The organism is Streptomyces sp. MJM8645, from assembly GCF_001625365.1.
In the GTDB taxonomy this organism is placed as follows: domain Bacteria; phylum Actinomycetota; class Actinomycetes; order Streptomycetales; family Streptomycetaceae; genus Kitasatospora.
In genome coordinates, this window is record NZ_LJJF01000001.1 from 6312501 (window position 1) to 6369432 (window position 56932).

46 protein-coding genes, 2 rRNA genes and 1 pseudogene (1 of these 49 running past the window's edge) are annotated in these 56932 nt (G+C 73.6%); 26 read left to right on the forward strand and 23 right to left on the reverse strand.

The window, feature by feature from the left end:
* Both A6F73_RS26895 and rrf read left to right on the forward strand, forming a co-directional pair.
* Positions 1-2550: ribosomal RNA gene (locus A6F73_RS26895) — 23S ribosomal RNA — on the forward strand; it begins 571 nt to the left of the window's first position.
* Between the two features lie 87 nt (positions 2551-2637).
* Positions 2638-2754: ribosomal RNA gene (gene rrf, locus A6F73_RS26900) — 5S ribosomal RNA — on the forward strand.
* A gap of 58 nt (positions 2755-2812) precedes the next feature.
* Here the strand turns inward: rrf and A6F73_RS26905 are convergent.
* From A6F73_RS26905 to A6F73_RS42260, 4 genes are all read right to left on the reverse strand, one after another.
* Positions 2813-4069 carry a PD40 domain-containing protein gene (locus A6F73_RS26905; RefSeq protein ID WP_063350141.1) on the reverse strand — a complete coding sequence of 419 codons (1257 nt, stop codon included), beginning with the start codon at positions 4067-4069 and terminating at the stop codon, positions 2813-2815.
* A gap of 249 nt (positions 4070-4318) precedes the next feature.
* Positions 4319-5089 carry a lysophospholipid acyltransferase family protein gene (locus A6F73_RS26910; RefSeq protein ID WP_063350142.1) on the reverse strand — a complete coding sequence of 257 codons (771 nt, stop codon included), beginning with the start codon at positions 5087-5089 and terminating at the stop codon, positions 4319-4321.
* A 268-nt stretch (positions 5090-5357) separates the two neighbouring features.
* A complete protein-coding gene (locus A6F73_RS26915) occupies positions 5358-5783 on the reverse strand; it encodes a DUF4395 domain-containing protein (RefSeq protein WP_063350143.1) in 426 nt (141 codons plus the stop codon).
* A gap of 41 nt (positions 5784-5824) precedes the next feature.
* Complete coding sequence (locus A6F73_RS42260) at positions 5825-6082, reverse strand: hypothetical protein (RefSeq protein ID WP_167745840.1); 258 nt, start codon at positions 6080-6082, stop codon at positions 5825-5827.
* Between A6F73_RS42260 and A6F73_RS26920 the strand changes: the two genes are divergently transcribed.
* The 5 genes from A6F73_RS26920 to A6F73_RS26940 all read left to right on the forward strand — a co-directional run bounded on the left by A6F73_RS26920 (position 5988) and on the right by A6F73_RS26940 (position 11310).
* Positions 5988-6401, forward strand: a complete 414-nt coding sequence (locus tag A6F73_RS26920; protein WP_063351571.1) for a thioredoxin family protein — start codon at positions 5988-5990, stop codon at positions 6399-6401. The genes A6F73_RS42260 and A6F73_RS26920 overlap by 95 nt on opposite strands.
* A gap of 264 nt (positions 6402-6665) precedes the next feature.
* Positions 6666-7451 (forward strand): electron transfer flavoprotein subunit beta/FixA family protein, encoded by a 786-nt coding sequence (locus A6F73_RS26925; protein ID WP_079135488.1) that lies wholly within the window; start codon positions 6666-6668, stop codon positions 7449-7451.
* Between the two features lie 44 nt (positions 7452-7495).
* Positions 7496-8458 carry an electron transfer flavoprotein subunit alpha/FixB family protein gene (locus A6F73_RS26930; protein WP_063350144.1) on the forward strand — a complete coding sequence of 321 codons (963 nt, stop codon included), beginning with the start codon at positions 7496-7498 and terminating at the stop codon, positions 8456-8458.
* Between the two features lie 190 nt (positions 8459-8648).
* Entirely contained in the window at positions 8649-10067 is a 1419-nt protein-coding gene (locus A6F73_RS26935; protein WP_063350145.1) for an acyl-CoA synthetase, read from the forward strand.
* A 310-nt stretch (positions 10068-10377) separates the two neighbouring features.
* Entirely contained in the window at positions 10378-11310 is a 933-nt protein-coding gene (locus A6F73_RS26940; RefSeq protein WP_063350146.1) for a C40 family peptidase, read from the forward strand.
* 161 nt (positions 11311-11471) lie between these two features.
* Here A6F73_RS26940 and A6F73_RS26945 read toward each other — a convergent pair whose 3' ends face one another.
* Entirely contained in the window at positions 11472-12374 is a 903-nt protein-coding gene (locus tag A6F73_RS26945; RefSeq protein ID WP_063350147.1) for a ribokinase, read from the reverse strand.
* Positions 12375-12839: 465 nt separating this feature from the next.
* On the opposite strand from A6F73_RS26945, the gene A6F73_RS26950 reads away from it, so the two are divergent.
* Both A6F73_RS26950 and A6F73_RS26955 read left to right on the forward strand, forming a co-directional pair.
* On the forward strand, positions 12840-13907 hold the full coding sequence (locus A6F73_RS26950; protein WP_063350148.1) for an NUDIX hydrolase: 1068 nt from the start codon (positions 12840-12842) through the stop codon (positions 13905-13907).
* 163 nt (positions 13908-14070) lie between these two features.
* The gene (locus A6F73_RS26955) at positions 14071-14910 is read left to right on the forward strand and encodes a DUF4184 family protein (RefSeq protein WP_063350149.1); all 840 of its coding nucleotides are present in this window, start codon (positions 14071-14073) and stop codon (positions 14908-14910) included.
* Here the strand turns inward: A6F73_RS26955 and A6F73_RS26960 are convergent.
* Positions 14886-16250 carry a dipeptidase gene (locus tag A6F73_RS26960; protein ID WP_063350150.1) on the reverse strand — a complete coding sequence of 455 codons (1365 nt, stop codon included), beginning with the start codon at positions 16248-16250 and terminating at the stop codon, positions 14886-14888. The genes A6F73_RS26955 and A6F73_RS26960 overlap by 25 nt on opposite strands.
* Positions 16251-16798: 548 nt before the next feature.
* Between A6F73_RS26960 and A6F73_RS26965 the strand changes: the two genes are divergently transcribed.
* Positions 16799-17950 (forward strand): geranylgeranyl reductase family protein, encoded by a 1152-nt coding sequence (locus A6F73_RS26965; protein WP_063351572.1) that lies wholly within the window; start codon positions 16799-16801, stop codon positions 17948-17950.
* A 136-nt stretch (positions 17951-18086) separates the two neighbouring features.
* Here the strand turns inward: A6F73_RS26965 and A6F73_RS26970 are convergent, their stop codons facing one another.
* Positions 18087-20390 (reverse strand): glycosyl hydrolase family 18 protein, encoded by a 2304-nt coding sequence (locus tag A6F73_RS26970; RefSeq protein WP_063350151.1) that lies wholly within the window; start codon positions 20388-20390, stop codon positions 18087-18089.
* 261 nt (positions 20391-20651) lie between these two features.
* Positions 20652-21638 carry a helix-turn-helix domain-containing protein gene (locus tag A6F73_RS26975; RefSeq protein ID WP_063350152.1) on the reverse strand — a complete coding sequence of 329 codons (987 nt, stop codon included), beginning with the start codon at positions 21636-21638 and terminating at the stop codon, positions 20652-20654.
* Positions 21639-21758: 120 nt separating this feature from the next.
* Between A6F73_RS26975 and A6F73_RS26980 the strand changes: the two genes are divergently transcribed.
* Positions 21759-23189: an MFS transporter gene (locus A6F73_RS26980; RefSeq protein ID WP_159398551.1), complete on the forward strand. Its 1431-nt coding sequence runs from the start codon at positions 21759-21761 to the stop codon at positions 23187-23189.
* Positions 23190-23359: 170 nt separating this feature from the next.
* Entirely contained in the window at positions 23360-24133 is a 774-nt protein-coding gene (locus tag A6F73_RS26985; RefSeq protein WP_063350153.1) for an enoyl-CoA hydratase family protein, read from the forward strand.
* A gap of 80 nt (positions 24134-24213) precedes the next feature.
* On the opposite strand, the gene A6F73_RS26990 is transcribed toward A6F73_RS26985, so the two are convergent.
* Positions 24214-24975 carry a maleylpyruvate isomerase family mycothiol-dependent enzyme gene (locus A6F73_RS26990; RefSeq protein ID WP_063350154.1) on the reverse strand — a complete coding sequence of 254 codons (762 nt, stop codon included), beginning with the start codon at positions 24973-24975 and terminating at the stop codon, positions 24214-24216.
* A gap of 168 nt (positions 24976-25143) precedes the next feature.
* On the opposite strand from A6F73_RS26990, the gene A6F73_RS26995 reads away from it, so the two are divergent.
* Positions 25144-25899, forward strand: coding sequence for an acyltransferase (locus A6F73_RS26995; RefSeq protein WP_063350155.1), 756 nt, complete (start codon positions 25144-25146; stop codon positions 25897-25899).
* Positions 25900-25944: 45 nt separating this feature from the next.
* Here the strand turns inward: A6F73_RS26995 and A6F73_RS44145 are convergent, their stop codons facing one another.
* Complete coding sequence (locus A6F73_RS44145; protein ID WP_208869122.1) at positions 25945-27453, reverse strand: helix-turn-helix domain-containing protein; 1509 nt, start codon at positions 27451-27453, stop codon at positions 25945-25947.
* 114 nt (positions 27454-27567) lie between these two features.
* Here A6F73_RS44145 and A6F73_RS27005 point away from each other — a divergent pair, with 114 nt between their 5' ends.
* Positions 27568-28560: an alpha/beta fold hydrolase gene (locus A6F73_RS27005; RefSeq protein WP_244293513.1), complete on the forward strand. Its 993-nt coding sequence runs from the start codon at positions 27568-27570 to the stop codon at positions 28558-28560.
* Positions 28561-28646: 86 nt separating this feature from the next.
* Here A6F73_RS27005 and A6F73_RS27010 read toward each other — a convergent pair whose 3' ends face one another.
* Both A6F73_RS27010 and A6F73_RS27015 read right to left on the reverse strand, forming a co-directional pair.
* Positions 28647-29228, reverse strand: a complete 582-nt coding sequence (locus A6F73_RS27010) for a HutD family protein (protein WP_063350156.1) — start codon at positions 29226-29228, stop codon at positions 28647-28649.
* Between the two features lie 142 nt (positions 29229-29370).
* Positions 29371-30642, reverse strand: a complete 1272-nt coding sequence (locus A6F73_RS27015; protein ID WP_079136044.1) for an MFS transporter — start codon at positions 30640-30642, stop codon at positions 29371-29373.
* 116 nt (positions 30643-30758) lie between these two features.
* On the opposite strand from A6F73_RS27015, the gene A6F73_RS27020 reads away from it, so the two are divergent.
* Positions 30759-31937, forward strand: coding sequence for an ROK family protein (locus A6F73_RS27020; RefSeq protein WP_063351577.1), 1179 nt, complete (start codon positions 30759-30761; stop codon positions 31935-31937).
* Between the two features lie 142 nt (positions 31938-32079).
* Positions 32080-33291, forward strand: a complete 1212-nt coding sequence (locus tag A6F73_RS27025; protein ID WP_079136046.1) for a PLP-dependent cysteine synthase family protein — start codon at positions 32080-32082, stop codon at positions 33289-33291.
* Positions 33292-33466: 175 nt separating this feature from the next.
* Here the strand turns inward: A6F73_RS27025 and A6F73_RS27030 are convergent, their stop codons facing one another.
* The 5 genes and pseudogenes from A6F73_RS27030 to A6F73_RS27050 form a co-directional block, all read right to left on the reverse strand.
* On the reverse strand, positions 33467-35920 hold the full coding sequence (locus tag A6F73_RS27030; protein WP_063350157.1) for a right-handed parallel beta-helix repeat-containing protein: 2454 nt from the start codon (positions 35918-35920) through the stop codon (positions 33467-33469).
* 246 nt (positions 35921-36166) lie between these two features.
* A complete protein-coding gene (locus A6F73_RS27035; protein WP_063350158.1) occupies positions 36167-37045 on the reverse strand; it encodes an MOSC N-terminal beta barrel domain-containing protein in 879 nt (292 codons plus the stop codon).
* Positions 37046-37613: 568 nt separating this feature from the next.
* Positions 37614-38054: pseudogene (locus tag A6F73_RS44425) on the reverse strand (DUF6643 family protein); the annotation flags it as partial.
* Positions 38055-38399: 345 nt separating this feature from the next.
* Positions 38400-38849 (reverse strand): large conductance mechanosensitive channel protein MscL, encoded by a 450-nt coding sequence (gene mscL, locus A6F73_RS27045; RefSeq protein WP_063350160.1) that lies wholly within the window; start codon positions 38847-38849, stop codon positions 38400-38402.
* Between the two features lie 206 nt (positions 38850-39055).
* Positions 39056-40186 carry a glycosyltransferase family 4 protein gene (locus A6F73_RS27050; protein ID WP_244293514.1) on the reverse strand — a complete coding sequence of 377 codons (1131 nt, stop codon included), beginning with the start codon at positions 40184-40186 and terminating at the stop codon, positions 39056-39058.
* Positions 40187-40509: 323 nt separating this feature from the next.
* Here A6F73_RS27050 and A6F73_RS27055 point away from each other — a divergent pair, with 323 nt between their 5' ends.
* Together A6F73_RS27055 and A6F73_RS27060 are read left to right on the forward strand one after the other, a co-directional pair.
* Complete coding sequence (locus A6F73_RS27055; RefSeq protein ID WP_063350162.1) at positions 40510-41769, forward strand: glycosyltransferase family 4 protein; 1260 nt, start codon at positions 40510-40512, stop codon at positions 41767-41769.
* 139 nt (positions 41770-41908) lie between these two features.
* Positions 41909-42583: a thiol:disulfide interchange protein DsbA/DsbL gene (locus A6F73_RS27060; protein WP_063350163.1), complete on the forward strand. Its 675-nt coding sequence runs from the start codon at positions 41909-41911 to the stop codon at positions 42581-42583.
* A gap of 55 nt (positions 42584-42638) precedes the next feature.
* Here A6F73_RS27060 and A6F73_RS27065 read toward each other — a convergent pair whose 3' ends face one another.
* Both A6F73_RS27065 and A6F73_RS27070 read right to left on the reverse strand, forming a co-directional pair.
* Positions 42639-43385: a class I SAM-dependent methyltransferase gene (locus A6F73_RS27065; protein WP_063350164.1), complete on the reverse strand. Its 747-nt coding sequence runs from the start codon at positions 43383-43385 to the stop codon at positions 42639-42641.
* Between the two features lie 57 nt (positions 43386-43442).
* Positions 43443-44582: a glycosyltransferase gene (locus A6F73_RS27070; RefSeq protein WP_208869205.1), complete on the reverse strand. Its 1140-nt coding sequence runs from the start codon at positions 44580-44582 to the stop codon at positions 43443-43445.
* Between the two features lie 66 nt (positions 44583-44648).
* On the opposite strand from A6F73_RS27070, the gene A6F73_RS27075 reads away from it, so the two are divergent.
* On the forward strand, positions 44649-45434 hold the full coding sequence (locus tag A6F73_RS27075; RefSeq protein WP_063350166.1) for an aspartate/glutamate racemase family protein: 786 nt from the start codon (positions 44649-44651) through the stop codon (positions 45432-45434).
* Positions 45435-45921: 487 nt separating this feature from the next.
* Here the strand turns inward: A6F73_RS27075 and A6F73_RS27080 are convergent, their stop codons facing one another.
* Entirely contained in the window at positions 45922-46947 is a 1026-nt protein-coding gene (locus A6F73_RS27080; RefSeq protein WP_244293515.1) for a polysaccharide deacetylase family protein, read from the reverse strand.
* A 373-nt stretch (positions 46948-47320) separates the two neighbouring features.
* On the opposite strand from A6F73_RS27080, the gene A6F73_RS27085 reads away from it, so the two are divergent.
* The 3 genes from A6F73_RS27085 (at position 47321) to A6F73_RS27095 (ending at position 49005) form a co-directional block, all read left to right on the forward strand.
* The gene (locus A6F73_RS27085) at positions 47321-47593 is read left to right on the forward strand and encodes a hypothetical protein (RefSeq protein ID WP_063350167.1); all 273 of its coding nucleotides are present in this window, start codon (positions 47321-47323) and stop codon (positions 47591-47593) included.
* Between the two features lie 340 nt (positions 47594-47933).
* Positions 47934-48443 (forward strand): sugar transferase, encoded by a 510-nt coding sequence (locus tag A6F73_RS27090; RefSeq protein WP_063350168.1) that lies wholly within the window; start codon positions 47934-47936, stop codon positions 48441-48443.
* A gap of 73 nt (positions 48444-48516) precedes the next feature.
* Positions 48517-49005, forward strand: a complete 489-nt coding sequence (locus tag A6F73_RS27095) for an NUDIX domain-containing protein (RefSeq protein WP_063350169.1) — start codon at positions 48517-48519, stop codon at positions 49003-49005.
* A gap of 119 nt (positions 49006-49124) precedes the next feature.
* Here the strand turns inward: A6F73_RS27095 and A6F73_RS27100 are convergent, their stop codons facing one another.
* Positions 49125-49739: a PTS fructose transporter subunit IIA gene (locus tag A6F73_RS27100; RefSeq protein ID WP_347878552.1), complete on the reverse strand. Its 615-nt coding sequence runs from the start codon at positions 49737-49739 to the stop codon at positions 49125-49127.
* Between the two features lie 277 nt (positions 49740-50016).
* Between A6F73_RS27100 and A6F73_RS27105 the strand changes: the two genes are divergently transcribed.
* The 3 genes from A6F73_RS27105 (at position 50017) to A6F73_RS27115 (ending at position 53064) form a co-directional block, all read left to right on the forward strand.
* On the forward strand, positions 50017-50256 hold the full coding sequence (locus A6F73_RS27105; protein WP_063351581.1) for a DUF397 domain-containing protein: 240 nt from the start codon (positions 50017-50019) through the stop codon (positions 50254-50256).
* Between the two features lie 712 nt (positions 50257-50968).
* The gene (locus A6F73_RS27110) at positions 50969-51463 is read left to right on the forward strand and encodes a hypothetical protein (protein ID WP_063350170.1); all 495 of its coding nucleotides are present in this window, start codon (positions 50969-50971) and stop codon (positions 51461-51463) included.
* Positions 51464-51780: 317 nt separating this feature from the next.
* The gene (locus A6F73_RS27115; protein WP_079136050.1) at positions 51781-53064 is read left to right on the forward strand and encodes an acyl-CoA dehydrogenase family protein; all 1284 of its coding nucleotides are present in this window, start codon (positions 51781-51783) and stop codon (positions 53062-53064) included.
* A 36-nt stretch (positions 53065-53100) separates the two neighbouring features.
* On the opposite strand, the gene A6F73_RS27120 is transcribed toward A6F73_RS27115, so the two are convergent.
* Entirely contained in the window at positions 53101-54315 is a 1215-nt protein-coding gene (locus A6F73_RS27120; protein WP_107452966.1) for an aminoglycoside phosphotransferase family protein, read from the reverse strand.
* A gap of 473 nt (positions 54316-54788) precedes the next feature.
* On the opposite strand from A6F73_RS27120, the gene A6F73_RS27125 reads away from it, so the two are divergent.
* Positions 54789-56270 carry a hypothetical protein gene (locus tag A6F73_RS27125; RefSeq protein WP_063350171.1) on the forward strand — a complete coding sequence of 494 codons (1482 nt, stop codon included), beginning with the start codon at positions 54789-54791 and terminating at the stop codon, positions 56268-56270.
* 82 nt (positions 56271-56352) lie between these two features.
* On the opposite strand, the gene A6F73_RS27130 is transcribed toward A6F73_RS27125, so the two are convergent.
* Complete coding sequence (locus tag A6F73_RS27130; RefSeq protein WP_063350172.1) at positions 56353-56883, reverse strand: hypothetical protein; 531 nt, start codon at positions 56881-56883, stop codon at positions 56353-56355.
* Positions 56884-56932: the final 49 nt, after the last annotated feature.

Genomic DNA, 56932 nt, shown 5'->3' on the forward strand with positions numbered 1-56932 from the left:
CGCGGGAGCGGAGTGAAATAGTACCTGAAACCGTGTGCCTACAAGCCGTGGGAGCGTCGTTCATCAGCTTGCTGGTGGGCCGTGACTGCGTGCCTTTTGAAGAATGAGCCTGCGAGTTTGCGGTGTGTAGCGAGGTTAACCCGTGTGGGGTAGCCGTAGCGAAAGCGAGTCCGAATAGGGCGTTTGAGTTGCATGCCCAAGACCCGAAGCGGAGTGATCTAGCCATGGGCAGGTTGAAGCGCGGGTAAGACCGTGTGGAGGACCGAACCCACCAGGGTTGAAAACCTGGGGGATGACCTGTGGTTAGGGGTGAAAGGCCAATCAAACTCCGTGATAGCTGGTTCTCCCCGAAATGCATTTAGGTGCAGCGTCACGTGTTTCTTGCCGGAGGTAGAGCACTGGATAGGCGATGGGCCTTACCGGGTTACTGACCTTAGCCAAACTCCGAATGCCGGTAAGTGAGAGCGTGGCAGTGAGACTGTGGGGGATAAGCTCCATGGTCGAGAGGGAAACAGCCCAGAACACCGACTAAGGTCCCTAAGCGTGTGCTAAGTGGGAAAGGATGTGGAGTCGCAGAGACAACCAGGAGGTTGGCTTAGAAGCAGCCACCCTTGAAAGAGTGCGTAATAGCTCACTGGTCAAGTGATTCCGCGCCGACAATGTAGCGGGGCTCAAGCACATCACCGAAGTCGTGTCATTGCAGCATATAGGGCCAACGCCTGCTGTGATGGGTAGGGGAGCGTCGTGTGCCGGGTGAAGCGGCGGTGGAAACCAGTCGTGGACGGTATACGAGTGAGAATGCAGGCATGAGTAGCGATACAAGAGTGGGAAACTCTTGCGCCGATTGACCAAGGGTTCCTGGGTCAAGCTGATCTGCCCAGGGTAAGTCGGGACCTAAGGCGAGGCCGACAGGCGTAGTCGATGGACAACGGGTTGATATTCCCGTACCCGCTTTGAAGCGCCAACGCTGAACCAGGTGATGCTAAGGCCGTGAAGCCGGCCCGGAGTCTTCGGACAAAGGGACGTGGTGGAGCCGCTGAACCAAGTCTGTAGTAGGTGAGCGATGGGGTGACGCAGGAAGGTAGTCCAGCCCGGGCGGTGGTTGTCCCGGGGTAAGGGTGTAGGCCGAGTGATAGGCAAATCCGTCACTCATTAAGGCTGAGACCTGATGCCGAGCCGATTGTGGTGAAGTGGATGATCCTATGCTGTCGAGAAAAGCCTCTAGCGAGTTTCATGGCGGCCCGTACCCCAAACCGACTCAGGTGGTCAGGTAGAGAATACCGAGGCGTTCGGGTGAACTATGGTTAAGGAACTCGGCAAAATGCCCCCGTAACTTCGGGAGAAGGGGGGCCATTCCTGGTGACGGCACTTGCTGTCAGAGCTGGGGGTGGCCGCAGAGACCAGCGAGAAGCGACTGTTTACTAAAAACACAGGTCCGTGCGAAGCCGTAAGGCGATGTATACGGACTGACGCCTGCCCGGTGCTGGAACGTTAAGGGGACCGGTTAGCTTGGATTCGTCCAGGCGAAGCTGAGAACTTAAGCGCCAGTAAACGGCGGTGGTAACTATAACCATCCTAAGGTAGCGAAATTCCTTGTCGGGTAAGTTCCGACCTGCACGAATGGCGTAACGACTTCTCGACTGTCTCAACCATAGGCCCGGTGAAATTGCATTACGAGTAAAGATGCTCGTTTCGCGCAGCAGGACGGAAAGACCCCGGGACCTTTACTATAGCTTGATATTGGTGTTCGGTTCGGCTTGTGTAGGATAGGTGGGAGACTTTGAAGCAGCAACGCCAGTTGTTGTGGAGTCGTCGTTGAAATACCACTCTGGTCGTGCTGGATGTCTAACCTGGGTCCGTGATCCGGATCAGGGACAGTGTCTGGTGGGTAGTTTAACTGGGGCGGTTGCCTCCTAAAGAGTAACGGAGGCGCCCAAAGGTTCCCTCAGCCTGGTTGGCAATCAGGTGTTGAGTGTAAGTGCACAAGGGAGCTTGACTGTGAGACTGACGGGTCGAGCAGGTACGAAAGTAGGGACTAGTGATCCGGCGGTGGCTTGTGGAAGCGCCGTCGCTCAACGGATAAAAGGTACCCCGGGGATAACAGGCTGATCTTCCCCAAGAGTCCATATCGACGGGATGGTTTGGCACCTCGATGTCGGCTCGTCGCATCCTGGGGCTGGAGTAGGTCCCAAGGGTTGGGCTGTTCGCCCATTAAAGCGGTACGCGAGCTGGGTTTAGAACGTCGTGAGACAGTTCGGTCCCTATCCGCTGTGCGCGTAGGAGTGTTGAGAAGGGCTGTCCCTAGTACGAGAGGACCGGGACGGACGAACCTCTGGTGTGCCAGTTGTCCTGCCAAGGGCATGGCTGGTTGGCTACGTTCGGGAGGGATAACCGCTGAAAGCATCTAAGCGGGAAGCCTGCTTCGAGATGAGCACTCCCACCTCCTTGAGAGGGTAAGGCTCCCAGTAGACGACTGGGTTGATAGGCCGGATATGGAAGCCCTGTGAGGGGTGGAGTTGACCGGTACTAATAGGCCGAGGGCTTGTCCTCAGTTGCTCGCGTCCACTGTGTTGTTCTGAAACAACGACCCCAACCCGTTTGGCTACGGGGTTGGTGCGGTTGACAGTTTCATAGTGTTTCGGTGGTCATAGCGTGAGGGAAACGCCCGGTTACATTCCGAACCCGGAAGCTAAGCCTTACAGCGCCGATGGTACTGCAGGGGGGACCCTGTGGGAGAGTAGGACGCCGCCGAACAATCATTCACAGAGAACCCCCATCCGGGAAACCGGCTGGGGGTTCTCTGCGTTGTGATTCATTCGTCCTGGAGTTCTTCGTCCTCTTCCCACCGCCGCGATTGTGCCTGGGCCGACGCCCGGCCATCGGGTTGAGGCGGTACCGCCGCCGTTCCCCACGCCGGTCGGGTCAGCCAGGCGTCCCTGTCGTGGGTGAGCCGGGCGATGCCCGTCCCGTCCGGCCGCATGGTGTAGAGGTCGGCCCCGGAGCCGGCGGGGTCCTGGGCGAAGACGATGGACTTGCCGTCGGGCGCGTAGGCGGCGGCGCCGTAGAAGACGTCGGACGGGGCGGGGGTCAGCGCGCCGATGGCGGTGCCGTCGGGGTGGACGGTGTAGATGCCGCCGCCGGGGGCGTCGGCGCGGCCGGCCGGGTAGGTGGTGAAGAGGATCTGGGTGCCGTCGGGGGACCAGTTGGCGCGGTCTCCGGCGCGCAGTTCCCAGGGGGTGAGTTGCCGGAGCCCGGTGCCGTCCGCGGCGACGACGTAGATGGCGCGGCTGTTGGCGGGCTGACCGGTGGCGTTGGTGCGGTACTCGAAGGTGAGTTGCTTGCCGTCGGGGGACCAACTGGGGTTGCTGACCTGCCCGGAGTACGGCTTGTCGTTGGTGAGGAAGGTGAGCCGCTGGACGTCGGTGCCGTCGGGGCTCATCAGGTAGAGGTCCGAGTACTGGACCTGGTATTTGTCGGCCGGGTCGAGGGCGCCCCAGGAGCGGCTGAAGGCGAGTTGCTTGCCGTCGGGCGAGTAGGCGGGGGCGCGTTCGTCCTCGTTGGCGCAGTCGGCGGTGCCGGTCTCGCAGAGCTGGCCGATCTGCTGGGCTCCGTCGCCGGTGGTGGAGACCGTCCAGAGGCGGGCGGCGCCGCTCCGTGGGTCGGTCCGGTCGAAGGCGATCGTGCTGCCGTCCGGGGACCAGTCGGGGCGGTCGTCGCGGGTGCGATCGGGCGGCTGGGTGACCTGGTGCCAGTTGGTGCCGTCGGGTGCGAGGGTCACGATGGCGCTGGTGGTGCGGGCGGCGTCGAGGAATTCCCCGCCGACGATCAGGCCGTTGTGCGCGGGGGCCGCAGGCGTTCCGGCGGCGGCACCGATTACGCCGGGGCTCGCGGCGGCGGTCGGCGACTCGGGTGCGGTGGAGGGGGCGTCCGCCTGGATCTCGGACAGGGGGATCTCACCGGGTTCGGCGCCGCACCCGGTGAGCAGGGTGCTCAGCAGCAGAAGGCCCGCACCGGCGCTGGCGCGGGTGCGGGCCTTGGGTGACCTGGGGGACTGCCGTGTGCGGGTCATCCGTGTCATATCCGCTCCGACCTTTCCGACCTCTCCGGCGTTCGCTCCGTCTCCGATGCAGGACGAAGGCCCCTCAAGGGGGCTGTCACTGTGTCAGACGGGGAGCGTCGGCGACCGGGCGACACGCGACGCCTCGCGTTCGGTCGATCACACGGAGTAGAAGGTCTCGCGGAGTGGCGGTGCGGAGCGGCGGTGCAGGGTGGCGGTGCGGGGCGGACCAGGGACGGGGCTGGTCAGCCCGTCAGCCCGTCAGCCCCGGGCGGCGCGGCGTTCGGCCTTGGCGAGAGCCTCCGCCTCGTCCTCGGCCTCGGCGACCTCCAGGGTGGGCGCGGTGCCGTCGAGGTGGGTGGGCAGCCACCAGGTGTCGTCCGGGCCGGAGGGCTTGCCGGGATACTCGCGCTGGGCCTGGTCGAGCATCTCGCTCATGGCCGCGCGCAGCCGTCTGGTGACCATGACGGGCTTGTCGTCCGGGCCGAGGTGAATCGGTTCGCCGATCATGATGGTGACGGGGACGTGGCGCTTGGTCAGGGTCTTCGGGCGGCCCTTGGTCCAGAGCTGCTGGGTGCCCCAGAGGATGACGGGCAGCAGCGGGGTGCCGGAGTCGGCGGCCATCCGGGCGGCGCCGGTCTTGAACTTCTTCAGCATGAACGAGCGGCTGATGGTCGCCTCGGGGAACACCCCGACGACCTCGCCGGCCTTGAGGGCGCGCACGGCGGCCTCGTACGCGGGCTGCCCGTCGGTGCGGTCGACCGGGATGTGCTTCATGCCGCGCATCAGCGGGCCGGAGATCCGGTGCTTGAAGACGTCGTCCTTGGCCATGAAGCGGGTCTTGCGCTTGCCGCCGCGGTAGGCGCCGAGGCCGGCGAAGAGGAAGTCCAGGTAGCTGATGTGGTTGCTGACCAGTACGGCTCCGCCCCTGGCGGGGATGTTCTCGGCGCCTACGATCTTGATCCGCACGTCGAGCGCACGGAAGGCGGTGAGTGCGGCGCCGATCACCGGCGGGTACACGAACTCTGCCACGGTCAGTCCTGACTTCCACGGGCCGGAGCCCGGTACGGCGGGTACCCGCGTCGCTGAGTGGGGGCCGACCGGAGCGCGGCACGCCGCGGCGGTCACGGGTGATTCACGGAGATGATCCCCCGAACGAGTGCCTGCTGTCACCTGAGCCGTGCGGTCAAGCGGATATTCGCGGTGTGATCTCCGTGATGAGTTCGGGTGGGAACTTTTCCCTCCCCGGCGGCCTGGAGGCCCGGTCCGTCCCGAAGGCCCAGGGGGCCCAGGGTTGCGGTCAGGCTCCGGCGCCGAGGCGCCCCTGGGCGCGCCGGACGAGGGGGTAGATCTCGCGGCCGAGGCAGTAGCCGAACGCGGCGTTGAGGAAGGCCGCGGCCAGGGCGACGGCCGTGGCGAGTAGGCCGAGCCAGGCCACCCCGGTGAGGAAGCCGAGGGCGCCGACGGCGGCGAACACCAGGCCGACTCCCTGCGCGAAGCGGGGCGGCCGCTCGTCCTCGGTCTCGGAGGGCGGGGTCAGCCGGGGGAGGAGGAAGGCCTGGTAGAGCCAGCCGTAGGGGGAGAGCCGCAGGCCGCCGAACGCTCCGAGTGCGAAGACGAGGGCCTGGACGGCCAGCAGCACGTCGCTGCCGGTGATGAGGGCGGCGGCCAGGACGACCGAGGTGAGCGCGGCGGCGAAGCGGGGACCGCGAGGGTCGATCTGCACGAGGGCTCCGGGAGGGTCGCGACGGGCGGCGGCGGGGCGCGTCAGCGACAGCGGGTGGTGGTGGCCCGGCCCAGGTCGACGACGCGGCGGGAGGTCAGCAACGGCGGTGCGGTGCGGTCGGATTCCACCCGGCGATCGTACGCGGGCCCGGCCCGGTGGTCGACCTCCCTTTCGGGGCCCGGGGCCGCTGCCGCAGACTGGGGGATGGCCGGGTTGGTGGTGTGCGTCGTCGTGCCGGCGCCGGCGACCGCCTCCTGGCTGCTACGGGTACGGCGCGATGGGAGGCTGAGGGTGCGCACCAACGGCGGGGCGGTACGGCTGTCGGAGGCGGAGTTGGGCGGGGCGCTCGGCGAGCGGGCGACGCTGGTTCAGTTCTCGACGGCGTTCTGTCAGCCGTGCCGGGCCACCCGCCGGGTGCTCGCGGAGGTGGCCGGCATGGTCGACGGGGTGGCGCACGTCGAGGTGGACGCCGAGGAGCGGCTGGAGCTGGTCCGCCGGCTGGAGATCCTGCGCACGCCGACCGTCCTGGTGCTGGACGGGGGTGGCCGGGTGGTGCGTAGGGCGGCCGGACTGCCGCGCAAGGTGGACGTGATCGCGGCGCTCGGCGAGACGGTGTGAGCCGGGGCCCCGGCGGTCCTGTGGCGGATATGTAGCCCGATCAGGTGGTGTCGGGGTTGCCCTGGGGCAGGATGGGCGCAGACGGAAGTGCAGCCGCCCGGCCTAAGCTACTGGCCAGTAGTGACCACTGGACTACTGCCGAGTATGCTGCCAGGAAGTTCCGGACCGGCACGGGAAATCGCTGCCCGGAGCGGGTGCGCACCGTGTTCGCGCCCCGCTTGCACAGCCGCAGCCGCCGGACGAGACCAGTACAGGAGACAGGCCGTGAGCTTGAGGATCGTTGTCTGTGTGAAGTACGTGCCGGACGCGACGGGTGACCGTCGGTTCGCGGACGATCACACCACCGACCGGGAGGGTGTGGACGGCCTTCTGTCGGAGCTCGACGAGTACGGCGTGGAGCAGGCGCTGCGGATCGCGGCGGCGAACGAGGGCGCCGAGGTCACGGTGCTGACGGTCGGGCCGGACGACGCGAAGGACGCGCTGCGCAAGGCGCTGTCGATGGGTGCGGACAAGGCCGTGCACGTGAACGACGAGGACATCCACGGTTCGGATGTGATCGGGACGTCGGCGGTGCTGGCGAAGGCGCTGGAGAAGACCGGGTTCGACCTGGTGATCGGCGGGATGGCGTCGACGGACGGTTCGATGGGCGTGCTGCCGGCGCTGCTGGCGGAGCGGCTGGGCGTGGCGCAGGTGACGCTGCTGTCCGAGGTGTCGGTCGAGGGCGGTGTGGTGCGGGGCCGTCGTGACGGTGACGCGGCGACCGAGCTGGTCGAGGCGGCGCTGCCGGCGGTGGTGTCGGTGACGGACCAGTCGGGTGAGGCCCGGTACCCGTCGTTCAAGGGGATCATGGCGGCGAAGAAGAAGCCGGTCCAGTCGCTGGACCTGGACGATCTGGGCATCGAGGCCGACGAGGTCGGGCTGGCGGGTGCGTGGACGGCGGTGGAGTCGGTGGCGGCGCGTCCGGCGCGGACCGCGGGCACGGTCGTCAAGGACGAGGGCGAGGGCGGCAAGCAGCTCGCCGGCTTCCTCGCCGACCAGAAGTTCATCTAGTCCCCCCGTTTGCGCATCCAACGATCGATCAGGAGCAACGAATCATGGCTGAGATCCTGGTTCTGGTGGACCACGCCGACGGTGTGGTCCGCAAGCCGGCCCTCGAACTGCTGACCCTGGCCCGCCGGATCGGCGAGCCGTCCGCGGTCGTGCTGGGCGCCGGCGCCGCCGCCGCCGGCATCGCGGCCAAGGCCGCCGAGTACGGCGCGGCCAAGGTGTACGTCGCCGAGGGCGCCGAGTTCACCGACCAGCTGGTCGTCCCGAAGGTGGACGCCCTCACCCAGATCGCCAAGGCCGGCGACGCCGCCGCCGTCCTGGTCACCTCCTCCGGCGAGGGCAAGGAGATCGCCGCCCGCGTCGCACTGCGCCTGGGCTCCGGCATCATCACCGACGCCATCGACCTGGAGGCCGGTGACGGCGGCCCGGTCGCCACCCAGTCGGTGTTCGCCGCGTCCTTCCAGGTGAAGTCGAAGGTGACGAAGGGCGTGCCGGTGATCACGGTCAAGCCGAACGCGGTGGCCCCCGAGGCCGTTGCGGGCGCGGGTGCGGTGGAGAACGTGGCGGTGGAGTTCACCGGCAACGCGGCCAAGGTCACCTCGCGCACCCCGCGGGTCTCGACCGGCCGCCCGGAGCTGACCGAGGCCGCGATCGTGGTCTCGGGCGGCCGTGGCGTCGGCGAGGCGGCCGGCTTCGGCGTCGTCGAGGAGCTCGCGGACGCGCTGGGCGCGGCCGTCGGTGCCTCGCGTGCCGCCGTCGACGCGGGCTGGTACCCGCACAGCAACCAGGTCGGCCAGACCGGCAAGCAGGTCTCGCCGCAGCTGTACATCGCGGCCGGCATCTCCGGCGCGATCCAGCACCGGGCGGGCATGCAGACCTCGAAGACCATCGTGGCCGTCAACAAGGACCCGGAGGCCCCGATCTTCGAGCTGGTCGACTACGGCGTGGTCGGCGACCTGTTCGCCGTGCTGCCGCAGCTGACCGCCGAGGTGAAGTCCCGCAAGGGCTGATCCCCGCGCACGACAGTGGGAGGGCGTGGCGCCGGGTACCCGGCGCCACGCCCTCCGGCGTTTCCGGCACAGGCAGGCCCGGGCCGGTACAGGCCAGGCGCGCGGCGGCCAGTGACCGCCGCGGACGGACGCTCCGGGTGCGGCCCGTAGAGTCGGCGCGACAGCGTGAGACGAGGGCGAGGACGGAAGCATGGCACTGCTGACCGCACTTCAGGGCGACTACGGGGACACGGCGGACGCGCTGCGGATCGACGGGCGGGCGCTGTCCCGCGAGGAGCTGCTGGGCGCGGCGACCGCCGTCGCCGACCGGGTGGCCGGTGCGCCCGCGCTCGCCGTGCTCGCCCGGCCCGCCGTCGAGACGGTCGTCGCCGTGGTCGGCGGCCTGCTGGCGGGCGTGCCCGTGGTGCCGCTGCCGCCCGACTCCGGGCCCAAGGAGCGCGAGCACATCCTGCGCGACTCGGGTGCGGTGCTGCTCGCGCACGCCGTGGGTGACGTCGTACCGGGTGAGGTGGAGGGGCTGCCGGTCGACCCGACGGAACGCGCCGCCACCACGTTCGCCGAGCCCGCGCCGGACGCCACCGGCTTCGTCCTCTACACCTCCGGCACCACCGGGGCGCCCAAGGGAGCCGTGATCCGGCGCCAGGCGGTCGCCGCCGACCTGGACGCGCTCGCCGCGGCCTGGCAGTGGACCGCCGAGGACACCCTCGTCCACGGCCTGCCGCTGTTCCACGTCCACGGACTGATCCTCGGCGTCCTCGGCGCCCTGCGGACCGGCAGCCGGCTCGTGCACACCGGGCGGCCCACCCCGGCGGGGTACGCGTCCGCGGGCGGCAGCCTGTACTTCGGGGTGCCGACCGTCTGGTCCCGGGTGGCAGCCGACCCCGGGGCGGCGGGTCGGCTGGCCTCGGCCCGGCTGCTGGTCTCCGGCAGCGCGCCGCTGCCGGTACCGGTGTTCGAGAAGCTGGCTGCGCTCACCGGGCACGCCCCGATCGAGCGCTACGGGATGACCGAGTCGCTGATCACCGTCAGCACCCGGGCGGACGGCGAGCGCCGGCCCGGCAGCGTCGGCCTGCCGCTGGACGGGGTGCGCACCCGGCTGGTCGGCGAGGACGGCGCGCCGGTGCCCTCCGACGGGGAGAGCGTCGGAGAGCTGCAGGTCGCCGGGCCGACCCTGTTCAGCGGGTACCTCAACCGGCCCGACGCGGATGCCGAGGCCTGGACGGCGGACGGCTGGTTCCGCACCGGGGACGTCGCCGTGATCGGTGAGGACGGCTTCCACCGGATCGTCGGTCGCGCCTCCGTCGACCTGATCAAGAGCGGCGGCTACCGGATCGGCGCTGGCGAGGTGGAGGCCGCGCTGCGCGACCACCCGGCGGTCGCCGACGCGGCGGTGGTCGGTGCGCCGGACGAGGACCTCGGGCAGGCCATCGTCGCGTACGTCATCCCGGACGGCGCCGTGACGGGCGAACAGCTGACGGCCTTCGTGGCGGAGCGGCTGTCCGCGCACAAGCGGCCGCGCCGGGTAGTGCTGGTGCCCGAACTGCCCCGGAACGCGCTGGGAAAGGTGCTGAAGAAGCAGCTGCTGGCGGAGGCCGACCAGCAGGGGTGAGGGGGCGTCGGGCCGCGGCCCGATGACTGGCCTTCACCCTGATGCCCCGTCGGTGCTCACCGGCCGTGAACCCTTCCATTGGCTCACTCCACTGCGCGCCGTGAGCGGACGCGTGCCTACCGTGACACGCAGGCAGAACTGAATCCCCGCCCGGCGTGCCGCGGCTCCCGGTCGCACGACCGGAGGCCGTGGCATGCCGGGCGGGGTCTGCCGAGCCGTACGTGCCGTCTCACCGGGACGTGCGTGTCCGTAGCCGATTCCGCAGCCGCCCCCGTGGCGGCAGTTCGCAGCAGTGAGGGAAGACAGCAGGATGACCACCGTCAACACCGGCGCGCCGGGTGCCGCCGACGAACCGACCGGGCAGCACGCTGCCGCCACCGCCGACCAGCGGGCGGCTGACGTCCGCCCCGTCCGCCCCGTCCGTCCCTCGCGGGCCGCGCGGGTGCGCCGGGGGATAGGCATGGTGGCCGTGATCGTGGCCGGTGCGGGTGTGATCGGCGTCGGCCCCGGCGTCAGCCCCGCGGCCGCCGAGTCGGCACCGGCGCACGCCGGGTGGGACGGCTCGCGGTACTGGTTCAAGAACAGCAAGGGGCAGTGGCGCTGGACCACGCACTACGACGTGTACGTGGCGCGGACAGGGGGCGGATCCTCCTCCGCGGCGAAGTCCCCGTCGACGGGTGCGAAGTCGAGCGGCGGGATCAAGCAGGGGTGGGACGGGTCGCGGTACTGGTTCAAGAACAGCAAGGGGGAGTGGCGCTGGACCACGCACTACGACGTGTACGTGGCGCGGACGGGCGGCGGGTCCCCGTCGCCGTCCGGATCGTCCGGGTCGTCCTCGTCGGGTTCGTCGGGCTCGGCCGCTGGTGCGGTGGCGGGTGACCAGGGCATCGAGTCCGCCGTGCAGTTCGCGCTGAGCCAGCTGGGCAAGCCGTTCCGGACCGCGGGCAACGGGCCGGACGGGTACGACTGCTCGGGCCTCGTGCAGCAGGCCTTCCGGCGCGGCGGGGTGAACCTGCCGCGGGTGGCCAACGACCAGTACGCGGCGACCACGCCCATCAGTGCCGGCCAGCTGCGCCGGGGCGACCTGCTGTTCTGGTCTCCCAACGGCACCAAGCGGGGCATCCAGCACGTGGCGATCTACCTGGGCAACAACCAGTACGTCGAGGCGGCGCGGCCGGGGACGCTGATCCGGATCTCGGGGATCAGCAGCGGCTACTACCCGTCGTACATGGGCCGGCCGTAGGCCGAGTGCTAGACAAGTGGGCGGGGGCGTTCGGGAGTTGTGGCCCGGGTGCCCCTGTTCGGGGCAGGCTGGGCCCGCCCGGCCCGCCCGGCCTGCTTGGTCCGCCCGGCCCGGCCGGCCTGGTCCGCCCGGCCAGCCCGGCGCCGTCGGGCAGTGGCTGGTCAGAGGTCGGTCGGGCGGGGGAGGGCGCCACGGGCGCCCAGGGCGGTGACGGCGAACGCGCCGGCGGCCACGGCGGTGGCGGCTGCGGCGGGGAGGGAGACGCCGCGGGCGAGTCCGGCGGCGAGGGCGCCGCAGAAGACGTCGCCGGCACCGGTGGTGTCGACGACCTGGACGGCGGGGGCGGGGAGTCGGGCCGACCGTCCCTCGGTGGCGACCAGCGCGCCCTCGCTGCCGAGGGTGAGCACGACGCCGTCGGCGCGGCGGGCGAGGGCCCGGGCCGCCTCCTCGACGGTGGGGGCGCCGGTCAGCTGGCGGGCCTCGACGGCGTTGGCGACGACCAGGGGGCGGCGTCCGGTCGGACCGGTGTCGGGGAGCGAGCCGGCCGGGGCGGCGTTGTGCACCCAGTGGGTGCCGTCGGCCGGCAGGGCGGCGGCGGTCGCGCGGATGCACTCCTCGGGGACCTCGCCGCTGGTGAGGAGTACGTCGACGGGGAGCAGGTGTAGGCGGGCGAGTGCGGCGGTGACCTCGGCGGCGGTCAGGTGGGCGTTGGCGCCGGGGACGACGACGATGCTGTTCTCGCCGGCGGGGTCGACCATGACGATCGCCTGCCCGGTCGGCGCGTCGGGGTGGGTGAGCACGGAGCCCGTCTCGACCTCCGCGCCGCGCAGGTCGGTGAGCGCGGCTTCGCCGTCGGCGTCGCGCCCGACCTTCGCGACCAGGTGGACGGCGGCGCCCATGCGCGCCGCCGCCACCGCCTGGTTCGCGCCCTTGCCGCCGAACCCCTGGGTGGCGGCGGTGGTGAGGACGGTCTCGCCGGGGGCGGGGAGGACGGGGCAGCGGAGGATGCGGTCGGCGTTGACCGAGCCGATGACGATGACGCGGCCGACTGGGAGCAGCTTCATCGTTCCTCTGTACGTGCTGGGGTGCGCGCGGCGCAAGCGGGCGCTGGGGGGCGCGCGAGGAGCGCGGGGAAGAATATGTCGACCGGTCTACTGAATTATGCAGACCGGTCTAGAGATTGCCGGGAGAAATCTGTCGGTCGGTCTACATAGTCGGGTGGAGGGGGTGATGCGAGGTGATCTGGGGTGATGATGGCGCACAGGAAGTCGGGCAGGCCGACTTCCTGTGCGCGCAGGGTGTGAGCAGGGTGCAACTTTGATGTAGACCGGTCTACATATTTCTCCCGGAAGGCGGCTGGCCTGGGCACATGCCCCTGTCAAGGGGCGGGGTGGGGCGCAACGGCGGGCGCGACGGGGAGGTATGGGGAGCGGCGTGGCGCGGGTACCACCACGGGTGGCGCTGGTTCGGCCGACGGGGGCGCTGCCCGGTGCGAACGGCATCGGGGCAAGTCGAGGGCAGGGGACGTTGTGATCGTCTGGGTCAATGGCACATTCGGGGCGGGCAAGACGAGTGCCTGCCGCGAGCTGGTGGAACTGCTGCCCGGGAGCGTGCTCTTCGATCCCGAGCTGGTGGGCTTCGGCCTGCGCCGGATGCTCCCGGCCGACCGGTTGGCGACGGTGTCCGACTTCCAGGACCTGGCGGCCTGGCGCCGGCTCGTCCCCGAGACGGCGGCCGCGCTGCTCAGCGAGGTCGCGGGCCCGCTGGTGGTCCCGATGACCCTGCTCAGGGAGGACTACCGGGACGAGATCTTCGGCGACCTCGCCTCCCACGGCATAGCGGTGCACCACTTCGTCCTGGACCCAGAAGAAACGATCCTGCGTCACCGCATCGCCCACCGCGACGAGTGCCCGGGAGATCCGGAGGCCAGCGAGCGGGTCCGCATGTGGTGCTTCGAGCACGTGGCCCGCTACCGGGCCGCCCGGCGCTGGCTGGTCGAGGACGCCCGGATGCTCGACACCAGCGAGCTCACCCCCCGCGAGACCGCCCACCGGATCGCCGAACTGGTCCGCGTCGGCGCCGCCCGCTGCCCCATCGTCCAGACCCCCGACCCGACCGGGGACACCGTGGCCTCCGCGGTCCTGTTCTTCGACGAACAGGACCGCGTCCTGCTGGTCGACCCGGTCTACAAACCCGACTGGGACTTTCCCGGAGGCGTGGTCGAACGCGGTGAGGCCCCCACCGACGCGGCCCTGCGCGAGACCGCCGAGGAACTGGGCCTGCGGCTCGACCCGACCGGGCTGCGCCTGCTCGCCGTCGACTGGGAGCCGCGCACGGGCCCGCGCCGCGGCGGCCTGCGCCTGATGTACGACGGCGGCCAACTGGACGCCGCCGCCCGCCAGAACCTGCTGCTCCAGGCGGAGGAGCTGCGCGACTGGCGCTTCGTCACCCTGGACGAGGCCGCCGACCTGCTGCCCCCGAGCCGCTACCGCCGCCTCGCCGCCGCCCTGGACGCCCGCCGCAGCGGCGAGTTGCGTTACCTGGAGGCGGGCCGCCGGGTCGCGCTCGGCCTGGCCAGCACGGCGGACGCGGCGTAGCCGCCCGGGGCGCCTGACGAGCCCGGGTGCCGGGCGGTCCAGAGGTGTTGGCCGCCGCCCACAGGTGTTGGCCGCTGTCCCCGGTCGTTGGCCGCCCCGCAGGCGTTGGCCGCAGCCCCCGGGCGTTGGCTGATGGCCCGGCAGGGGCGGGAGAATGGGGGGCATGCCGTTCACACTGAGCCACCCCGCCGCCGTCCTGCCCCTGCTGCGCGCCGCCGGGGAGCGCGGGCCGCTGGTCGCCTCGGCGCTGGTCGCCGGATCGATGGCGCCCGACGTCCCGTTCTTCGCCGAGTCGCTGCTGCCCGGGGTGTACGGCCACGGCGGTCTGACGCACCGCTGGTGGGCCGTGCCGACACTGGACGTGGCGATCGCGGGCGCGCTGGTGGCAGGTTGGCACGGTCTGCTGCGCGCGCCGCTGGTGGCGCTGCTGCCCGACCGGTGGGCGGGCGCGGCCGAGGCACTGACGGTCCGGCGGCCCGCCGGAGGCGGGGCGGGTACGGGGGCGGCGTGGTTCGCGGCGTCGGCGGCGATCGGTGCGGCCACCCACGTCGGCTGGGACGCGTTCACCCACGAGGGCCGGCTGGGTGTCCGGCTGCTGCCGGTGCTGGACCGGGAGGTGGCCGGGGTTCCGCTCTACTCGGCGCTGCAGTACGGCAGTTCGGCGCTGGCCCTGGCCGCGATGGCGGGCTGGGCGGTGCGGGCGGTGCGGGGCGTGGAGCCGGTCCGCCCGGCCGTGGCACTCGCTCCCCGGGCGCGCCGGGCCGCCGTCACGGCCCTGGGCGCGGCGACGGCGGCCGGAGTGCTGCACCGGCTGGCCCCGCTGCGGCGGAACCTGATCCCGGAGTTCTGCTTCGGCGCCGGGGCCGGGCTCGCGGTGGGTGCGGTCGGTTACGCGGTGGTGACGGGTGCCGCCCGCAGGTTCCGGGGCGGGCGGCCGGTGCCGGGGACCGCCGATGGCGGTCCCCGGACCAACGCGCGTCAGACCGAGCGCAGTTCGGCGTAGCGGCGGAGGAACAGGGCCTCGGAGAGGGCCATCCGCTCCAGTTCCTGCGGGTCGACGCTCTCGTTGACCGCGTGGATCTGGGTGGTCGGCTCCTCGACGCCGATCAGCACGATCTCGGCCTTCGGGTAGAGCGAGCGCAGCGTGTTGCAGAGCGGGATCGAGCCGCCCTCGCCGGAGGCGACCATCTCGGTGCCGAAGGCCTCGGCCATGGCCTCGCCCATCGCCTCGTACGCCGGGCCGGTGGTGTCGGCGTTGAACGGGGCGCCGGTGCCCTGGCGTTCGACGGTCAGACGGGCGCCGAGCGGGACCTGCGCCTCCAGGTGGGCGACCAGCGCGTCCTGGGCGGCGGTCGGGTCGTTGCCCGGCGGGACGCGCAGGCTGACCAGGGCCTTGGCGGCGGCCTGGACGGAGGAGGTGGCGCCGATCACCGGCGGGGCGTCGATGCCGAGGACGGTGATCGCGGGGCGGGCCCACAGGCGGTCGGCGATGGTGCCGGTGCCGGTCAGGGCGACGCCGTCGAGCACCTTGGCGTCGGAGCGGAACTGCTCCTCCGGGTACTGGACACCGCTCCAGGTCTGGCCGCCGGTCAGTCCGGCCACCGCGACGTCGCCGTGCTCGTCGTGCAGCGAGGCGAGCATCCGGACCAGCGACTGCAGCGCGTCCGGGGCGGCGCCGCCGAAGGCGCCGGAGTGCAGGTTGCCGGCCAGGGTGGTGACCGCGACCTCGACGACCGTCATGCCGCGCAGCGAGGCGGTCACGGTGGGCAGGCCGGCGGCGAAGTTGCCGGTGTCGCCGATGATGATGGCGTCGGCGGCGAGCAGTTCGGGGTGGGCCTCGGCGTAGCGCTCCAGGCCGCCGGTGCCCTGCTCCTCCGAGCCCTCGACGATGATCTTCAGTCCGACCGGGTAGCTGTCGCCGTACGCCTGCCGCAGCGCCCGCAGGGCGGTCAGGTGCATCAGGATGTTGCCCTTGCAGTCGGCGGCGCCGCGCCCGTACCAGCGGCCGTCACGCTCGGTCAGTTCGAAGGCGGGGCTGAGCCAGGCGTTCTCGTCGAGCGGGGGCTGGACGTCGTAGTGCGAGTAGAGCAGCACGGTCGGCGCGCCCTGGGGGCCGGGCAGTTCGGCGTAGACGGACTGGGTGCCGTCCGGGGTGTCCAGCAGTTGGACGTTGGTCAGGCCTTCGGCGGCGAAGGCGTCGGCGACCCAGCGGGCGGCCTTCTCGCACTCCTCGACCGGGAACTGGCGCGGGTCGGCGACCGAGGGGAAGGCGACCAGTTCGGCGAGGTCGGTGCGGGCACGGTCCATCAGGGACCGGACGGCGTCGGCCAGCGGCTGTGACATCGGGGCTCCGAGGGGAAGGCTTCGCCCGAGGGGTGGTGCGGGCGGAGGGGGCGGTTTGGGTACCGCCGATCATAGGCGGACTCGAACAGTCCGATCGGGTGGTTTTACCCGGCGATCCCGCCCGGCGCACCGTCTGGTGGATCGGTCCGATGGATCGCCCCGGGCTCGGCCCGGGTTCGATCTGGGTTCGGTCTGGCGTTCGGGGCGGCGCGGCCAGCGGCGGGTCCGGCGGACGCATAGGATTGCTCGACGTGACTGACTCCGGAAGCTCCGATTCCCGCAGCCCACTCGACACCGAGGCCTCGCCGCTCGACGCCGAGGTGTCCGGACGGCCGTCAGGCCGGTCGTCAGGTCAGCCGTCAGGCGAGGCGTCCGAGGGGACGCCCGAGTCGGTGTCCGAGACCGGGACGGTGCCCGAGGCCGGGACCGAGACGGTGTTCGAAGCCGCGACCGAGGCTGGGACCGAGACCGAAGCCGCGACCGAAGCCGCGACCGCGCCGAGGGCCGGTCGGTCGGCGCCCGAGCCGCTCGACGGCGTCTGGGACGTCGTGGTGGTCGGTGCCGGACCGGCCGGAGCCTCGGCCGCGCACGCCGCCGCCGTCCAGGGCCGGCGGGTGCTGCTCCTCGACAAGGCCGAGCACCCCCGTTACAAGACCTGCGGCGGCGGCATCATCGGCCCGTCCCGGGACAGCCTGCCGCCCGACTTCCGGCTGCCGCTGCAGGACCGCGTGCACGCCGTCACCTTCGCCTACGACGGGCGGTTCACCCGGACGCGTCGGTCCCGGCGGATGCTGTTCGGCCTGGTCAACCGGGACGAGTTCGACCTGCGCCTGGTGCAGGCGGCCAAGCAGGCCGGGGCGGTGCTGGTCACCGGAGTGACCGTCACCGGCGTCGAGCAGCGCGGCGGCGAGCACCGGACGGCGCTGGTGACGGCCGCCGACGGGCGCACCTTCGAGGCGCGCGCGGTGGTCGGCGCGGACGGCAGTGCGAGCCGGATCGCCCGGCACGTCGGCGTCACCTTCGACCAGATCGACCTCGGCCTGGAGGCGGAGATCCCCGTCCCGCCGCAGGTCGCCGCGGACTGGTCGGGCCGGATCCACCTCGACTGGGGCCCGCTGCCCGGCAGTTACGGCTGGGTGTTCCCGAAGACCGAGTCGAGCAGCCTGACCGTCGGCGTCATCTCGGCGCGCGGCGACGGCGAGCGGACCAAGCAGTATCTCGCCGACTACATCCGGCGGTTGGGGCTGTCCGGCTTCACCCCGAGCGTGGAGTCCGGGCACCTGACCCGCTGCCGGGCCGAGGACTCGCCGCTCTCCCGCGGCCGGGTGCTGGTCGCCGGGGACGCGGCCGGACTGCTGGAGCCGTGGACCCGTGAGGGCATCTCGTACGCGCTGCGCTCGGGCCGGCTGGCCGGCGAGTGGGCGGTGAAGGTCGCGGAGGCGGGCAAGGCGGCGGACGTGCGGCGCGAGGCGCTGAACTACGCGTTCGCCATCAAGGCCGGGCTGGGCGTGGAGATGCGCGCCGGCAAGCAGCTGCTGGGCGCCTTCGAGCGGCGCCCGTACCTGTTCCACGCGGCGGTCTGCCTGGTGGCGCCGGCCTGGCGGGCCTTCGCCCGGACCACCCAGGGGCACACCACCTTCGCGCAGGTGCTCCGGCAGTACCGGGCGGCCAGGAAGCTGGCGGCGATGGCGTCCCGGTGACGGGAGGCCCTGGGAGCGGGTGCGGCCCTGGAGGCCCGTCGGGCACCTGGGGCACCTGAGGCGCGGGCCGGCGCTCCGTTGTTCTCGGAGCACCGGCCCTTGCTGCCCCACCGGCCCAACGGGCCGTGTCCTCCGGCTATTTGAGCCCGGAGTCGAGTGCGTTGATGAGCGTGCCGGAGGGAGTGTCGCCGGACATCTCCCAGATCATGCCGCCGAGCAGGTTCTTCGACTTGAGGTAGGCCGTCTTCTGGGCGATCGACCAGGCGTCGTCGAAGGTCCACCACTGGCCGCCGGCTCCGGTGTAGCCGTACGTCGCAATGGACTTGGGGTCGTGGTACACGGCCAGGTTGGGGACGCCGGTGATGAGGTTGTTGTAGCCGCGGGTGCCGGCCTCCTCGCTGAACTGGCCCGGGGCTGCGCCGTTCGCGGACTGCCACACGCCGGAGGCGCCGCCGTCCGCCACGCCCTGCCAGCCGCGCCCGTAGAACGGGAAGCCGATGGTGAGCTTGCGCGGGTTGACCCCGGCGCCGAGGTAGGTCTGGACCGCCGCGTCCACGCTGAAGTGGAAGTTGTACGGGTCGTTCGGGTCGGCGTAGAGGTTGGCCTGGGGGCCGGTGCGGTTGGGCTCCCAGGAGTTGTCGCTGCCGGAGCCGTGGAAGTCGTAGCCCTGGACGTTGGCGATGTCCAGCGAGCTGAAGATCTTCGTGAGGTCCCAGCCCGCGGCGACCTTCGCCGGGTCGGCCGGGGTGAAGGCGGTGAGCAGCTTGTGCGAGCCGCCCAACGCGTCGAGCTGCTTGCGGAATTCGGCCAGCAGCAGGGTCAGGTTGCCCTTGTCGTTGGCGCTCCAGTGGTTGCCGGCGTGGCCGTCGGCGGAGCCCGGCCACTCCCAGTCGAGGTCGATGCCGTCGAAGATCCCGGCCGCCACGCCGTCGCCGCCGGCGCCGTTGTAGACCGGCAGGTTGCCCTTGATCCACACGTCGAGGCAGGACTTGACGAACTTCTGGCGGGAGGCGTCGGTGGCGGCGACGTCCGAGAAGTACTTGGAGTACGTCCAGCCGCCGAGTGAGACGACCACCTTCAGGTTCGGGTACTTGGCCTTCAGCTTCTTCACCTGGTTGAGGTTGCCGCGGAGTTTGCCCCAGCCGTCGTCGGCCACGCCGTCCACCGACTGGTCGGCGCTCATCGGGCGGGCGTAGTCGGCGTCGGCGTCACCGGCGCCGGTGCCCTGGTCCGGGTCCTGCGGGTTGGCGGTGGTGCCCCTGGTGACGCCCGCCAGGCAGGTCAGGTTGACCGGATCGATGTTCTCGAAGGCGTAGTTGACGACGTCGAGCTTGGCCGCGCTGCCGGAGGTGTCGAGGTTCTTGACGAAGTACTGGCGGCCGTAGATGCCCCACTGGACGAAGTAGCCGACCCGGGCGTACTTTCCGGCGCCGACCAGGTCCGAGGTGGTGGCGGTGAGCGGGGCGGAGGCGGGCGAGGCGTTGTCGGCGGGGTCGCGGGCCTTCACGGTGAACGTGTAGGTGGTGGACGGGGACAGGCTGCCGACCGTCGCGGTCAGGGTGCCGCCGCCGACCGTCGCCACCAGCGTGCCGCCCTGGTAGACGTCGTACGCGGCGACCCTGACGTTGTCGGTCGCGGCGTTCCAGGCGAGCGTGACGTCCGACGAACTGACCGCCGTGGTGCGGAGGTTGGTCGGCGCGGTGGGCGGGACCGGGTCGGTCGACGGGTCGAAGGTGGCGGCGGTGACGGGCGCGCTGAGTGGTCCGGTGTTGCCGCGGCTGTCCTTGGCCCGGACGGTCAGCGTGTATGTGGTGGCCGGGGTGAGCCCGGTGAGCAAGGCGCTGGTGGTGGTGCTGGAGCCGACCGCGGTGGCGCCGTTGAGCACGTCGTAGGAGGCGACCGGGAAGTCCCCGCCGGTGGCGACCGGCCAGGTCAGGGCGAGCGTGTGCGCGGTGGACTCGGTGACCGCCGGGGTGCCCGGCGCGGACGGCGGGACGTCGGCGGTGCCGTCGCACTTGTCGCCGTTGACGCGGCAGTTGGTGGGGGTGGAGACCGGGCCGTTGCCGACGAACCAGAAGCTGTACGGCTCGGTGGTGCTGTGGGCGTTGACGGTGGCGTTGTAGAACGCGTTGGTCGCGGTGACGTGCTGGCCGTTGACGGTGGCGGTGCCGTTGTAGCTGTTGCCGATGGTGACGCCGGCCGGCAGGTCGAACTCCAGGGTCCAGCCGGTCACGGCGGTGGCGTTGTCGTTGTGGACGATGTAGGTGCCCTGCCACCAGGAGCCGTTGTTGGCGGTGGTGAAGGCGGCGGTGAGCTTTCCGGCGGCGTTCGCCGGGGCGGCCAGCGCGGTGAGCGCGGCGAGGGGCAGGAGCAGGACGGAGAGCAGTGCCAGCAGTCTGCTGCGCACGCGCGGGCGCCTGGCCCGGGATCGAGCGGACATGGTTCTCCCTGTGACTGTGGGGGTTGGACAGGGTGACGTAGAACCGCCGTGCTTGGTGCGTGTGCGATGGGTGCCCGCGCCGTGGGGAGACGGGGCATGGGCACTGTAGGAGGACTGGACCAATGCGTCAACAGGTCTGTACCACTGGGTAGTTGGGGGATTCGTCGGGGTGGTGCGGGCCGGTCGGGGGCTGCGGGGGCGAACAGGTGACAACTTTCAGATAACAGATAACAGATGTTGAAATCTGTTATCTGTCACTTGTCACCTGTTCGCCCCCGTCAGTTCGTCCCCGAGCGGGCTGCGCAGGTACAGCACCGAGCGGCCGTGCCGGGCCCGGGTGACCAGGCCGGTGGCGGCGAGGACGGACAGGTGCTGGCTGACCGCGCCGGGGGTGACGCCCAGCCGGTAGGCGAGGTCGGTGGTGGAGGCGGGTTCGGCGAGCAGGGCCAGCAGTCGGGCCTTCGGCGCGCCGACCAGCGCCTCCAGCGCCCGCGGCGGCACCGGCGTCCCCGGGCCGGCCATGCCCGCCTGGCCGCGCGCCGGGTAACTGATCTGCGGCGCACGCTCGTTGCTGATCATCGTGATCGCGCCGCGGGCGAAGAAGGTCGGGATGAGGACGAGGCCGCGGCCGTCCACGGCGGTCTCCGCGTCCCAGTCCGTCCACCGGCGGTTGATCGACAGGACGCCGTCCTCCCAGTGCAGCCGGTGGTCCAGGTCGGCGAAGAGCGCCGCCGCGCCGTGCTGGGAGAGCAGCCGGGCCCGGTAGACCAGGTCGGCGTCCAGGACCGCACGGGCCTGCGGCCACCAGGACGGCGCGAGGCAGACCTCCCAGTACTCCTCCAGCGCATCGGCGATCCGCTGCAACAGCCGCGCCGGGTCGGCCAGTCCGGCGGCGAGCGCGGCGGGCAGGGGCCGCCCGTGTGGCAGGAAGACCTGCTCCAGTTCGGGGCGCAGCTGCTCCGGCGGCAGCGCGCGGACGGTGGCCAGCTCGGTGCGGAAGTCGGCGGCGGGCGAGGTCGGGCGGGGCGTCAGGAAGTCGGGGATCCAGCGGTTCCCGGCGATGAGCGACAGCAGCAGCGTGGAGTCCAGTCGTTCGAAGGCGGGCCGGAGCCGTTCGAAGGCCGGGGTCTGGAGCTGGTAGACCCCGGGGTGGGTCCACATGCGCAGGCTGAGCGAGGCCTCCTGGATCGGGGAGACGGCGAACCAGGTGGTGGCGAGGTCGGCCAGGCCGAGCGTGAAGCGGTGCACGGGGGGTGCTCTCCTGCGGCGCGGCGCATGGGTGCCGGGGCTGGGGCGCGTGGGGCGCTTGGTTTTAGCCAGAGCCTAAAGGAGTACCGGACCCGGGCCGTCCGGCGGTGTGATCAGCACATGACCACCACCTCGCCGGCGGAGACGTCCGGACCCGACCCCGCCATGCCCGGAGGCGCCGCCATCACGGCAACCACCGCAAGCACCGCAGACACCGCAACGATCGCAACGACCGCAAACCCCGGAGACACCGCAGGCCCGCAGGCCGGCGGCGGGCTCGTCAGCGCCGTGCGACGGCGGCTGCACCCCGACCCGATGGTCCGGCGGCTGGCCGGGATCACTCTGGTCAACACGATCGGCAGCGGCCTGTCCCTGTCCGTCGCGGTGCTGTTCTTCACCCGGGTGCTCGGTCTGAGTGCCGCCCAGCTGGGGCTCGGGCTGACCGCCGCCGGCCTGTGCGGCGTCGTCGCGAGCGTGCCGGCCGGGCGGGCCGCCGACCGTTGGGGAGCCCGGCCGGTGCTGGTCGTGCTGGTCGCAGTGCAGGCGGTCGGCACCGCCGGGTACACGCTCGTGCACAGCTATCCGGCCTTCGTGGTGCTGGCCTGCGGGGTCGCGGCCGTCGACCGCGGGTCCGCCGCCGTGCGGAACGCGCTCTACGCCGAGGTGCTGCCGCCCGACCGCCGGGTGGCGGGCCGGGCCTACCTGCGGGTGGTGACCAACGTGGGCATCTGCCTGGGGACGGCCGTCGGCGCGATCGCGCTCCAGGTGGACACCAAGCCGGCCTATCTGACGGCGATTCTGGCCGACGCCGCTTCCTTCGTGGTTGTCGCCGTGCTGTTCCACCGCCTCCCCGCCCACCGCCTCCCCGCCCACGCGCACCCGGCCCCGGTCGCGCCGTCCGCGGAACCGGGGGACGGCGGTGCCCGGCGGGGCAAGCGGCGCAATCCGGCGCTGCGGGACGGCCCGTTCCTGGTCGTGACGGTGCTGAACGCGGTCCTCGCCCTGCAGTTCGCCGTCCTGGAGGTCGGCGTGCCGCTGTGGATCGTCCATGACACCGAGGCGCCCCGGATCACCGTCGCGGGCACCCTGATCGTCAACACCCTGCTGGTGATCGCCCTTCAGGTGCGGGCCACCCGGGGGACGGAGGACCGGGCGACGGCCGCCCGGCTCTGCGGCCGCGGGGGGCTGCTGCTCGCCGCCTCGTGCCTGGTCGTCGGCCTCGCACACGGCCTGCCCGCGATCGTCGCCGCCGTGGTGGTGCTCGGCGGCGTCGCGCTGCAGTCGCTGGGCGAGGTGTTCGGCCAGGCCGGCGGCTGGGCGCTCAGCTACGACCTCGCGGGGGAGCGCGACCACGGCGCCTATCAGGGCGTGTACAACGCGGGTTCGGCGGCGTCGATGATGGCCGGTCCGGCCTTGGTCAGCACCGCCGTGATCGGGTTCGGTCTGGCCGGCTGGGCCGTCCTGGGCGCGGTGCTGGCGGCGGCGGGCCTGGCGATGGGCCCCGCCGTCCGGTGGGCCGGGCGACGGGAAGGGGATGCCGAGGCTCGGTGACGCGGCCACTCCCGGACGAGCGCGAGGGCCTCGATCCCGATCAGCGCCTCGGGCCAGATTGGCTCTGGCCGAGGGGCGGGTGGGCGTGCCAGAGTCGTCCGGGCGTCGCCCGGGCACCCGGGGCGGCGCGGCAGTCCGACCCACCCTCAGCCGGAAGGCAGGCCCCGCCGATGACCAGCGCAGAGCCCCTCGTCCGCGTCACCACCGCCGACGCCGTCACCACGATCACCCTCGACTCGCCGCACAACCGCAACGCACTCTCCACCCGGCTGATGGCCGAGCTGCACGCCGGTCTGGCGGTCGCCGCGGCCGACCCGGAGGTCCGGGCCGTGGTGCTCGGGCACACCGGCAAGGTGTTCTGCGCGGGTGCGGACCTGTCCGAGGCGACCGGCGCGGACCCGACGGTCGGCCCGCGCGGCCTGGTCGAGCTGCAGCGGGCGATCGTCGACTGCACCAAGCCGGTGATCGCCGTGATCGACGGGCACGCCCGGGCCGGCGGCCTCGGCCTGATCGGCGCGGCGGACCTCGCCCTCGCCGGGCCGGCTGCGACCTTCGCGTTCACCGAGGTCCGGCTCGGCCTCGCGCCCGCTGTGATCTCGCTGCCGCTGCGCCCCAAGCTGGACCCGCGCGCCGCCTCCCGCTACTACCTCACCGGTGAGGTCTTCGACGCCGCCGAGGCTGCCCGGATCGGCCTGATCACCCGCGCCACCGAGTCCGCCGAGGACACCGGGGTCGCGTTGAAGGGCCTGCTGGACGCGCTGCGCCAGGGCTCCCCGCAGGGGCTGGCGGAGTCCAAGCGGCTGGCCAACGCCGAGGTGGTGCGGTCCTTCGAGCGGGACGCGGAGGGGCTGGTGGAGCTGTCGGCGCGGCTGTTCGGGTCGGCGGAGGCGCAGGAGGGGATGCGGGCGTTCCTGGAGAAGCGGCCCGCGCGCTGGGTGCGCTGACCCCGGGCCGCTCCACCCCCCCCGGCTCCCGTTCCCAGCGCGCGGCGCGCTACCCGCGGCGCGCTACGTGCAGCGCGGCCTCAGCCGATGACCGCGCTGGTCCGCCAGAGTTCGAGCAGCGCCTCGTCGCCGGCGAGTTCGACCTGCGCGGACCCGACCGGGAGCCGGTTCCACAGCAGCAGGTACAGGTCGTGGGCGGGGCCGGTGAGGGTGAGGTCGGCCGGTTCGGCGGCGCCGCCCGTGCCGATGGTCGGCGGCTCCTGGGTGATGGTCAGCTGCCAGGAGCCGGGGCCGTCGGTGGTCCGGACCCCGATGGTGCGGGTCCGTTCGCTGCGCAGCCGGGAGCGGCTGCTGGCCACGAAGCCGCCCAGCAGTTCGTCGATGCCGTCGAGGGCGAGAGCGGTGTCCACCCGGGGGCCCTCGGTGCCGGCCGCCGCGTCGGCGTCGGCGCGGTGGACGGCGGTCTCGTGCGCCTGGCGGCGGGCCCAGAACCCGAGCGGGCTGGGCGACGGCAGGAAGCTCCAGCACTCGACGTCGGCCGGGGCCCGGGTGAGCGTGTCCACCAGGGCGGCGTGGCCTTCGCGGAACCAGTCGAGCAGTGCCGCGTCGGACGGCGCCGGCCCGATCACGGCCCGCCTGCCGTCCTCGTCGAGGGGCGCGGGCAGGCCCTGGGAGGGGTAGGCGGCGGCCCAGCGGTGGACGTTTCCGACGTGCCTCAGCAGGTTGTTGAGGCTCCAGTCCGGGCAGGTCGGCACGGGGGCGGCGAGGTCGGTACGGGCGGCCGCTTCGGCGAGCAGGGTGCCCTCGCGGCGCAGGGCGTCGATGTGTTCGGTGATCTCCATGGGGGGAGTGTTGCACCGGAGCCCGCCGGCCGGTTGCGGTTTTCGGACCCGCCCGGGTGGAGGGCCGGGCCTGGCCGTGGGAGGCCGCAGGCCAGGGTGGGTGCGGGGCCGGTGTGATGTTGACCGCCCGGCGGCCGGCCGGACCCTACGGGCCGGTAACGTGAGGGCATGCCGATAACCCGTTCGCTGCTCTCCGCGGTCCGAGCCGGTGGCCGCCGTGCCGCCAGCCGCCTCGTCCACCGGGGCTGGCGCTGGGTGCAGCGGACCGGTGCGGTCACCCGGCAGAGCCCGGGGCCGTACCGGTTCGGCGAGTTGGGCGACGGTACGACACTGGCGTTCCCGCTCGGCGCGGTCTTCAACGAGCAGTGGATCACCATCGGGCCGTTCTCGATCATCGGCGAGCGGGTCACCATCAGCGCCGGTTTCCTGCCCGGCCTCGACCTCGGGCCCGAGCCGATCGTACGGATCGGCGGCGGCTGTGTGATCGGCCGGGACAGCCACATCGTGGGCCACCAGTCGATCGTCCTCGGCGACGACGTGTGGACCGGGCCCGGTGTCTACATCTCCGACCAGGCGCACGAGTACCGGTCCACCGACCTGCCGATCGGCAAGCAGTGGCCGCGCAACGAACCGGTGGAGATCGGTGCCGGGAGCTGGATCGGCACCGGAGCGGTGATCCTGCCGGGGGCCCGGATCGGCCGCAACGTGGTGGTCGCGGCGGGCGCGGTGGTGCGTGGCGAGGTGCCCGACCACAGCGTGGTGGCCGGGGCGCCGGCCAAGGTGGTCCGCCGTTGGACGGCAGAGGAGGGCTGGCAGCCGCCGCTGCGCCACGACGCACCCCAGCCGGTGCCGGACGGCGTGACGGCGGAGCAACTGCGGGCCCTGGTGGGGTGGGACCTGCGGTTGCCGGGGGAGCAGGGCTGATGCACCCGCGCCGCCGTTCCCGGTGGGGCGGGTGCCGGTACGTCGCTATCGGACTGCGGGGGCCTGTTCGGCGGCGCGGGCGGCGATGGCGGCGGTGATCCGCAGGACGTCGGCGGGGCGGGCGGGGTCGAGGCCGGTGAGGGCGGCGATCCGGCGCAGCCGGTAGTCGACGGTGTTCGGGTGCAGGTGCAGGGCGCCCGCGGTGTGCCGCCGGTTGAGCCCGCCGGCCAGGTGGGTGCGTAGGGTGGTGAGCAACTCGCCGCCGTCGGCCAGTGGTTCGAGCAGTGCGGCGAGCCGGGAGCGGGCCTGGCTGGGGCGGGTGAGCTGGTATTCGAGCAGGACGTCGTCGAGCCGGTACAGGCCGGGCGGACGGTCGAACGCGCGGGCCACGTCCAGGACTTCGTACGCGAGCGCGGCCGCGCCCGGCACCTCGTCGGGTGCGGCGGCCGCCGCCGCGGCCAGGACGGGGACGCCCCCGGCCCGGGCGGCCGCGGCGACGGTGGCGGCGAGGTGCTGCCACGGGAGTTCGGCGGGCGTGCCGGGGCGCCCGGACGCTCGCTCCGGCCGGGGCTCCGGCCGGGCCTCCGGGGGCGGCCCGAGCGGGACGAGCACGAGGCCGCCCGAGGGGGTGAGCGCGGTGATCGCCGACTGCCGCGTCCGGTGGTCGAGTTCGGCGACGAGTCGGCGGAGCTTGCGGCGGCCGGCGATGCCCGGGTCGACACTGGGGGCGTGCTCGTCGGGATGGTCGGCGACGGACAGGCACAGGACGGCGTACCGGGGCGGCAGTTGGAGCCCGGCCCGGGCGGCGGCCTCGTCCGCCGGGGCGCCGGCGAGCAGTGCGGTGAGCAGCGACTGCCGGGCGGCGCCGCGCCGGTCGCCGGTCGGGCGGCGTTCGTCGAGGTAGCCGGCGCCGGCGGCGGTGGTGGCCTGGCGGAGCTGGTCGAGCAGCAGCCGGTTGAGGACGAGCAGGTCGGTGGCGTCGCCGTCGCGGGCGTGCCGGGTGACGAACTCCCAGCAGACCTCCAGCCCGAGGTGGTGGGCGAGCAGGACGGCGTCCAGCGGCAGGCCCTCCTCGGCGCGGCGGGCGGCGGCCTCCCGGACGGCGGCGAACTCCTCGTCGGGGGCGGGGAGTCCGGTGCGGACGGCGTGGGCCAGGGCGCGGATCCGGCGCTCGGTGTCGCGGGTGAGTTCGCCGGTGAGCTGTTCGCGGGGCAGGCGGTGGTACACCGGCACGCGGTCCAGCAGGGCGGCGACCACGCTCTCGGCCAACTCGCGTACACCGCCCAGGAGTCGCTGGTCGGCCGGTCGGCCGCCGATCACCGGGACGCGCCAGCCGGGCGTGCGGTCGGCGGTGCGGTCGGGCACGCGGTCGGGCGCGCGGTCGGGCGCGCGCACGGTGGTGTGGTTGGGGACGGCGGTGGGCTCGGGCGCACGGACGGGTGTGCGGTCGGCTGCGGAGGGGGGCACGGAGGCGGGCGCGGAGTGCGGCTCGGAGCGGGGTGTGGCGTCGGGTGAGCGGCCGGGCGAGGCGGCGGGTGCGTTGTGACCGGTCACAGAGAACACCGTCCAGGTCTGGGGAACGCCCAAGGGCCGGGCCGGAGGGGCGACCGCATGATGGAGCCACTCGGGTTACCTGTTGGTAACAAACTTCCGCCGTGGAGGCAACAGTTGAGAACCCCACTTCTCCGCTTCTCCGCAACTCCCGTGCGCCGCAGGCTCGGCGGGGCCATCGGCGCGACCGTGCTGGCGGGCGCGCTGCTGGCCGGCGCGTCGGCCGCCCCGGCGAGCGCCGCGACGTCCCCCTCCGTCGCGCCCTCCGCCGCCCGCTCCCTCAGCGCTGCCGCCACCTCCGCCGCCGCCGAACTGCCGCCCGACGGTGACTCGGTGGCCTCGCCGCCCGGCGCCAACGACTGGAACTGCCGCCCGAGCGCCGCCCACCCCGATCCGGTGGTCCTCGTGCACGGCACCTTCGCCAACCGTTACGAGAACTGGCTCGCGCTCTCCCCGCTGCTGAAGGGCCTCGGGTACTGCGTCTTCGCGCTCGACTACGGCACCATCCCGGGCATCACCTCCAGCGGCAGCGGCCTGCTGCTGCCGATCGGCGGCCTGGGCCCGGTGCCCGAGTCGGCCGCCCAACTCGGGCGGTTCGTCGACCTGGTGCTGAAGGCCACCGGCGCGGCCAAGGTCGACATCGTCGGGCACTCGCAGGGCGGCATGCTGCCGAACTACTACCTGAAGTTCCTCGGCGGGGCCGCGAAGGTCGGCCGGCTGGTCGGCCTAGCGCCGTCCAACCACGGCACGACGCTCGACGGGATCACCAAGCTCGTGCCGTACTTCCCCGGCGTCGCGGACCTGATCTTCACCGTCTGCCAGGCCTGCCGCGACCAGGCGGTGGGCTCCGATTTCAACCGCACGATGGCCTCCCGCCCGGACACCGTGCCCGGCGTGAGCTACACGGTGATCTCGACCGTGTACGACGAGGTCGTCACCCCGTGGCGGACCCAGTTCCTGACCGGCCCGGCCGTCGACAACGAGGTGCTGCAGAACCACTGCCCGATCACGCTCGCCGAGCACGTGGCGATCGCGTTCTCGCCGACGGCGCTGCACCTGGTGACCAACGCCCTGGATCCGGCGCACGCCACACCGGTGTTCTGCGGCTGAGCCGCACCCACCGGAACGCTGCGGCCCGGGAGGCCTCCCTCCCGGGCCGCGGCGTTCCGGTGTCCGGGCGCCCCGGTTCCTCGGCGTCAGCGCGACGGGCGGAGCGTGACCACGGCGGTGACCCCGCCGGCCCGGACCAGCACCTCGCGCGGACCGGCCCCCTCCAGCAGGGCGGCGTCGTAGCGGTCGAGCACCGTGTCACCGTCGACGGCGGCCGAACCGGCGAGGCAGACCAGCAGGACGGTCGCCCCCGGCGGGACGTCCACGACGGCCGGTGCGGTCAGCACGTCCACGGTGGCAGCGACCCGGCCGCGACGGGTCATCACGTTGAAGTCGACCACCGGGCCGGCCGACAGCCGGCAGTCCGTCACGGCGTCACCGGAGAAGGCGAAGGGGCGGAAGGGCGCGTCGACCAGCTGCTCGGCGCCGTCGACGGTGAGCGTCATGCCGGGGCCCTCGACCAGGGTGATCACCCGGTCGACGCCGGGGAACGGCGAGAACGGCCCGGCCGACGCGACGTCCGCGAGGCTGACCCGCCAGTCGAAGGCGTCCAGCCCGGCCCCGACGGGGAAACCGGCGACCTCCCTGGTCACCCCGCCCCCGTTGAGCCATGTCGTGGCCGGGCGCTCGGCCGCCCGCAGTACCTGGATCCGTCCGCTGCTCGTCATGGCCCGCATCCTGCCACCACGTCCGCGCGCGGCCGCGTCGGGCGTCGCCCGGGGCCGTCGGCGGTGGGGACGGTGGGACTGGTCGTGCCGACGACCCGGGTGCTCCCGTCAGCGCCGACGGACGGTCAGCGCCGACGGACGGTCAGCGCCGACGGACGGCCAGCGGCAGGAGCGCCGCCGCCGTGGCCGCCACCGCGACGGTGGTCAGGGCCATCGGCAGCCCCGCCGCGTCGGCGAGGAAGCCGATCACCACCGGGCCGATCAGCATGCCGCCGTACCCGAGCGTCGAGGCGAACGCGACGCCCTGCGGGCCGCCCGCCGCACCGGCCCGGGCGATCGCGAGGGGGAAGAGGTTGGCGAGGCCGAGGCCGACCAGGACGAACCCGCAGACGGCCAGCGGCACCACCGGGGCGAGGGCGGCGACCAGCATGCCGGCCGCCGCGGTCAGGCCGCCGAGCAGCATCAGCCGGGTCTGGCCGAGCCGGATGGACAGCCAGGTGCCGCCGACCCGTCCGCTGGTCATGGCGAAGGCGTACGCGGCGTACCCGGCGGCGGCCGTCCCGGGGCTGGCGTGGACGTCGTCGGTGAGGTGGAGGGTGGTCCAGTCGGCGATCGCGCCTTCGCCGTACGCGGTGCACAGCGCGGTGAGGCCGAGCAGCAGGACGAGCAGCCGCAGGTGCGGGGCGGCGCGGCCGGCCGTGGTGCGGGTGCCGTGGCCGTTCGCGTCGTCGCCGATGGCGTCGCCGTCGCCCGTGCGGCCGGGCGCGACCAGCGGCGCGGCCGGGCTGCGCAGCAGGACGACGCCCGCGGCGGCGGTGACGGCGAGGCCGAGCAGACCGCCGAGCGCGAGCGCCCAGGCGGTGCTCAGCGCACCGGCGAGGAGCCCGCCGAGGCCCGCGCCGAGCAGACCGCCGAGGCTGTACCCGGCGTGGAAGCTCGGCATGACGGGCCGTCGCAGCTGCGCCACCAGGTCGACGGCGGCGCTGTTCATCGCGACGTTGGCGCCGCCGTACCCGGCGCCGAAGAGCAGCAGCACGCCGCCGAGCGCGGTGACCGAGTGGGCGTGTGCGGGCAGCGGGACGGCGAGGCTGAGCAGGGCGAGCGAGCCGACGGTCACCGGGCGCGAGCCGTACCGCAGGCACAGCCGCCCGACGAGCGGCATGGTGAGGACGGCGCCGATCGACAGGCAGAGCAGGGCCAGCCCGAGGGCGCTGTGCGAGGCGTTGACCTGGCTGCGGATGTCCGGGATACGGACCACCCAGGCGGCGAAGAGGAAGCCGTCGACGGCGAAGAACGCGGTGAGTGCGAGCCGTGCCGAGCCCCAGGGGCTGTCCGTGCCGGGGGGTGTGCTGAGAGACTGGGGGGAGGTCTGGTCGGGTCGAGGACGCGGGCGGATTTTGTTTCGAAGCGGCACAAAGTCACAATAGGGGCGTGCAGCTCTCACCTTCAAGTCCGCGACCAGGTTCCGGAACCGACCTCGAAGCGCAGCGCGACGCCCACCGCCGCGCGGCCCCCGATCGCGGTCGGACGCTGCTCGGCCCCGCGCTCTCGCTCATCCACACCGGACAGACGCCCACCCGCTCGGCACTCACTCGCGCACTGGACGTCACCCGGGCCACCGCCGGGGCCGTCACGGCCGAACTGGAGGCGCTCGGGCTGATCACCGTCGACTCGCGCCCGGCCGGCGGCGGACGCGGACGCCCCTCGCACCGGCTCGCGATCGACCCGCAGGGCCCGGTCGTGGTCGCGGGGCAGATCCACGCCGACGGACTGAGCGTCACCCTGGCCGGCCTCGGCGGCCTGCTCGACCCGCCCGTCCACCTGCCGCTGCCCGCCGCCACCGACCCCGTCCGGATGCTGCGCGCCGTCGCCGAGGCGGGCGCCGAACTCGCCCGCGCGACCAGCCGGCGCTGCCTCGGCGCCGCGCTCGCCCTGCCCAACCCGGTCACCGAACCCGACGGCGCCGCGCTCGCCGCACTGCACTTCGCCTGGCCCAGCGGCACCCCGGTCGCCGACCTGTACGACGTCGAGGTGGGCCGCGCCGACCACGGCCCCGGCGCCCGTCGGCCACTGCCCACCGCCCTCGCCAACGACGCCAACCTCGCCGCGCTCGCCGAGTACCGGCACGGTGCCGGGCGCGGTGCCCGTCACCTGCTCCTCGTCACCTCCGGCCACCGCGGCGTCGGCGGTGCGCTGGTGATCGACGGCCACCTGCACACCGGCAGTGCCGGGCTGGCCCTGGAGGTCGGCCACCTCACCGTCGACCCCCAGGGTCGGCTCTGCCCGTGCGGCAACCGGGGCTGCCTGAACTCCGAGACCGACCCCGACGCACTGTTCGCCGCCGCCGGGCTCACCCCCGAACCGGGGCGCCCGCTGCTCGACCAGGCGCGCGAACTGTGCCGGGCGGCCGCCACCGACGATCGCGCGCGGGCCGCCGTGGAACACGTCATCGACCGGCTCGGGCTCGGACTCGCGGGCGTCGCCAACATCCTCAACCCGGACCGGGTGGTCCTCAGCGGGCTCCACCTCGACCTGCTGGAGGCCGCGCCCGAGCGGCTGCGCGCGGTGGTCGCCGAGCGCAGCCTGTGGGGGCGCAGCGGACGGGTGCCGATCGTCGGCGCGGAGCTGGCGCACGGCGCGCTCGCGGGTGCGGCGGAGCTGGGCTGGGGGCCGTACCTGGCGGACCCGCAGTCGGTGACGGCGGGCTGAACCCGGGGCCGGGTGTCGGGCTGGGGGTGACAGGTCGGACCAGGGGCGATAAGCGGAAGCTGGGACTGCGAAAACGGTCACTTATCGTGACTCTCCTACACTCGTAGTGAGCAGTGGGGGGTCGTAACGAGGGAGAGTGGCCATGAGCACCCAACCCGGCGGGACCCAGTCCGGCGGAGCGAGCGGCATCGAGCCGACCGCGAGCGTCGAGCCGACCGTCGAGCCGACCGTCGACGCCGCGCCAACCACCGGCATCGAGCCGACCGTCGATGTCGACCGGACCGACCCGCAGTACCGCGCCTGGCTCAAGGAGGCGGTGCGCAAGGTCCAGGCCGACGCCAACCGCTCCGCCGACACCCACCTGTTGCGCTTCCCGCTGCCGGGCGAGTGGGGGATCGACCTCTACCTCAAGGACGAGTCCACCCACCCGACCGGCTCGCTCAAGCACCGCCTGGCCCGCTCGCTCTTCCTCCACGGGCTCTGCAACGGCTGGATCCGCCCCGGCAAGCCGGTGATCGAGGCCTCCAGCGGCTCCACCGCCGTCTCGGAGGCGTACTTCGCGCAGCTCGTCGGGGTGCCGTTCATCGCGGTCATGGCCAAGAGCACCAGCCAGTCCAAGATCGACCTGATCGAGTTCCACGGCGGCGAGTGCCACCTGGTCGACCGCTCGGACGAGGTGTACGAGGCCTCCGCCCGGCTCGCCGAGAGCACCGGCGGGCACTACATGGACCAGTTCACCTACGCCGAGCGGGCCACCGACTGGCGCGGCAACAACAACATCGCCGAGTCGGTCTTCGCCCAGCTGCGCCTGGAGCCGCACCCCGAGCCGGCCTGGATCGTCGCCACCGCCGGGACGGGCGGCACCTCGGCGACCATCGCCCGGTACGTGCACTACATGCAGTACGACACCCGGATCTGCGTCGCCGATCCGGAGAACTCCTGTTTCTTCGACGGCTGGGTGCACCACGACCCGGACGCCGTCTGCGAGCGGGGCTCGCGGATCGAGGGCATCGGACGGCCCCGGATGGAGCCGAGCTTCGTCCCGGGGGCGATCGACCGGATGATGAAGGTGCCGGACGCCGCCTCCATCGCCGCCGTGCGGGTGCTGGAGCAGGTGCTCGGGAAGAAGGCGGGGGCGTCCACCGGGACGGGGCTGTGGAGCGCGCTGAAGATCGTCGCCGAGATGCGGGCGGCGGGGCGGCGGGGCAGCGTGGTCGGTCTGATCTGCGACCCGGGCGACCGCTACCTGGACAAGTACTACTCGGACGACTGGCTGGCCGGCGAGCGGATCGACATCGCGCCGTACCGGGCCGTGCTGGAGTCCTTCCTCGCCGGCGGCGCCTGGACGGGCTGACGCCGAGGTCGCCGGCCCCGCTCGCCTGCCTGCCCGCCCGCTCGTGTTGGCGGCGGCGGTGAACAAATGACCGCGAACAGATAACAGCGAACAGATAACAGATTTCAGACTCTGTTATCTGTTCGCCGCCCTCGCCGCCCTCCCCGCCAGACGCCACAGCGCCGAGCCCCCGGCGTCAGGGCAGCGGTGCGCCCGGTAGGTCGGCCGGGACGAGGAGTTGGAGCTCCTCCGTCGAGGGGTCCGCGAGGTGGGCGACCCGCATCGCGTGCCGCTCGACCATGGTCTCGAAGACCTGCCGCGCAGTGCGCCCGTTGCCGAAGTTGGGGCCGCGCTCCAGTCGGGCGAAGTGGTCCAGCAGTACGCCCTCGGTCGCCTCGGCGAGCGCGTACTCGTGCTCGGCGCACTGGGCCCGGGCGATCTCCAGCAGCTCGTCCGCCGTGTAGTCGGGAAAGGTGACGGTGCGTGAGAAGCGGGACGAGACGCCGGGGTTGGCGGAGAGGAAGCGTTCCATCTCCAGGGTGTAGCCGGCCACGATGACGACCACTTCGTCCCGGTGGTCCTCCATCAGCTTGACCAGGGTGTCGATGGCCTCCCGCCCGAAGTCGCGCGCGCCGTCCTCGGGGGCGAGCGCGTACGCCTCGTCGATGAAGAGCACCCCGCCGCGCGCGCGGTCGAAGGCGGCGGCGGTGCGGATCGCGGTGGAGCCGATGTGCTCACCGACCAGGTCGACCCGGGCCACCTCGACCAGGTGTCCGCGCTGGAGCACCCCGAGTGAGGCGAGGATCTCGCCGTAGAGCCGGGCGACGGTGGTCTTGCCGGTGCCGGGGGCGCCGGTGAAGACCAGGTGCCGGCGCAGCGAGGGCGCCTTGAGCCCGGCCTGGCGGCGGCGCTTGCCGACCGAGATGAGGTCGATGAGCGTGCGCACCTCCTGCTTGACGGTGGCCAGCCCGACCAGCGCGTCCAGTTCGGCGAGCGCCTCGTCGGCGGGCCGGCAGTCCGGGATCGGGGCGATCGCCGAGGTGGCGGCCGACGCGGCGGACGTGGCGGCGGCGGTGCCGGCCGCACCGGCTCTCCCGGCCATCCCGGCCAACGGGGCACTGGCGGAGGCCAGTTGGGCGGCCCGCGGGCCTGGCACCTCGGCCGCGCCGGCGGCCGGTGCGACGTCGTCCGAGGTGCAGCCCTCGGCGACCGGCCCGGGCTCGGAGAACTCGAAGCCGGCCCGCTCGTTCTGCTCGGCCCGGCAGCGGGTCAGCTGGGTGCGGCAGCCGTCGATGATGTGGAAGCCGAAGCCCTTGCCGTGCGAGACCCGGCAGTCCTCGAAGGTGCCCCGCCCCTGCGCCGAGACGTACACGCCGGCGTCGGTGCTGGCCCGGACGGTGCAGTCGCGCAGCACCGGGTCGGCGCCCTTGGTGACGATCACCCCGGTGGCCACGTCGGAGATCTCGCAGCCGGTGAGCAGGCCGCCGCTGCCGTGGTCGCGGAACCACAGGCCGGTGCCGGCCTCCTGGACCCGGCAGCCGGTGAGGGTCACCGCCGCGCCGCCGCTGACCGAGACCGCCGAGCTGCGGATCCGGCTGAAGGAGCAGTCCGCGGCGGTGGCGGCGGAGTCCCGGTCGAGGACGAACAGCGCGTCCGGCAGGTCGTACAGCGAGCAGTCGGTGAGGGTGAGCCGGGCGCCGTCGCTGACCCACAGTGCCGGGTACTCGCCGGTGGAGCCGTGGATCTGGCAGGACTCGGCGACGGCCTCGGTGCCCTGGTCCCAGACCGAGAGCGCCCCGCGCCCGAAGTCCCGGACGGTGCTGTGGTTGAGGCTGAGCCGGGAGCGGCCGCGCAGGTCGGCGCCGTTCTCCGGCAGGTCGTGCACCCGGCAGCCGGTGAGGACGAGTTCGGCCTCGCCGTCCAGGGTCAGGCCGTTGCCGGTGACCCGGTGGATCTCGCAGTCGACGAGCCGCCCGCGGGCCTGCGATTCGGCCTGGACGCCGCTGCCGCGGATCTCGTAGATCTCGCAGCCGGTCAGTTCGGCGGCGCTGCCCGGGTCGGAGAGCAGGACGCCGGCGCCGACGGCGTGGTGGACCCGGCAGCGGTCGAGGGCGGCGGTGGCGCCGCCGAGGACGGCGAGTCCGGCCTGCCCGGCGGCGGCGACCTCGCAGTCCTCCAGGGCGGCGGCGGTGCCGGGGCCGCGCAGGCGCAGCCCGAGTCCGGCCGGGTTGGCGACGACGCAGCCGCGCAGGGTGGGCCGGGCACCGTCGGTGATCTCGATGCCGGTGGCGGAGCGGGTCTCGATCCGGCAGCCGCTGAGCGAGGGTGCGGTCTGCGGCCCGGTGATCAGGACGGCCGGGGTGGAGCTGTCGCCGCCTTCGACGACGAGGTCGCGGACGATGGCGTCGGCGGTGACGGTCAGCGCCACTCCGGACGGCGGGTCGATCCGGACGGTGCCCGGGCCCTGGGCCGGGACGATCGTCACGGGCTTGTCCAGCAGTACGTTCTCCCGGAACGTCCCCGGCCGGACGGTCACGGTGTCGCCCGGTTCGGCGGCCGCGAGGGCCTCCGCGAGGGTGTCGTACTCGCCTGCGCGGCGGCGCCAGCGGGATGCGCTGTCCTGGGTGACCCGGACCCTGTGCTCTGCCATGACGGTCTGTCGTCCCCACCTTCGTCGAGCCGGCGTTCAACGGGCCGTACGCGCGGGCCGCCCGCCCACCGTAGCGCGCCTCCATGGGTGGTCCGGTCGGCCGCGGTCGCGCGGGCACCGGGGGCTCGCGCCTTCGCCACAGGTTCCGACCACATGTTCAACGAGCGCGCACACCTGTGGTTCCGAGACGGGGACGCGCCGCGGGGGCGGCGGCGGGGGGAGCCGGTGAACCGGAGCGCCGCCGGTTCACCCCCGCGCGTCGGCGGGCCACTGCGCCCCGTCCTCCAGGACCTCGACCCGGTCGCCGACGCGCAGCGTGCCGAGCACGTCGCCGGTGGTGCCGGCCGGCCGCTCCGGGATCAGGTTCTGCCCGAACGCGGCCTTCTTCAGCAGCCGGTGGTGCCGGGCCAGGGTGCGCAGCGGTTCGGGGCCGCGCCGCTCGCCGCTCTCCTGGTCGGTGGTGGTGATGACGCAGCGGCCGCAGGGCTTGACGACCTTGAAGGTGAGGTCGCCGATCCGGATCCGGCGCCAGCCGTCCTCGGCCCACGGCTCGGCGCCGCCCACCACGACGTTGGGGCGGAAGCGCTCCATCGGCAGCGGCTCGTGGCCGTCGGGGTGCTCGGCGGCGATCAGTTCGTTGAGCCGTTCCAGCGAGGCGGTGGTGGTGAGCAGCAGGGGGAAGCCGTCGGCCATCGAGACGGTGGTGCCGGGCTCGGCGTAGTCGGGGTCGGCCGGCCGGGCGTGCGGGTCGTCCAGGTGGACCAGGCGGTAGTCGCCGAGGTGTTCGGCGATCCACCGGTGCGCTTCCTTGGCGGCCTCGGCGGCGCGGAAGCGGGTGCCCCAGACCTCGACCTCGGCGAGCGGGTCGCCGGCTGCGACGGCGGGCGCGGGGACCTCGATCCGGGAGCCGTCGGGGGCGGTGAGGGAGAGCGCGCCGTCGGGGAGCAGGTCGGGCCTGATCTGGCCGAGGGCGGCGTTCTCGCGCTGGCTGACGAAGCGTCCGGTGGTGTCGGCGAGCATCCAGCGGCGGTCTCCGGCCAGGCCCCAGGGTTCGACGGCGGCGGTGTCGGGGCTCAGGCGGTACATGGACTTGACGGGGTAGACGTGGAGTCCGGTGAGCTGCATTCCCCCATCCTGCCAGCCGGTTCCCGGCGGTCCGCAGGACCCCCGTACGCGCACGGACCGCCCGGGACGCCGTGGGGGGCGTTCCGGGCGGTCCGTGGATGACCCGTTTCTCCGTACGCCCGGCGCGGGGAGCGCGCCGGGTGGTGCTCAGGTGGTGCGGGTGCGGGCCGGGTGGGGTCCGGCCCTGGAGGTCAGTGGCTCAGTAGCCCTGGCCCTGCTGCTGGTAGCCGCCCTGCTGGCCCCCCGCGTTGTAGGCGTTGTGGCCGGGCTCGCCGTACGGGCCCGGGCGCTGCGGCTGCATCGGGCGGACCGGCGCCATGGCCGGGCGCAGCTGGGCGCCGCCGAAGCCCTGGTCGCCGCCCTGGCCCTGGAAGCCGGGGCCGGCCTGGCCGGGGCCGCCGAAGGACTGCTGGCCGCCGAGGCTCTGCGGACCGCCCTGCGGCTGGCCGCCCGGCTGCCCGGGGCCGAACGCGCCCGGACCGCCGATCGGCTGCGCGCCGAAGGACTGCTGGCCGCCCTGGCCGCCGATGAAGGTGTTCTGGCCGCCGAAGCTCTGGCCGCCGGTCGGCTGGTAGCCGCCGCTGGCGGTCTGCGCGAAGGCCGGTGCGGCGGGCTGCGGCCGCTGGTACTGCTGGGGGGCGCCGTAGCCGGGGACGGGCGGCTGGGGCGCGGAGGCGTACGCCGGCGCGGGCTGCGCGGGGATGTACGCCGTGGCGGGACCGGCGGAGGGGCCGCTGCTCGGGCCGGGGCCCAGGGCGAGGCGGGCGGGCGGCAGCGCGGGGAGGTTGCTGCCGGCGCTCTCGTACCCGTTGCCGTACCGGTTCTCGTAGGACGGGCCGGCGCTGGCCCCGTAACCGGACGACATGGCCGGCGGAAGGGCCGCCGGCACGTTGATGGGTGCGATCTGGGGGACGCCGCGCTCAGCCACGAGGCTGTCGTAGATCGGCGTGCCGGAGGAGAAGGACGGAGAGGGGTAGCCGACTCCGTCGTAGGAGCGGGGCGAGGTCATGGGGCATACGGTAAGCCCACAACGCGCCTGCTGAGGAGAGCGGGAGGGGGAGCAGTTCGACTGTTTACACAGTCTTCGCTCGCACAAAGGTTTCGAAAGTAGGAAGAACGGACATACCGGCGTTCAGTTCCGGACAACCTTGGCGTGCCGTCAGTGATCGAACAGTACCCGGACGGCGGCGCGGCGAACCCTTGCGGTGACCGGGCGGTGGACGGTTCGGGGCCCGCCGGAGAAACTTTTGCGGACAGGGCGTGCGCCGGCGCATTCGAGCCCCCGCCGACGGTCCGACGAGGGCTCGTGAATGTTTCGGGAATAAAGTCCCCGTCAGCGGCCTCGGGCCCGTGGTCAGCTCGCCTGCAACGCCTGCGCCTGCGCCGGGAGGCCCGGCCGGCCCGCGACCTCCGAGGTGCAGAAGGAACAGCGGGTCGCCGCGGCCGGAATCGGGCTCAGGCACTCCGGGCAGTCGACCTTCACGACCGGCGCCGGCTTGGCCGACTCGAAGCGCGCCTGCAGCCTGCCGACCGGAAGCACCACGGCGAAGTAGATCACCGCGGCGACCAGCACGAACCCGATCAGCGCGTTGACGAAGACCCCGTACGGGAACCGGGTGCCGGCCACCTCGAAGGTCTTCTGGGTGAAGTCGCCGACGGCGCCGGTGGCGACCCCGATGAGCGGGGTGAGGAAGGCGGTGACGAACCCGGTGACCACGGCGGTGAAGGCCGCGCCGATCACGATGCCGACTGCGAGGTCCACCACGTTTCCGCGCAGCAGGAAGCTGCGGAATCCCTTGAACACCGGGTGACTCCAAATCCGTACGGGGAAGGGGGAGGTGAGGCAGCGCGACGGTCGCCCCGGCCGGACATCCTGCCGACCGGGCCGGGCCGAGGTCCAACCGCGTTCACCCGATCCGCGTAACCGGCCGCAGGACGCGCCGGCCGGGTCCGGGCGCAGCCCGGGCGCTCCGCGTACGGGTCGATCCGGCCGCCGCCGGGTCGCAGGGGTCAGAGCGGCCGCACCCGCAGCGCGCGCTCGTAGAACTCGACCATGTGCGCGGACACCTGGGACAGCGTGAACGAGGCCAGGAACCGTGCCCGCGCGGCCTTCGCCCGCACCCGCGCCGCCGCCCGGTCGTCCAGCGTGTCGACGACCGCCGCCGCCAGTTCGGCCGGCCGCTCCGGCGCCACCAGCCGGGCGTAGTCCTCCGAGCCGACCGTCTCGCGCAACGCCGGCACGTCCGCGCAGACCAGCGGCACCCCGACGCCCATCGCCTCGATCGCCGTGCCGCCCTGGCCCGCCCAGCGGGACGGCACGGCGAGCACGTCGGCAGCGGCCATCAGGTCGGCCACGTCCTCGCGCGGCCCGAGCAGGCGGACGCTCCCGGCGGACTCGGCGAGCGCCCGCAGCCGTGCGCTCTCCGGGCCCGCCGCGCCGGCGAGCAGCAGGACGGCCCCGGGCTGCGCGTGCCGGATCGCCGGCCAGGCCGTCAACAGCACGTCCAGGCCCTTCCGGTGGTGCTGGCCGGCGGCGGCCAGCACCACCGGCACGTCCTGCGCCAGCTCCAGCGCACCGCGTACGGCGGCCCGCCGCTCCGGGGTGGCCGTGCCCAGCAGCTCCGGGTCGAGCCCGCGCGGCACCACGTCGATCCGGCGTCGGGGGATGCGCAGCCGCCGCGCCATCGTGCCGGCCACGTGCCGGGTGAGCGCGTGGAAGCGGCGGGCGCCCTGGGCGGTGGCCGCGTCCAGGGCCTGCGCGGTGCGCATCCGCCAGGGGCTCGCCCCGTGCGCCGCCGACTGCTCCGGTCCGTACGCCGGGTCGAGGAGGCTGGAAACCACCGGGGTGCGGGCGGCCAGGGCGGCGGCGCGGCCGAGCACGTCCGAGGCGTGGCGGGCGGTGTGGACGAGATCGGGCCGGCGTTCGCGGATCAGCCGGCGCAGCGCGGCGGCGGTGGCGGCCCCGGTCGGTCGGCCGACGCCGAACACGGCGGCGCCCGCCGCGGTCAGCTCCGGCTGCCAGCCGCCGGGGGAGTCGTAGAGGTAGGCGACGTCCAACGTGACTCCGGCGCGCACCAGTTGGGGAGCCATCGAGACCAGGGCGCGCTCCGCCCCGCCGGTCCGGTTCACGCTGTCGACCACCAGAAGCACCTGCACCGGCCACCCCCGCCCGCTGCGGGCGCGTCCGTTCTCCCGTGCCGGACGCCCCCTGACTGGTGATCAGCATCGCAGGTGGCCGTCGGGCCCGCCAGCCGTACGGCGGCCGGGGTCGGACGCCGGGGTGCGGCGAGGCGAGGCAGAGCGAGGCAGGGCGAGAGGGGGCGGAACAGGGCGCACGACGGGAGCAACCGGCGCACGGCCGCAGTCGACCAGCGCACATCAGGTGTATTCACGCGGGCGCACGGGCCACCACCAGGTTGCGCGAAGGGGCTGTACGGCGCGGGGCGCTGTGCCAAGGTCGGTCCATGCCCGACCATACGTCGGCCGACCCGGCCGGAACCCGTCCCCGCGTCCTGCACCTGATCAGTGATCCACGCCGCGGCGGCGCCCAGAACTTCGCCCGTGACCTCCACCGGGAACTGCGCCGCCGGGGCCAGGCCTCCGCCCTGTGCGCCCTCGCCCCGCACCCGTCCCCCGGGCCCACCGGGCCCGCCCTCCCCGGGCCCCGCGCCGCGGACCGCACCGGAGTTCGCGCCGGGGCCGGTCCGGGAGCCCGCCCCGACGGGCCCGACCGGCAGCCCGACCCGCACCCCGGCGCCTGCGCCGACGAGGAGGACTTACGCGCCGCCGTCCTCGGCTCCGGCCGCCTGCGCCCCGGCACCCTGCGGGCGCTGCGCGCGGCCGCCCGCGGCGCCGACGTGGTGCTCGCCCACGGCTCCGACACCCTGGCGGCCTGCGCCCTCGCCCTGGCCGGCACCCGCACCCCCTTCGTCTACGTCTCCGTCGGCCACCCCCGCTACTGGACGGCGAACCGGCTGCGCCGGGTGCGTGGCGGCGCGCTGATGCACCGCGCGGCCGCCGTCACCACGCTCACCGACGAGGCCCGCGCCGTCCTGGAGGGGCAGTTCCGGCTGCCCGACGGCAAGGTGCACGTGATCTCCAACTCCCGGGCCGCCGAGAGCTATCCGCCCGCCGACGGCCGGGCCGACCGGCGCGCCGCCCGGCACGCGCTCGGCCTGCCCGCCGACGTCCTGCTGGTCGCCTGGATCGGTGCGATCGCCCCGGAGAAGCGGCTCGACCTCGCCCTCGACGTCCTCGACCGGCTGCCGGACGTCCGGCTGGCCATCGCCGGGGACGGCCCGCTGCGCGAGACGCTGGCCCGCCACCCGGCCGCCGCCCGCGCCCACTTCCTCGGCGCCCTGCCCGATCCGGCGCCGCTCTACCGGGCCGCCGACGCGCTGCTGCTCACCAGCGACAGCGAGGGCGTGCCCGGCGCGCTGATCGAGGCGGCGCTGGCCGGCGTGCCCGCCGTCGCCACCGACGTCGGGTGGGTGCGCGAGGTGGTCCGGGACGGCGCGACCGGCGCGCTCGTCGCCCCCGGGGACCCGCTCGCCCTCGCCGAGGCGCTGGCCAAGGTGCTGGCGTGCAACCGTGCGGGCCTCGGCGCGGCCGCCCGGGCGCACGCGTTGGAGCACTTCGAGCTCGGCGCCGTGGTGGACGCCTGGCAGGGGCTGGTCGCCGAGGTGTGGGCGGGGGGTGGCCCGGGGGCGCGCACCGGTCCGTGACAGACCCGCGGCGGCGGGCCGGGCCGGGCGTCGGGTTGCGCGCCGGGCCGGGCGTCGGGCTGGGCCGATCGGGCGAATCCGGGCCAGCGTGCCCGGCCGAACTCGACGGTAACGAACCGCCGCCAGCACACTGCCCGGTGTGAACTCGAAGTCGCTGCTGCGGTCCACCGTCCTGCTCGCCATCGCCGCCGGGATCGCCGTATCCCCCCTCCAGGCCGGCGCGGTGAGTCACCAACCCCCCTCCGAGGGTGCCCAGTTCGTCAAGCTGGACCATCCGCAGCCGGTGCGCGAGAGCGTCCGCACGGAGGCGGCCGAGTTCTTCTGGTACGACTGCGTCCACTCCCAGCAGCTCGAACAGCCCTTGCAGGCCTGGGCCGAGAAGCACCGCGCGGACGTCGCCCTGCGGCGCGTCCCGGCGATCTGGCCGGGCGGCCCGGACGAGGGTGCCCAGCGCGGTCACGCGCGCCTGTACTACACGCTGGAGCGCCTGGGCCTGGTCGAGCGCCTGCAGAGCAGCGTCTTCCGCTCGGTGCGCACCGACCAGACCGACCTCACCACCGAGGCCACCGCCACCGACTGGGCGGTGCGCCACGGCGTGGACGCCCAGCTCTTCCGCCGGACGTACCGCTCCGACGAGGTGGCGCGGTCGGTCGACGAGGCCGCCGTCGAGTTCGTCCGCTACGGCGTCAACGAGCTGCCGACGGTGGTCGTCCAGGGCGAGTACCGGACTTCGCCGAGCAAGGCCGGTGGCGTCGAGGCGATGCCCGAGGTGCTGGACTACCTGGTCCAGCAGGAGCAGCTGCGCGGGAACTGAGCCCGCCGCCGGCCGGGGTCGGACAGCCCTCCGGCGGCCCGCCCCGCCCGGCGGTTCAGTCCCGGCGCAGCAGGTACGTCACGAAGCCGAACGTCCCCCGGTAGCCGTGCAGCCACTCCCGCCGGTGCCGGTCCGCGGCCTCCCGGGCGGCCGCCGCGTCGGGGTCGTCCGGGTGCTCCAGCGCCCACTCGGCCAGCGCACCCGTCCACGCGAACTCGTAGTCGTCCCACTCCTGCGGGCTGCTCACGTAACCGGACACCGGTGTCCAGCCGTCCGCCAGCACCCGGTCCGTGGTGGTCGCCAGGTCCGCGTAGTCGTCCCGGGCCGCGCCCAGCCCGTCCAGGGCCGCCCGGGACGGCTCGCGCTCCCAGAAGCCCTCGCCGACCAGCACCCGCCCGCCCGGGGCCAGGTGCTCGCGGGCCGCCGCCAGCGTCGGCAGCAGCCCGCCGAAGGCGTGGGTGGCGCCCACGCACAGCACCAGGTCGAAGGGCTCGACCGAGTCGAACTCCCGCGCGTCCACGTGGTGCAGGCCGATCCGGCGCGCCACGCCGAGCACGGTCGCCGCCTCCCTGGCCCGGGTCAGCGCCGCCGCGTCCAGATCCACCCCCACCGCCCGCCAGCGCGGACGCGCCGCCAGCGCCCGGACCAGCCACGCCCCCTCGCCGCAGCCGAGGTCCAGCGCCCGGCCGTCCGCCGCCCCGGCGGTCGCGCGCTCCAGCAGCAGGGCCACCGACTCGTCCGTCAGCGGCGCCGCGATCGGGTGGTGGGCATGGGCGAGACGGGAGATCCTCTGGCGGTCCATTCGAGCAGTATGGAGCCAACCGGCCTGCCGTGCCCGCGAATTCGGGGCCCGGAACACTCAGGCCCGCGAGTACGTCCGGCCCTTCCACGCCGCGCCCCGGCCCCGCCAGTGCTGCACCGCCGAGTCCACCGTCATCAGCAGGTACAGGCCCGCCGTGAAGGGCAGCAGCAGCACGGCCGGCGCCGGCTGCCGGTAGTACCGCACCATCGGCAGGTAGGTGCCCGCCATCAGCGCCCAGGCCGCCCCGCCCGCCACCGCCACCGCCGGCGCCCCCGCGACCAGCCCGGCCGCCGCCGCCACCGGCGGCACCAGGTACACCAGCCCCAGCCCCAGCACCGTCCCGAGCAGCAGCAGCGGCGAATGCCGCAACTGGGCGTACGCGCTGCGCGACACCATCCGCCACAACTGCTCCAGCCGGGGGTACGGCCGGACGCTGTCCACCGCCCCGGCCAGCCCCAGCCAGGTCCGCCCGCCCGAGGACTTCACCGCCCGCGCCAGCGACACGTCGTCGATCACCGCACCCCGGATCGCGGCCACCCCGCCGGCCCGCTCCAGGGCCTCCCGCCGCACCAGCGAACAGCCGCCCGCCGCGGCCGCCGTCCGCCCACCGGGCCGGTTGCTCCAGCGGAACGGGTACAACTGCGCGAAGAAGTAGACGAAGGCCGGCACGATCAGCCGCTCCCAGCCGGTCTCCACCCGCAGACGGGCCATCTGCGACACCAGGTCCAGCCCGTTGCTCTCCGCCGCAGCGACCAGCTCCGCCAGCGAGTCCGGCCGGTGCGCGATGTCCGCGTCCGTCAGCAGCAGGTACTCGACGTCCGGACCGGCCAGCTCCACCCCGTGCCGCAGCGCCCACAACTTGCCCGTCCACCCCGGGGGCAAGGGGGGAGGAGTCGTGACGGTCAGCTCCAGCCCGTCCATCGTCCGCAGCTCCGCCGCCACCGCGCCCGTGCCGTCCGAACTGTGGTCGTCCACCAGGATCACCCGCGCCCGCCCCGGGTACTTCTGGGCCAGCAGCGTCGGCAGGCTCACCGGCAGCACCTGCGCCTCGTCCCGGGCCGGCACCACCACCGCCGCCTGAGGCCAGCGCACCGGCGGACGGCGCGGCGGCAACCGCACGTCGGTGCGCCAGAACAGCCCGTGGCAGCACGCCAACCAGAGCCAGACCAGCAGGGAGAGCGCGGCGATCCACAACAGGACGGTCACTCCCGCAGTTTGCCGCAGAACCGGCCGGATCGGGCGGATCGACTAAAGTCTTGCCCCGTGAAGATCGCACTGATGGACTCCGGAATCGGCCTGCTGGCCGCCGCCGCCGCCCTTCGGAAGCTGCGCCCGGACGTCGATCTGGTGCTCTCCTCCGACCCGGCTTCGATGCCCTGGGGGCCGCGCACCTCCGAGGAGGTCACCGACCTCGCCCGCGGCTGCTCGCTCGCCGCCGCGGCGCTCGAACCGGACGCGCTGGTCATCGCCTGCAACACCGCCTCCGTGCACGCGCTCGCCACCCTCCGGGCCGAACTCGAACCCGGACTGCCCGTCGTCGGCACCGTCCCGGCGATCAAGCCCGCCGCCGCCCTCGGCGGCTCCGTGGCCATCTGGGCCACCCCGGCCACCACCGGCAGCGCCTACCAGCGCGGCCTGATCCGCGACTTCGGCGGCACCGCGGACGTGACCGAGGTGGCCTGCCCCGGCCTCGCCGACGCCATCGAACACGGCGACGACGCCGCCATCACCGCCGCCATCGCCGACGCCGCCGCCCGCACCCCCGCCGGCACCGCCGCGATCGTCCTCGGCTGCACGCACTACGAACTGGTCGACGACCGCATCCGCGCCGCCGTCGCCCCCACCGCCTCCCCGGCGCTCACCCTGCACGGCTCCGCCGACGCCGTCGCCGCCCAGGCCCTGCGCCGGGTCACCGACCCCACGCGCACCGGCGCCGGCACCATCACCGTGCTCCACGCCGGCGCCTCCGCCGCCCTCCCCCCGGCCGCACTCCTCTACCCCCAGGGGCGCACCCTCGCCGCCCTGATGCGCAGCACGCTGCCGGCGTGACACCCACCGCCCTCGCGGAGCACTTCGCCCCCCGGCGAGCCGCTGACGAGCCCCCGCCGGGCCCCCACCGGTCCGCCACCGGGCCAATTTTCGCCCGCTGGCGGTCCGCCCTTCAGCCCGCGCGGAAGGCCACCGCAGCTGATCCCCATCCGGGGCAGCCGAGGGCAGGTTCTCTGTCATGAGTTGAGGGGCAAATCTTTGCCCTCCAACCTCCGGGGGTCGGTCGAGGAGTCCCGTGGTGGCCGGCCGTCCCGGTCTTCCGCGGAGGCTGCCTGTCCGGGGCGGCTGATGCAGGAATTCGGCCTGCCCGACGGTCTGTGCCCGTGGGGCAAGGCCTTGCCCCACGGGCGGGTGGTTTGCCGCTGAGGCGGGGCCAAATTTCGCCCCCCAGAGGTCTGGTGCCCCTCCCCGGCAGGGCTCATTTTTGCCCCTGAGTGACCCTGAGCACCCCTGAGTGCCCCTGCGTCCCCTCGCGTGCCCCGGCCGGTCAGGCGACGGCTTGGCGGCGCCAGCGGCGGTAGGCGGGTTCGAGGCCGGAGAGGATGGTGTCGAAGCGGCGGGTGCTGGTGGTGGAGTCGACCTGGAGGCGGCTGATCTGGAGCGGGTGGGAGGGGATGCGGGGGCCGAGCCGGTGGTCGGAGAGGAAGCCGAGGCGGTAGCCGAGCTCCTGGAGGACGGTTTCGGCACGCGGGTCGTGCCCGCCGTCCGGGTAGGCGAAGGCGATCGGGGGTTCGCCGAGCCAGCGGGTGAGGGCTTCGTGGGCGCCGGTGATCTCGGCGCGGACGGTGGCGTCGTCGCAGCGGCCGAGGCAGGGGTGCCCCTGGGTGTGGTTGCCGATGGCGACGCCGCCGTCGCGCAGGGCGAGCAGGTCGGCGGGGGTGAGCTGCTCCTGGCGGGGCGGGCGGCGGTCGGCGCTGACCCGTAGCTCGTGCAGGCTGCGCCGCCGGTCGGGGTCGGGCATGGCCTTGAGCCGGGGGAGCAGCTGGGAGGGGTGCCCGCAGTCGAGCGAGCGGGCACGGCCGCCGTGCCGGGCGAGGAAGTCGGCCTCGTGCCACCAGAAGGGGCGTTCGGTGCCGATGAGCTCGGAGATGACGAAGGCGGTGGCGGGGATGCCGCGGGCGTCGAGGGCGGGCAGGGCGTGGGTGAGGACGCTGCGGTCGGCGTCGTCGAAGGTGACCAGGACGCTGCGGGGCGGCAGCGGCCGCTGTTCGGTGACGGCTTGGAGGACGGCGGTGAGCGAGACCGGGGTGGCGAGTCTTCGGAGCCGGTCGAGCTGGGCGCCGAAGGACCGGTGGTCGGTGACGCCGTGGTAGGCGAGGACGGCGAGGCGTTGTGCGGCGCGGGCGCGGAACAGGGGTTGGACGGGGGCGAACCGCAGCCATTCGCCCCGCGCGTCCGGCCTGCCCCGGTCGGCGGTCGGGTGGCGGCGGGTGGCCGTCGGCAGCGGGCGCACGAACGGGACGGGCCTGGTGGGGGCCATGGAGATCGACGTGGTGGACTGGGACTGCGGCACGGTTCCCCCTCGGTCGCCGAGCGGCGTGGCGGTACCGCCGGAGGACGGAGTCCGGCCTCCGACTCCAGGCGGCGGCGGCTCCGCCTCCTGGGTATTCCGGTCCGCGGTGGGGGGCTCGCACCCTTCCCGCGAACGGCTCCTGGATCGCTCAATGCCATTGAGACCGCTGCACCGGGCGGATGGTTGTACCGGGGGGACGAGGATTTTTCGTGGACTGATGTGAACTGATGTGAACTGAATGTGGAGCCGGAATGCACGACCGGGGCCGGTCCGCGACCTGCTCGGGCGAGGTCGGCGGGCCGGTCGCACCGGGTGGTCGAACGTTCACTCCCTGCGGGCTGCCTCCGGCGTTCGCCGGGGGTACCTTGGGCTCATGGCAGATGCGGACCGTGATCCCTTCCACCTGCACGGCGCGACCAGGATGGCCCGTGCGTGGAGTGGTGGCGCCCTGGTCACCCACCAGCTTCTGCTGGCGGTGGTGGGTTTGGCCTGTCTCGCGCTGGGCATTGTGGTGGCGGTGATCGTTCCGGACAGTGACGGTCCGGCCTGGGCGATGGCGGTGGCGGGCTGTCTGGCCGCGGGAGTGCTGCTGCTCGGCCGGATCGCGTTCGGGCTGCTGCGTTACCGCCGGGGCGCCGCGCTCTAACCTCCTCAGCGACCGGCCGGCCTTCGGTGGACGGCTGTACTTCGATTGCCCTCGGCATTCCGAGCGGCAGATCGAGCAGCAGATCGAGCAATATTGGTCAGATCGACCGAATTTCGGCCTGTCGGACAATCCTCTGCCCACTTCTTTCACCATTCCCGGGCGACGGCTCCAAGGCGCCTTTACTGTGAATGCGTTCTTGCGGCTCGACGGTGCCGTGGACTCGACGGTGCCGTGGAGGGGAAGAGATGGGCGGCAGCGCCACGTCCGATCCGGGCGGAGAACCGGGCGGAGAACCCGGCAGGAAGCCGGACGGCGCACCGCGCACCACCGTGTCCGCCGGATGAAGCGCGGCGGGGACCTCGCCCTCGCCGCCCTGGCCGGGATCGTCGCGCTCCCGTTGGCCCTGGTGATCGCCGCCCTGCTCCGCTGCACGGCGCGCGGCCCGGTGCTCCTGCGGCTGACCCGGGCCGGACGGCACGGCCGGGAGTTCCAGGTCCTCCGCTTCCGGACCAGCCGGGGAGGGCGGCTCGGCGTGCTGCTCCGCCGGACCGGCCTGGACGAGCTGCCCCGGCTGTGGAACGTCGCCCGCGGCGAGATGGGGGTGATCGGCCCCCGGCCCGTTCGCCCCGACCAGGTGGTCCGCTACTCCCGCCGCGAGCGCGGCCGGCTCGCCGTCCGGCCCGGGCTGACCGGCTGGGCCCAGCTCCAGGCCCGCCGCCCGCTCGCCCGGCCGGACTGGGCCGAACTCGACCTCTGGTACGTGGAGCACCGCTCGCTCCGGCTCGACCTGCGGATCCTCGGGCTGACCGTGCTGGCCCTGCTGCGCCCGGAGGGCGGCCTCGCACGATGAGCCCGCGCGTCGCGGGTCGCACGTCGGTGGCGGCGGCCCGGGAGCCTGCCGGACAGGGCCTAGGCTGCGGCGTATGGCCATTCCCCCGTTCCTCGCCGATCTCCGCGCCCTGGTGGGCACCCGCCCGCTCTGGCTGACCGCCGTCGTCGCCGTCGTCCTGGACGACCACGGCCGGGTGCTGCTGGGCCGACGGGCCGACGACGGGAGGTGGGCGCCGGTCGGCGGCATCCTCGATCCCGGCGAGCAGCCCGCCGACGGCGTGGTGCGCGAGTGCCTGGAGGAGACCGGGGTGGTGGCCGTGCCCGAGCTGCTCGCCTCGGTCACCGTCTCGCCGCAGGTCACCTACCCGAACGGCGACGTGACGCAGTACCTGGTGCTGACCTTCCGGTGCCGGGCGGTCGGCGGCGAGGCGAGGGTGAACGACGACGAGTCGCTGGAGGTCGGCTGGTACCCGCTGGACGGGCTGCCGCCGATGATCGAGGTCGAGCACGAGCGGCTGCGCCACGCGCTGGAGTGCGAGGGGTCGGCGGTCTTCGTGTGGGAGGGCAAGGAGCGCCCCTGACCGGCGCACGGCGGACGGTCCGCATCCTCGCCTCCCCTCCCCGGGCGGGCCGGGAGTCCGGACCCTTCGCCGATGGTAGCCGTCCGGTCACCCCGGGTGGGGGGAATTCGCGAGGCCGCTCAGCCCTTGCGCTGCCGGTAGGCCTCCTCCGCGGCGTCCAGGACGGCGGCGAGGTCGCCGCCCGCGGTGGCGGTGGCGGTGGCCGCCACCGCGCCCTCGACGAACGGCGCGTTCGCGAAGCGGACCGGGAACGGGAGGCCGTGCTCGTCGGCGTCGGACAGCAGGGCGCGCACGGTGGTGACGGCGCTGCCCAGGTCGGCGAGCACCACGACCCCGTGGCCCTGGTCGACCCGGCGGGTGGCGGCGGCCACCAGGACCGCGCTGATGCCGGGACCGCCCTGGTCCCCGCCGGTCGCGGCGATCGGGGCGGGGGAGTCGGATCCGGTCAGTGCGAGCGCGAGCGCGCGCACCGCGATGGCCAGTTCCTGGCTGTGCGACACCAGGACGATCCCGACCCGGCCGTGCGCGGGGGGCCGGCCGGAGGCGGGCCGGGGCAGCGTGGCGGGCGCGGGTGGCGTGCGGGGCGCCGGGGGGTGGGCCGAGGGGGCGTCGGAGATGGGGATGACATCGGCGCGGGTGCCGTCCCGGCGGCTCATCGGCTGCTCCCTCTGGGCGGTGGCGGGTGGTGGTGGGCGGTGCTGGGCGAGGTGGTGCGGGCCGCGTCCGGTGCGCATCGGGTTCGCGGGGCCGGGGCGGGCCGTCGAGGGCCGTCGAGGGCCGTCGAGGGCCCGTGTACGGCCGGCGGGGGTGGTCCCCCGCGCTGCCAAGCACTCTGGCAGCTCCGGTGGCCCCCGTCGGGCGGGACACGCGTTGAGCGGGCCTCCTGCGGCGTCCGGGCCCGGCTGGTGGAGTCCTCGTCAACCCGCTGACCGGGGCGGGCGGGTGTGGTTAGGCTGGCCGGGAAAGCCGTCGGGAGGAGACCGGGTAGTGGCAGTCAACAGTGGGATCGACGTGGAGGCGGGCGGCGCGGAGCCGCAGCTGGCGCCGAGCGGGAAGCCGAAGGTGGACTTCAGCGGGGCGAAGTGGCTGTGCAGCAGCCAGGGCGTCGGGGATGTCCAGATCGCGTTCGTGGACGGGTACATCGGGATGCGGGACGGCCGCCAGGAGGACGGTCCGGTCCTGGTGTTCACGCCGGGGGAGTGGCGGGCCTTCGTGCTCGGTGCCCGGGACGGCGAGTTCGATCTCACCTGAGCCACCGTCGCACGACCGCGGAGCGGGTCCCGTCGGAACGGGGCCCGCTCCGCGGTCGATTTCGGCCCCGAACATCACAACTGATGATCTATTGAACGTGCCCCGTCAGAATTTCTGTTGACTGTTAGACAAACGCAGCTCAGAGTATGAGCACAGGCAGACGCCGTGCCCACCGCCCCCACGCGGCCAGACACGGCGCCTGCTGTGCGACCCGGCAGCGTTGCCAGGCCATCCTCCCAGTCATCCCCTGCGCACCGGGGTGCGTCGGCCGGTCCCGGCCCACGAGGGGCCGGCAGTCGCCGGGAGGCTGGCGTCGACGCCGAGAGCGACTCGGCGGCGACACCGTTTGCTCGGGACCCGCACGCCCCCACGCGGCGGCGTCCCGAGCAAGATCCGCGGGAGCGACGGGCCGGGGCCCCGCGGATCTGGCTTGTGGTGATGGAACTGTTGGCTTGTCTGCTGTGCTGTGTGCGACGACGAAGCTGGGTGCTCGGCAGTTCGGCACGACGATGTGCACAGTGAGGGAAACGCGTGTAGGGCCGCGTTGCGACATGCCGTCCCCCCGGAGGGTGAAACCCAGAACGGCTGTCGTGCTGAACCGAACGTAGCCCGGACGGTTGCTCAGAGTCAACATTGGTCTCTGAGCGTCGATCTCCCGACGGTGCCCCACCCACCTCGCGAGCGTGGTGTGCCGGGCACGTACGATGTTCCCATGTCTTTTCTCCGCCGTCGCTCCGGACAGCCCGCCGGCCCGGACTTCGACGTGCTCGCGATGGACCCGGGTGACTGGCCCGGCGACTTCGGTGCGGCCATGATGACCGGCCCGGACGGCTCCTGCCAGGGGATTTTCCTGCGCTACGACCTGTTCGGCGGCAGAGGCCCGGCGATGTTCATCGGCAACCTCCCCGAGGGCTCGCCCGCCCGGGAGACCGGCGACAGCGTGCCCTTCGAGGTGCGGCAGCTGCTCGCGGCGCTGGAGAACGACGAGCCGGTCGACTTCGTCTCGGCCGAGGACTTCCCGGTGATGCTCGGGGACGACCTGCTGATCGTGAAGAAGGTCAAGGTCAGCGAGGAGCGGGTGTTCTGCGCCCAGTTCGGGCGCAGCGACGGCGTCCAGGTCACCATCGCGTCCTGGGACCGACCGATTTCGGACGACCTGTATCAGCTGTTGAAGCCGCTCCCGGCCGACATGTTCCAGCAGGGCTGACCGGCCTCGACCGGGGCTCGGACGCCGCTTGACGGTTTCGATCACAGGTTCGTACAGTCGCGAACATGTCGTGCCGTCTCCCGCTGCTGACCCGTCGCAGCTATCTGGACCTGCGGCGCACCGCCAGCGCGGTGTGTCCGGGCCGCTGAGGGGGATTCGTCCCCGAGGCGGCGGGCGGCCGGCCGTTCGTGGCCGGCGCCGAATCCGGGGGCGGGCCGTGAACTGACCTCCGAGGCCGCCCGTCCGGTACCGCGCGCCCGTCCGGCGTGCCGCCCGCATCTGCCGCGCCCACGCTGCCGCCCGGAGGCCCCAGCACCATGACGACCACCGCCGCTGACCGTTCGCCCGCGGACCGCCCGTCCGGCACCGCGACCGCCGCCGTGCCCGGCACCGCCTCGGGAGCGTCGGATTCCGGCCACCCCGCGCCCGATGCCGCGCCCGACCGCTCGGCCGTCGTCGCCGCCCTCGCCGGACTGCCCCGGGTGGTCGACCTGCTCTCCGCCCGCGCCGAGGAGCACGACCGCGACGCCACCTTCCCGTACCAGGGCATCGAGGCGGTGCACGAGGCCGGACTGCTTACCCTGACCGTCTCCCAGCGGTACGGCGGACCGGGCGGCACGCTCGCCGACACCGTCCGGGTACTGGCCCAACTCGGGCGCGGGGACGCCTCGGTGGCCGTGGTCACCGCCTTCACGCTGCTCCAGCACGCCGAGCAGGCCCGCCGTGCCTCCTGGCCGACGGCGGGCTACCGGCGGCTGCTCACCGAGTCCCGGCGCGGGCCCGCCCTGGTCAACACGCTGCGCGCGGAGCCCGGCGGCCGGCCCGGAGCGCTGCCGGACACGGTGGCCCGGCGGGACGGCGAGGGCTGGTTGTTGACGGGCCGGAAGACGTACTGCACCGGCGCCGAGGCGCTGGCCTGGATGGCGGTGACGGCACGGACCGACGAGCCGGAGCCGAGGCTGGGGACGTTCCTGGTCCGCGGCGAGAGCGAGGGCCTGGAGATCGACCCGACCTGGGACCAGGTCGGCCTGCGGGCCAGCGCCAGCCACGACGTGGTGCTGGAGCAGGTCCGCGTGCCGACCGAGCTCGCGCTCGGCCTCACCGCTCCCAAGGGCGGCGCGGCGGACGCGGCCGGGGCCGCCGAACTCTCCCTCGCCTGGCACGATCTGGCGCTCTCCGCGGTGGCGATCGGGGTGGCTCGCGCCGCCCAGTCCTGGCTGATCCGCTTCCTCAACCAGCGCACTCCGGCCAATCTGACCGAGCCGCTCGGCACCCTGCCCCGCTACCGCTGCGCCCTCGGCGAGATCGAGGCTCAGCTGATCGGCGCCGAGGAACTGGTCGAGGGGCTGGCCCCCCGGGTGGACCGGGGCGAGCCGGACGCGGTCGCCCGGACCGGCCCGGCCCACCTGCTGGCCACCCGGGCCGCGACGGCGGCGGTCCAGCAGGCGGTCTCGCTCACCGGCAACCCCGGCCTGAGCCGGCGTCACCCGCTGGAGCGCTACCTGCGGGACGTGCTGAGCAGCCGGGTGCACCTCGCCCCGGACGAGGCCGTCCTGGAGGCCGCCGGCCGGGCCGCCCTGGAGCGCGGCGGCCGGCCGTAGCGGATTCCGGGCCCCGGGGGCTCGGGGCCCGGAGCCTCAGCGGGTGCCGACCGCGGCCCGGACGGCCCGGCGGGCGAGCGCGGCGTCGTCGTAGAGCCGGCGGATCATGATCCGCTGCTCCTCGCCGGCGCCCGGCACGTCGTACAGCCGGATCTCCCGCATCAGCACCAGCACCAGGTTGACCAGGAACGCGTCCCGGGCCAGCGTGCCGCCGCTCTGGGCGAGTTGGCTGATCTGGCGGCGCGCCGCGGTGTCGCCGGACAGCACGCTCCACAGCACCGCCAGGTCGTAGCCGGGCAGGTACCAGCCGGCCTGCTCCCAGTCCACCAGCACCGGGCCGGACGGCGCCAGCAGCATGTTGCTGAGCAGGGCGTCGCCGTGGCAGAGCTGGAGCGGGGTGTGGCCGAGGCCGTGCAGCAGACCGCGCAGGTCGCCGGCGTCCCGGTCGGTGAGCTGGCCCACCGAGTGGTAACGGGCGATCTCCATCGGGTAGTCCATGCGTGGCTGGAACACGTCGGTCGGCGGCCGCCACAGGTTGAGCGTCCGGACGGCGGTCAGCAGCGCCCGCACCTCGCCCGGGGTGGGCGCGTTGACCGGGTGGCGCTCCCGCGCGGCCGGGCGCCCGGGAACGCGCTCCATGACGAGCACGCAGCGGTCGTGGTCGGCGGCGACCAGCCGGGGCAGCCGCACCGGCGGGCGGTGCCGGACGAACGCCCGGTAGACCGCCACCTCGTGGTGGAAGTCGGCCACCAACTGCTCGAAGTAGCCACTCCGCACCGCCTGCGGCGCCAGGCACTTGGCGACCACCGGGGCCCGCCCGATGGTGCCCGCCACCAGGATGTGGCGGCTGCCCTCGCGCAGCACCTGGCGCGGGGTGAACGCGGGACATATCCGCGCGACGCTCGCCAGCGCGGCCCGCACCGCCGGGGTCTGCAGCGCCGACGGGTCGATCCGCTCGGGGCCGCCGACCTGGCCGGGCCGGTGCGGCGGGCGCAGCACCCGGCCGTCGGCCTGGCGGGCGAGCGGGAGCCGGCCGCCGACGGGCGGGGCCGCTTCGGGGCCGCGGAGCCCCAGCGCCGTACGGCCGGACGGGACCCGGGCGTCCGTGGAGCGGCCGTCGGTGCCGTGCGGGGCCACCGGGCGGCTCGACGGGGGCACCTGCTTCGGCCCGGGGCGCCCGGCGGCTGCGGTGGGGGGGCGCAGCGCGGTGCGGGTCGCGGTCGGCGAGGGGGTCGTCGCTGAGGAGTACATGGGGTGAGGGTGGTCCCTTTCTGTCCGTCGGCAGGTGCGCCCCGCGGTGCGGGGAGGGCCGGTGCCGCGTGCTTCCTGGCGTGACGGCGGCCCTGACTCGGTGCGGTGGGTGGTGCGCGGGCGCCGGGCACGGACGCGGGGTCGGAAGACCCGGACGACGGCGGTGCTCCGGCCGTCCGCACCCTGGGGAGTACGGTCGGCCGGACTGCCGTGGCCGTGCCCGGCGCCCCCGCGCCACCCGGCCGCGCCACCCCCTCGGGTGAGGACCGGGAGCGTCCCGTGCCACGGTCGGGGGACTGCCCCGACGCCGGTGGGACGCCGCCCGACCCGGGGGCGAGGTGGCGCACCCCTACAACACACCCGCGGCGCACTGGCTTAGTAGTCTGGCGGGCCCTGGCGAACGGTGGCGAATGCTCGCCTGGCACTTGCCGGAGCCTCTAGCCTCGAATCAGCCGAGGAACCTGGGGGCTTCGTTGAGCAGGGAACCCAACACCCGACTCGCTGACTTGTTCGTCCTGACCGGTTGGTCGAAGGGTGAACTCGCGCGGCTGGTCAACCGTCGGGGTGCCGCGATGGGGCAGCAGCAGCTGTCCACCGACACGTCGAGGGTACGGCGCTGGATCGAGCAGGGGGAGATCCCCCGGGATCCGGTGCCGAGGGTGCTGGCGGCCGTGTTCACGGAGCGGCTCGGCCGTGTCGTCACCACTGAGGACCTCGGTCTGGAACGACACCGGCCCACCAGGTCCGGAGCGGCGCAGTCCGCAGCAGTGCCATGGTCGCCGGATCGAACGGCCGCGGTCCTCACCGAGTTCACGGGAATGGACCTCATGCTGAACCGACGTGGATTGGTGGGCGCGGGTGCCGCGCTCACGGCCGGAACGGTCATCGCCGATTCGTTGAAGGGCTGGCTCGGGGGGGACGCGGTCGCGTACGCGGCCTCGGTCCCCGGGCCGCGCCAGGTGATCACCCAGGGCGGGGCGCGCCCCGCGGTGGACGTGTACGACGCGGGCCCGGTCGGGCTCGACGAGGTGGAGTCGCTGGAGCGCTCGGTCCAGGTGTTCCGCGCCTGGGACGCGGCGCGCGGCGGCGGGCTCCAGCGCAAGGCGGTGGTCGGTCAACTGAACGAGGTGGGAGGCCTGCTGACGCACCGGCACCCCCCGGCGGTGGAGCAGCGGCTGTGGCTGGTCGCGGCGAACCTGGCGGTGCTGGCGGGCTGGATGTCGCACGACGTGGGCCTGGAGCCCACCGCCCAGCGGTACTTCATGATCGCGGCGGAGTCGGCCAAGGAGGCCGGCGACCGGCCGCGGGCCGGCGAGGCGATCTCCCGGGCCGCGCGGCAGATGGTCCACCTGGGCCGGGCCGACGACGCGATCGACCTGATGTCGGCGGCCAAGGCGGCCGGCGGCCGGGTGCTGCCGAGAACGCGCGCGATGCTGAACACCGTCGAGGCCTGGGCGCACGCCTCGATCGGGCACTCCCAGGACACCTGGCGGCTGCTCGGGGAGGCCGAGGACCTGTTCGCCGAGGGGGCGCCGGAGCCGCCGCCGTCCTGGATGCAGGTGTTCGACGAGGCCGAACTGCGCGGCATGCAGGCGCTGGTGCTGCGCACGCTGGCGGAGCACGACCCCTCGGCGGCGGCGCAGGCGCAGCGGCACGCGGAGCGGGTGATCACCCTGCGGGAGGGCACCGGGCAGCTGCGCTCGGCGCTGTTCGACCGGATCACCCTGGCCTCGGTGCACTGGCTGAGCGGCGAGCCGGACGCGGCGGAGTTCCAGGCCAAGATGGTGATGAACCTGATCGGGCAGAACTCCTCGCACCGGACCTGGGACCGGCTGCGCGAGATGTACCGGCTGACCGCGCGCTACCGGGGCCTGCCGGTGGTGGACGAGCTGCGGGCCGAGCTGGGGCGGGAGTTGCGGGCGGCGGACGCGAAGAAGCGGCCGAAGCGGTCCTGAGGCCCGGGGGTCCTGAGACGTGGAGGTTGTGAGGCCCGGAGGTTCTGCGGCCCGGAGCTTCTGAGGCCCCGGCGGGCCCCGGTCAGTTCGGGGGTGCCGGCCGCAGCAGCATGCGCAGGGCGGTGACGGTGCCGTCCGTGCCGAGGACGGGCTCGCCCGCGCACTCGACGCTGGCGTGCGGGGCGCCGTCGCGGCGGATCCGCAGGGTGCCGGCGGAGATACGGCCGTGGATCAGGGCGTCGGTCATCATCCGGCGCAGCACGGGCCGGTCGGCCTCGGGGAGGCGGTCGGGCAGCCGGTCCAGGCTGAGCGGGCCGTTGCCAGGGTCGCAGCCGAGGAGCTGGTAGGTGTCCGCGTTCCAGTGGACGCGGTCGGTGAGGAGGTCCCATTCGGCTGAGCCGATGAGGTGGTCGCGGCCGCCGTCGGCGTCGGGTCCGTCGCCGAGGTCGGGGTTCTTGGACGGCTCCTGCGCCGTGCCGTCCACTCTGCCGTCCGTTCCGCTGTCGGCGTCGCCGCTCGGTTCGCCGCGCGCGCCGTCGTCCGTCGCGCCCGCCGGGGCGCCGTCCACCGTGGCGGTGTCCGGTGGGCGGGCGGCGCCTATGGGCATCTTCATGGCGGGTCCATGGCTCGGGGGTGGCCCGCCGCGTGCGGGCCGTCGGTGG

What these genes read in the sequence shown, in the direction of transcription:
- A6F73_RS26905 (WP_063350141.1), bottom strand. Translation starts at nt 4,069, where the DNA reads ATGACCCGCACACGGCAGTCCCCCAGGTCACCCAAGGCCCGCACCCGC.
- A6F73_RS26920 (WP_063351571.1), top strand. Translation starts at nt 5,988, where the DNA reads ATGGCCGGGTTGGTGGTGTGCGTCGTCGTGCCGGCGCCGGCGACCGCC.
- A6F73_RS26930 (WP_063350144.1), top strand. Translation starts at nt 7,496, where the DNA reads ATGGCTGAGATCCTGGTTCTGGTGGACCACGCCGACGGTGTGGTCCGC.
- A6F73_RS26935 (WP_063350145.1), top strand. Translation starts at nt 8,649, where the DNA reads ATGGCACTGCTGACCGCACTTCAGGGCGACTACGGGGACACGGCGGAC.
- A6F73_RS26940 (WP_063350146.1), top strand. Translation starts at nt 10,378, where the DNA reads ATGACCACCGTCAACACCGGCGCGCCGGGTGCCGCCGACGAACCGACC.
- A6F73_RS26945 (WP_063350147.1), bottom strand. Translation starts at nt 12,374, where the DNA reads ATGAAGCTGCTCCCAGTCGGCCGCGTCATCGTCATCGGCTCGGTCAAC.
- A6F73_RS26955 (WP_063350149.1), top strand. Translation starts at nt 14,071, where the DNA reads ATGCCGTTCACACTGAGCCACCCCGCCGCCGTCCTGCCCCTGCTGCGC.
- A6F73_RS26960 (WP_063350150.1), bottom strand. Translation starts at nt 16,250, where the DNA reads ATGTCACAGCCGCTGGCCGACGCCGTCCGGTCCCTGATGGACCGTGCC.
- A6F73_RS26970 (WP_063350151.1), bottom strand. Translation starts at nt 20,390, where the DNA reads ATGTCCGCTCGATCCCGGGCCAGGCGCCCGCGCGTGCGCAGCAGACTG.
- A6F73_RS26980 (WP_159398551.1), top strand. Translation starts at nt 21,759, where the DNA reads ATGACCACCACCTCGCCGGCGGAGACGTCCGGACCCGACCCCGCCATG.
- A6F73_RS26985 (WP_063350153.1), top strand. Translation starts at nt 23,360, where the DNA reads ATGACCAGCGCAGAGCCCCTCGTCCGCGTCACCACCGCCGACGCCGTC.
- A6F73_RS26990 (WP_063350154.1), bottom strand. Translation starts at nt 24,975, where the DNA reads ATGGAGATCACCGAACACATCGACGCCCTGCGCCGCGAGGGCACCCTG.
- A6F73_RS26995 (WP_063350155.1), top strand. Translation starts at nt 25,144, where the DNA reads ATGCCGATAACCCGTTCGCTGCTCTCCGCGGTCCGAGCCGGTGGCCGC.
- A6F73_RS27010 (WP_063350156.1), bottom strand. Translation starts at nt 29,228, where the DNA reads ATGACGAGCAGCGGACGGATCCAGGTACTGCGGGCGGCCGAGCGCCCG.
- A6F73_RS27025 (WP_079136046.1), top strand. Translation starts at nt 32,080, where the DNA reads ATGAGCACCCAACCCGGCGGGACCCAGTCCGGCGGAGCGAGCGGCATC.
- A6F73_RS27030 (WP_063350157.1), bottom strand. Translation starts at nt 35,920, where the DNA reads ATGGCAGAGCACAGGGTCCGGGTCACCCAGGACAGCGCATCCCGCTGG.
- A6F73_RS27035 (WP_063350158.1), bottom strand. Translation starts at nt 37,045, where the DNA reads ATGCAGCTCACCGGACTCCACGTCTACCCCGTCAAGTCCATGTACCGC.
- A6F73_RS27055 (WP_063350162.1), top strand. Translation starts at nt 40,510, where the DNA reads ATGCCCGACCATACGTCGGCCGACCCGGCCGGAACCCGTCCCCGCGTC.
- A6F73_RS27065 (WP_063350164.1), bottom strand. Translation starts at nt 43,385, where the DNA reads ATGGACCGCCAGAGGATCTCCCGTCTCGCCCATGCCCACCACCCGATC.
- A6F73_RS27085 (WP_063350167.1), top strand. Translation starts at nt 47,321, where the DNA reads ATGGCAGATGCGGACCGTGATCCCTTCCACCTGCACGGCGCGACCAGG.
- A6F73_RS27090 (WP_063350168.1), top strand. Translation starts at nt 47,934, where the DNA reads ATGAAGCGCGGCGGGGACCTCGCCCTCGCCGCCCTGGCCGGGATCGTC.
- A6F73_RS27095 (WP_063350169.1), top strand. Translation starts at nt 48,517, where the DNA reads ATGGCCATTCCCCCGTTCCTCGCCGATCTCCGCGCCCTGGTGGGCACC.
- A6F73_RS27100 (WP_347878552.1), bottom strand. Translation starts at nt 49,739, where the DNA reads ATGCGCACCGGACGCGGCCCGCACCACCTCGCCCAGCACCGCCCACCA.
- A6F73_RS27110 (WP_063350170.1), top strand. Translation starts at nt 50,969, where the DNA reads ATGTCTTTTCTCCGCCGTCGCTCCGGACAGCCCGCCGGCCCGGACTTC.
- A6F73_RS27115 (WP_079136050.1), top strand. Translation starts at nt 51,781, where the DNA reads ATGACGACCACCGCCGCTGACCGTTCGCCCGCGGACCGCCCGTCCGGC.
- A6F73_RS27120 (WP_107452966.1), bottom strand. Translation starts at nt 54,315, where the DNA reads ATGTACTCCTCAGCGACGACCCCCTCGCCGACCGCGACCCGCACCGCG.
- A6F73_RS27130 (WP_063350172.1), bottom strand. Translation starts at nt 56,883, where the DNA reads ATGAAGATGCCCATAGGCGCCGCCCGCCCACCGGACACCGCCACGGTG.